This window comes from Cryobacterium sp. (genome assembly GCF_025463825.1).
GTDB lineage: Bacteria > Actinomycetota > Actinomycetes > Actinomycetales > Microbacteriaceae > Cryobacterium.
In genome coordinates, this window is sequence record NZ_JAODBG010000134.1 from 1 (window position 1) to 56,421 (window position 56,421).

Genomic DNA, 56,421 nt, shown 5'->3' on the forward strand with positions numbered 1-56,421 from the left:
CCTTCACCGCTAGAAACGGATCCAAACCACGAGGTTTTTGGCATTTGACATTGTGCACGCTGTTGAGTTCTCAAGGATCGGACGCACCCGACTTCAGGCCATTGTGACTGGCTTTCGCTCCGGGGCACTTCGATGTTGTTCTGTTTTTCGTGTCGTTACGAACTGCTCCAGATTGGAACGTTCAAACGCCATCAAGTCCAGCAGGCTGAATAAATTCGCTGTCCGAACTTGGAGTTGGTCCCGCTTGAGGCCGGGAAGCTCTTCGGCTTTCCGCACCTGTGGGGTGACAAGAGATGACATTACGCGGGTTCCGAATGCCCCGCAATCCCGGCAGCATCCCGGGCGTGTCGCAAATAGACATCCACCCGCAATGCGGCCGTAACCTGCCCGTCACATAGCCCCGGGCAGGCGGAATCTACTCGACGAAGACGCCGGCCAGGGTCTTCTTGCCGCGTCGGAGCACGGCCACTCCCCCGGGTAGGACGGATCCCTCAACGGTGGCCGCCTCATCGGTGACCTTCACATTGTTCAGATAGACGCCGCCCTGGCCGATCGCCCGGCGGGCTTCGCCCAGGCTCTTGGTCAGTCCGGTGTCCACGAGCAACTGCATGACCTGCGCCTGCGGGGACGTCGTGGTGTTCGGCAGCGCCCGGAGCGCCGCTTCGAGGGTCTCCGGGTCGAGATCGGCCAGGTCGCCCTGACCGAACAGCGCCTGCGTCGCCTGGATGGCGGCATCCGTGGCCGAGACACCGTGCACCAGGCTCGTGACCTCGAAGGCCAGCGTGCGCTGCGCCTCGCGCTTGAACGGTTCGGTGGCCACAAGTTCCTCGAGGGCGTCGATCTGGACGCGGCTGAGGAACGTGAAGATCTTGAGCCGGGCGATCACATCGGCGTCGTCGGTGTTCAGCCAGAACTGGTACATCGCGTACGGGCTGGTCAGCGCCGGGTCCAGCCACACCGCGTTGCCTTCACTCTTGCCGAACTTGGTGCCGTCGGTGTTCGTGATCAGCGGGGTGCCGATCGCGTGCACGCTGGTGCCCTCCGCACGGTGGATGAGGTCGGTGCCGCTGGTGAGGTTGCCCCACTGGTCGCTGCCTCCCGTTTGCAGCACACAGCCATGGCTGCGGTACAGCTCGAGGAAATCCATCCCCTGCAGCACCTGGTAACTGAATTCGGTGTAGCTGATGCCGGCGTCCGAGTTGAGCCGGGCGCTCACGGCATCCTTTTTGAGCATCGTGCCGACCCGGTAGTACTTGCCGATGTCGCGCAGGAAGTCGATGGCCGACAGCGGCGCCGTCCAGTCGAGGTTGTTCACCATGGTGACGGCGTTGGTTCCCTCGGCGCTGAGGAACCGGGTCACCTGGGCCTGCAGGTAACCGACCCACTCGTTGACGACCTCGGGGGTGTTCAGGGTGCGCTCTGCCGTGGGGCGCGGGTCACCGATGAGTCCGGTGGAGCCGCCGACCAGGCCGAGCGGGCGGTGTCCGGCCAGCTGCAGGCGGCGCATCAGCAGCAGCTGGACCAGGTTGCCCAGGTGCAGGCTCGGGGCCGTCGGATCGAAGCCGCAGTAGTACGTGATCGGATCCCCGGCGAGCAGGACCCGCAGCGCCGATTCGTCGGTGGAGACGTGAACCAGGCCGCGCCAGGAAATCTCCTCCCAGACGTCGGCAAAAGTGGGATCGTTGGCTTGCTGGGCAAGGATGCTGGGGTCTGACACGCAGCCAGATTACCAGCGCCGACCTCCCGGGCTTCGGAGGCGCGCTTCCAACCCGACTACAGTCAAGGCCGCAGGCTGAATCCGACTGGATTAATCTTTGATCCTTGATTAGGCTGCATTCAGGATGGAGGCTTAACCAATGTTTGTGATTACCGCCGATCAAATCGACAGCCGCCACGATCGCGACCGCGCCAGCGACATGATCGCCCAGCTGGTGCACCGCCACCCGGCAGCCTTCGCGCTGCCGCCCGACCAGACGTCCGGTGATGAGATTCAACTGCTCGTCCCCGCCGCCGGAGACGCCTTCGCCACACTGCTCGACCTGCACCGGGCCGAGTTCTGGAGCATCGGGATCGGCGTCGGCTCCATCCGCACTCCCCTGCCCCAGTCCACCCGGCAGGCCACCGGGGATGCCTTCATCGCGGCCCGGGAGGCGGTCACCCGCGCCAAACGGGCCGAGGCAAGGTTCGCCTTGAACGTACCGGCGGCCGGTCCCGGCGCAAACCGGTCCGCGGCGGACTCCCCCGAACCGCCGACGGGCGCTGATGTGGAAGCGCTCGTGACCATGCTGCTCCTGCTTCGCCAGCGGCGCACCCCGGAAGGCTGGCAAGCCGTGGACCTGCTCGACGACGGGCTCGCGCAAACCGCCATCGCCCGCACCCTCGGCATCTCCACCGCCGCGGTCAGCCAGCGCGTGAAGAGCGCGCAGTGGAGGGTCGAACGCGCCGCGCATCCGGCACTGGTTAGGCTGCTACACAACCTCGACCGCGACACCAGCGAAACGGATGACTCCCGCAGATGAATAGCCTTGATTCCCTCTCCGTCGTGTTCTACCTGTACTGGGTGGCCCTGCTCCTGGTCACGCTGGCATCGCTGATCCTCGCGGTCCTCGCGTTCCGGCTCGGCAAGCAGCCGTTCGTGATCGCCTCCGCCGGGGCGCTGGGCGCGGCGCTCCTGCTGGCCGCCGTGCCGGTCGTCGAGGCTCCGGTCGCTTTCACCGTCGTCATGACGCTGGCCGGACTGGCCCTCGCGGTGATCGGCGGCGGACCCGCGGCCGTGCTGGCGCTGCACCTGGCGACGCAGGACTCGGTGGCCCCGGGCAGTCACGGCGGCATCCTGGTGGGTACGGAAACGACGCCCGGCGGTGTCGCGGAGGCCGGCGGCACGGATGCTGCCGCCGGGACGGCACAGGCTGCTGCCGTGCACGAAGTCCTGCGTGGCGGGCTCACGATCGGCGTCCTGGAACGCCTGGCCGTGGCCGGCGCGATCCTGGCCGGCTTCCCGGAAGCCCTCGCCGTGGTCGTGGCCATCAAGGGTGTCGGCCGGTTCACCGAGCTCGCTTCCTCCGAGGCTCGGGAACGGTTCATCATCGGCACCTTCGCCAGCCTCATCTGGGCGTGCGCCTGCGTCATCCTGGTCAACCTCGCCCAGTCCTGACCCTCGCCCAGTCTCTTCGGCGTCGTTTTGACCGGCGATGACCTGACCAGCGTTGCTCAGCCGGCGCGGGGATGCCGACGGTAGACCGAGACCGTGCGATCCCCCGGGATCCAGAACCGCCACGGGAATTCGACACCGCCACCGAGGCCGCCCACACCGGTGCGGGGGCCCGTCAGGGCGGGAACCGGTTCCGTCGGCAGGGTCAACTCGAAGGGGTCGACCGTGAGGTCGGCGCCGTCCTGGTGCAAGCCGATGCCCAGGGCGCGCGTGAGCCGCGCCGGGCCGCGCGCCAGGTCCCGCTCTGGTATCGATGCGCCCCGCCGGGCGCGTGCCTCGGAGTGGCCAGCGACGATCTCTCCCCCACGCAACAACACGGCGGATGCCTCGCCCTCCGGGGAACAGACGATGTAGGCGCAGACGTGCATGCCGTAACTGAAGTACGCGTAGAGGTGCCCGGGCGGCCCGAACATGATGGCGTTGCGGGGTGTCCTCCGGCGGAAGGCGTGCGAGCCCGGGTCGTCGCCGGCCTGGTAGGCCTCCACCTCGCTGATCCGCAACACGGTGTCACCGTGGCGGAGCAGGGCGCCCAGCAGTAGCGGGGCGACGTCGACCGCGTCCTGGGAGGACAGGTCACGGTCGACGGTCATCCGCGGGTACTTCGTCGAACGGTTCTCAGCGCACCAGGGCGGTGGCCAGGCTGTGCACGCGGGCCACCAGGGCGGCGCGCTGCTCGGCGACGCGAACCGGCGCGGTGCCGGCCTGACCGTCACGACGGGTGACCGAGCCCTGGATGGTGAGCACCTCGCGCACTTCGGGAGTGAGGTGCGGCGAAATTTCGGCAAGCCCCGCGTCGTCGATCTCATGCAGGTCGAGGCCTTGGGCCTCGGCGACCTTCACCAAGGTGCCGGTGATCTCGTGCGCGTCCCGGAAACTGACGTGCCGCTTGACCAGCCACTCGGCGACATCCGTGGCGAGGGAGAAGCCCTGCGGCGCCAGCTCGGCCATCCTGTCGGTGTGGAAGGTGATGGTGGCGATCATGCCGGTGAACGCGGGCAGCAGCACCTCGAGGGTCTCGATGGAGTCGAAAACCGGCTCCTTGTCCTCCTGCAGGTCGCGGTTGTACGCCAGCGGAAGGCCCTTGAGCGTGGTGAGGAGCCCGGTCAGGTTGCCGATCAGGCGACCGGACTTACCCCGGGCCAGTTCGGCGATGTCGGGGTTCTTCTTCTGCGGCATGATCGACGACCCCGTCGAGTACGAGTCGTCGAGAGTGACGAAACCGAATTCGCGGGTGTTCCAGAGGATGATCTCCTCGGCCAGGCGGGACAGGTCGATGCCGATCTGAGCAGTGATGTAGGCGAACTCGGCGACCAGGTCGCGACTGGCGGTGCCGTCGATCGAGTTCTCCACGACCGCACCGAAACCCAGCTCGGTGGCGATGAGCCTCGCGTCCAGGCCGAGGGTGTTGCCGGCGAGGGCGCCGGACCCGTACGGAGAGAAGTCCGAGCGCTTGTTCCAGTCGGCGAAGCGCTCGAGGTCGCGTACCAGCGGCCAGCAGTGCGCGAAGAGGTGGTGGGCCAGCAGCACCGGCTGGGCGTGCTGCAGGTGTGTGCGGCCGGGCATGATGGCCGTCTCGTTCGCCTCGGCCTGGGCGGCGAGGGCGTCGATGAGGTCCACCAGCAGCCGCGCAATGATGGCGGCGTGGTCGCGTAGGAGCATCCGCACCAAGGTGGCGACCTGGTCGTTGCGGCTGCGGCCGGCGCGCAGCTTGCCGCCCAGCTCGGTGCCGACGATGTCGATCAGGCCGCGCTCGAGCGCCGAGTGCACGTCCTCATCGGTGGGGGCCGGCTGGAACCGGCCGTCCTCGACAGCCTCGTCGAGGGTGTCCAGACCGGCGAGCATCCCGGCCAGTTCGTCTTCGGTGAGATAGCCGGCGGCGGCCAGGGCCCGGGCGTGGGCGCGGGACCCGCGAATGTCATAGCCGGACAGCTGCCAGTCGAAATGGGTGGACTTGCTCAGTCGCGCCAGCTCGGGCGATGGTCCGCCGGCGAAGCGGCCGCCCCACAGGGCACCGGCTTCACCCGCACGGTTGATGTTCGTGTCGTCGCTCATCGGGGGCCTACTTCGCGGCCTGGTCGCGGCGGGCCGCGATCTTGCTGGGCAGGGACCACAGTTCGATGAAGCCCTTGGCCATCGACTGGTCGAACGAGTCGCCGGTGTCGTAGGTGGCGAGGTCGAAGTCGTACAGGCTCTGCGTACTCTGCCGGCCGGTGACGACGGCGGTGCCGGCGTGCAGCTTCAGGCGGATGTCGCCGGAGACGTACCTCTGGGTGTCGTTGATGAACGCGTCCAGCGACTTCTTCAGACCTGAGAACCACAGGCCGTCGTAGACGAGCTCGCTCCACTTGGCCTCGACGCCGCGTTTGTAGCGGGCCACGTCGCGCTCGACGGTGACGTTCTCGAGTTCTTCGTGCGCGGTGATCAGCGCGATCCCGGCCGGGGATTCGTAGACCTCGCGGCTCTTGATGCCCACTAGGCGGTCCTCAACGATGTCGATGCGGCCGACCCCCTGGTCACCGGCGAGCTTGTTGAGCAGCACCACCGCCTCGAGCGGTGTGACCGGCTTGCCGTCGACGGCCACGGGTACGCCCTGGTCGAAGGTGATGATGATCTCGGTCGCCTCGCGTGGGATCGACGGGTCCTGGGTGTAGGTGTAGAGGTCCTCGATCGGCGCGTTCCACGGGTCTTCCAGGAAGCCGGTCTCGACGGCGCGTCCCCAGACGTTCTGGTCGATGGAGTACGGGCTTTTCTTGGACTGGGCGATCGGCAGGTTGTGCGCGGCGGCGTACTCGATGGCCTTGTCGCGGGTGAGGGCGAAGTCGCGCACCGGGGCGAGCGAGGTGAGCTCGGGGGCCAGAGCGGTGACGGCCGCTTCGAAGCGCACCTGGTCGTTGCCCTTGCCGGTGCAGCCGTGCGCAACGCTGTCGGCGCCGAGGGCGCGGGCGGTGGCGGCGAGGTGCTTGGCGATCAGCGGGCGGCTGATCGCCGAGACCAGCGGGTAGCGCTTCTGGTAGAGCGCGTTGGCCTTGAGCGTTGGCACGATGTAGTCGTTGGCGAACTCATCCCTGGCGTCGACGACGATGGACTCCACGGCGCCGCAGTCGAGCGCGCGCTGGCGGATCGCATCCATGTCCTCGCCCTCTTGCCCGACGTCGACGGCCAGGGCCACGACCTCCTTGCCGGTAGCGTCCTTCAGCCAGCCGATGCCCACGGAGGTGTCCAGCCCACCCGAATACGCCAGTACAACCCGCTCAGCCATGGTTCTCCTTCATGATGCCAATTTTACAGTTCACGTTTAGGGCGCGTGCGAAGCGGCAGTCAGCCCGCGTTACGCGCGAACAGCCAGACGAGCAGCGCCTTCTGGGCGTGCAGCCGGTTCTCGGCCTCGTCCCAGATGATGCTCTGCGGGCCGTCGATGACGTCGGCGGTGACTTCGTAGCCGCGGTCGGCCGGCAGGCAGTGCATGAAGTGGGCATCCGGCTTCGCCAGGCCCATCAGGTCGGCATCGACACGGTAGCCGCCGAGGGAGCCCAGTCGGGTCGCCTTCTCTTCTTCCTTGCCCATCGACACCCAGGTGTCGGTGATGACGACGTCGACGCCGGCGACGGCGGCGGCCGGGTCGGTGAACAGGGCGACGGACCCGCCGGTCTTCGCGGCGATCGCCTCGGCATCCGCGACGACCTGCGGGTCGGGGGTGTACCCGGCCGGGGAGGCGATGCGTACGTGCATGCCCGCGGTGGCGCCGGCGAGCAGGTAGGACTGCGCCATGTTGCAGGCGCCGTCGCCGAGGAAGGTCAGGGTCTGGCCGGCCAGGTCGCCCCGGTGCTCACGGATGGTGAGCAGGTCGGCGAGCAGCTGGCACGGGTGGAATTCGTCGGAGAGAGCGTTGACGACGGGCACCGTGGTGTTCAGCGCCATCTCTTCGAGTCCGGCCTGGCCGTAGGTGCGCCACACGATCGCGGCCACCTGGCGTTCGAGCACCCGAGCGGTGTCGGCGGCGGTTTCCTTGCCGCCCAGCTGGCTGTTCGCGGTGCTGATGATCAGCGGGATGCCGCCGAGGTCGGCGATGCCGACGGCGAACGAGACCCGGGTGCGGGTGGAGGACTTGTCGAAGATCACGGCGACGGTTTTCGGTCCTGCCAGGGGCTGGACCGCGAATCGGTCTCGCTTCAGTTCCAGGGCCAGATCGAGGATCTCGGCCTGTTCGGCCGGTGAGATGTCGTCGTCGCGCAGGAAATGGCGGGTCACGGGGGTCACTTTCGATGAAAACTTCGTGTGTTAAGCAGGATTCCTCCACCTTATCTGCTGGCACCTTCCCTTCCGGTTCCTCAGTGGAAGGCGGGGACGAGGCCCGAACTGGTCACGGTCGCCAGGGCGGCCCGGAAACGCTCGTCGAAATCGGCCAGCTCGGCGTCGCCGACGATCAGCGGCGGCGCCAACCGGATGCTGGATTCGTTTGCGGCGTTCACGATCAGCCCAGCCTCGAGGGCGGCGGCGGCGAGCTTGAGTGCCACCGGCTCAGTCAAGCCGATCCCGAGCAGCAGCCCGCGACCGCGGACTTCGCTGATCAGGGGGGAATCCATGCGGGTGATGAGGTCGCGGATCTCCGCGCCACGGCGGGCAGCGTTGCCGACGAGGTCATCGCGCTCAATGACGCCGAGCACGGCATTGGAGGTGGCGGTCACGAACGGGTTGCCGCCGAAGGTGGAGCCGTGCTGGCCCCGGGTGAACAGTGCGGAGGTGGCCCCAAAAGTCACCAGCGCGCCGATCGGCACGCCGCCGCCGATGCCTTTGGCGACGGTGACGGCATCCGGCACGATGTCGGCATGCTGGAAAGCGAACCAGGCCCCGGTGCGGCCCGCTCCGGTCTGCACCTCGTCGATGATCAGCAGCACACCGTGCTGGGTGCAGAGTTCGCGGGCGCGACGCAGGAAGCCTTCCGGCAGGTCGATGACGCCGGCCTCGCCCTTGACGGGTTCCAGGAACAGGGCCGACACGGTGTCGTCGAGTTCTCGCTCGAGCGCCTCGATGGTGCTGTCGATGTGCCGCACACCGCCGGGAACGGGTTCGAAGGGAGCCCGCATCAGGGGCTTACCGGTGAGCGCGAGCGCGCCCATGGTGCGGCCGTGGAAGGAGTCGTGCAGCGCCAGGATTCGGCCGCGGCGGCCGCCGGCGATGTTGAGGCGGGCGAGTTTGAACGCCGCCTCATTGGCCTCGGCGCCGGAGTTGCAGAAGTACACCCGGCCGGCGTCGCCGGCGCCGGTGAGGCGTTTGAGACGCTCGGCCAGTTCGATCTGCGACGGCGAGGCGAAGTAGTTGGAGATGTGCGCGAGAGTGCCGATTTGGTGCTGGGCTGCGGCGACCATTTCGGGGTGGGCGTGGCCGAGTGAATTGACGGCGATGCCGGCGAGGAAGTCGAGGTATTTGGTGCCGTTCTCGTCCCAGACATAGCAGCCCTCCCCCCGCACGAGCACGGCCAGCGGGGGCGCGAGGGTCTTCATCATTGCCGTGTCGTAACGTTCGTGCCAGGTCATGCGGGAACCACCTCTGTACCAATGCCGCTTCCGGTGAATATTTCGACGAGGATCGAGTGCGGCACTCGCCCGTCAATGATCGCCGCTTTCGCGACACCCCCCTCGACGGCATCCAGGCAGGCTGTCATCTTGGGGATCATGCCCGATTCCAGATCGGGAAGCAGGGTGTGCAGCGCGTCCACGTCGATGACGGAGACGAGCGAGTCGCGGTTGGGCCAGTCGCTGTAGAGCCCGGCCACGTCGGTGAGGATCACGAGTTTGGCCGCGTTCAGGGCCACGGCCAGGGCGGCGGCGGCGGCATCCGCGTTGACGTTGAGCGATTGGCCCGGCACATCGACGTCCGGCGCGATCGAGGAGATCACCGGGATGCGACCGGCGTTCAGCTGCGCGTGCACGGCCTCGGGGTCGACGCCGATGACGTCGCCGACCAGGCCGAGGTCGACTTCTTCGCCGTCGATGACGACTCCGCGGCGTCGGCCGGTGAACAGTCCGGCGTCTTCGCCGCTGAGCCCGGCGGCAAGCGGGCCGTGCGCGTTGATGTGGCTGACCAGGTCGCGGTTGATCTGTCCGGTGAGCACCATCCGCACCACGTCCATGGCCTCGGGGGTGGTCACCCGGTAGCCGCCACGGAATTCGCTCTCGATGCCGAGGCGGGCGAGCATCGCGGAGATCTGCGGGCCTCCGCCGTGCACGACGACGGGCCGGATGCCGGCATAACGCAGGTAGACCATGTCTTCGGCGAACGCGCGCTGTAGTTCTTCACTGACCATGGCATTGCCGCCGAACTTGACGACGATGATCTGGTCGTGGAACTTCTTGAGCCAGGGCAGCGCCTCGATGAGGGTGGCGGCCTTGATGGTCGCTTCGGCGGGGGTGTTGTCGACGTCGTCGAGCGTGGGAACCGGCGGCACGCCGGCGGGGGCGGGGGTGGCGGCGGTCATCAGCTGGAGTACGCGCTGTTCTCTTCGACGTAGTCGTGGGTGAGGTCGTTGGTCCAGATCGTGGCACCGGCAGTGCCGGCGTGCAGGTCGATGACCACGGTGACTTCCCGGGGGGTCAGGTCCACGAGCTCGCGCGGCTGGTCCGGTTCGCCCGCCGTGCACACCTGGATGCCGTTGATCGCCACGTCGATGCCGTACGGGTCGAAGGCAGCGTCGGCCTCGGGGATGGTGCCCACCGCGGCGAGGACCCGGCCCCAGTTGGGGTCGTTGCCGTAGATCGCGGCCTTGAACAGGTTGCTCCGCGACACGGCGCGGGCCACGGTGACGGCTTCGGATTCGGCGTGGGCGTTGACCACCGAGATCGCCACGTCATGCGAGGCGCCCTCGGCGTCGCCCTGCAACTGCAGGGTGAGGTCGCGGCACAGGTCGGTGAGCGCGGCTGCGAACTCGGCGGGGTTGGCCTCGACGCCGCTGGCGCCGGACGCGAGCAGGCTGACGGTGTCATTGGTCGACATGCAGCCGTCGGAGTCGAGCCGGTCGAAGGTGACCCGGGTGGCTTCCCGCAGCGCGGTATCCAGCTGGACGGAGGACAGGACCGCGTCGGTGGTGATGACGACGAGCATCGTGGCCAGGCCGGGTGCAAGCATGCCGGCGCCCTTGGCCATGCCGCCGATCGACCAGCCGGCCGGTGACACCTGGGTGGCCTGCTTGGGGCGGGTGTCGGTGGTCATGATCGCCTGCGCGGCGGCGAGGCCGGCCTCGGCGGATGACGCATCCGCGCCCTTGAGCGCCAGACCGGCGTCGAAGACCCCCGCGGTGAGCTTGCCGAGGTCGAGCTGCTCGCCGATGAGGCCGGTGGAGCAGACGAGCACGTCGCCGGAGGACACCTGCAGCTGCTCCGCGACGGCCTCGGCGGTGGCGTGGGTGGTCTGGAAGCCGATGCTGCCGGTGTAGCAGTTGGCGCCGCCGGAGTTCAGCACGATCGCGCTGACCTGACCGTCGCTCATGACCTGCTGGCTCCACAGGATCGGGTTGGCCTTGCAGCGGTTGCTGGTGAAGACGGTGGCGGCGTTGGCGAGCGGGCCCAGGTTGGCAACGATGGCCAGGTCAAGGCCACCGGACTTCTTGAGACCGGCGGTGACGCCGGCGGCGGCGAATCCGGCGGGGGCGGTGACGCTCACGGGGCAACTCCATTCGTGCTGAGGCCGCTGGTTTCGGGCAGCCCCAGGGCAATGTTGGCGGATTGGATGGCAGCGCCGGCGGTGCCCTTGGCCAGGTTGTCGACGGCCGTGACCGTGATCACCCGACCGGCGGCCTCGTCGATGGCGAGGCCGATGAGTGCGGTGTTGGCGCCGAGCACGTCGGCGGTGCGCGGGAACTGGCCGGTGGGCAGCACGTGCACAAACGGTTCGTCGGCGTATGCCGCGGCCCAGGCCTCGCGCACGGAGGCCGCGCTGGTGCCCGGCACCAGCCGGGCGGTGGCGGTGGCGAGGATGCCGCGGGACATGGGCACGATCACGGGGGTGAACGACACCGTCGGCGCGGTCGCGCCGGCCCAGCGCAGGCTCTGCTGGATCTCGGGAATGTGCCGGTGGGTGCCGCCGACGGCATACGGGTTGGCGCTGCCGAGCACCTCGGCGGCGAGGTTGGGCACCTTGAGGCTCTTGCCGGCACCGGACGGGCCCACGGCGAGCACGGCGACGATGTCGGCGGCTTCGATGACGCCGGCCAGGATGCCCGGGGCCAGGGCGAGCGCGACGGTGCTGGCGTTGCAGCCGGGCGCGGCGATGCGACGCACGCCGACCAGCCGGTCGCGCTGCTTTCCGCCGGCGACGGGAAGCTCGGGAACGCCGTAGGCCCAGGCGCCGAAGTAGTCGCCGCCGTAGAACGCGGCCCAGTCGGCTTCGCTCTCGAGGCGGTGGTCCGCGCCGCAGTCCACCACGAGGGTGTCGTCGGGTAGCTGTGCGGTCAGGGCACCGGAAGCGCCGTGCGGCAGGGCGAGGAAGACCACGTCGTGGCCGGCCAGGGTGGCGGCATCCGTGTTGCCCAGCACCAGGTGGGCGAGGGAGCGCAGGTGCGGTTGCACGTCGACCAGGCGCTGACCGGCGTTGCTGTGCGCGGTGACCGTGCGCACCTCGAAATCGGGGTGAGCGGCCAGCAGACGCAGCAGCTCACCGCCCGCATACCCACTCGCGCCTGCAACGGCTACCGAAAAGACCATGGATCAAACTTACTCGGGTGCCGGCACAGCCCTGCAATCGCGCCGGGCCGGCTGGCGCCACGCGGCTCGCGTTGGTCCTCGCGGCATGCGGTAGTCCCGGCGGCAGGTGTCAGTCCCGGCGGCACGTGTTACAACACGTGCCGCCGCACTCATGACGTGCCGCGACCTCGCCCTGCCTGTCAACCTGATTCGGGACTCGGGCCAGGGCAGGAAGCAGCTACTCGCGCAGGTGCGCGCCGTGCCGGGCGGCGGCGAGCTGCACGCCGGCGAGTTTCGCGTCACTGGCCTCGGCGGCGGTGAGGGTGCGATCCGGCGCCCGGAACCGCAGGGCGAAGGTGAGGGACTTCTGGCCCGGCTGAATGCCCGTGCCACGGTAGTCGTCGACCAGGTCGATGCGCTCCAGGAGCGAACCGCTGCCCTCGCGCACGGCCTCGAGCACGGCGCCGGCCGGCACCTGCGCGTCGACAACGAGCGAGAGGTCCTGGGTGGCGGCGGGCTTGGTGCCGATCACGGTGGCCTGCAGATCGCCGGTCACCTGCGCGAACACGACGGACAGGTCGATCTCGACGACCGCGACCACGGCGGGCAGGTCGGCGTCCTTGGCCACGGCGGGCAGCAGTTCGCCCGCGAAGCCGACCGACGTGTCGCCGGTGGCGGTGGTCACGAACAGTTCGGCGGTGCGGCCGGGGTGCATGGCCTGGTGGGTGCCCTGGCGCACGTGGATCGGCAGGCCGACGGCGAGGCCGATCTGCGCAACGGCGGTGAGGGCATCCTGCCAGGACGCCGGCTTCGGCGGCTGGCCGGGCTGGTGCCGCACGGTGTTGCCCAGCAGCACGATGCCGGCGGTGAACGGCTGCGGCGGGATGCCCGCGTTCAGCGTTGCGACGAGTTCGTCGCTGGGCCGCACGGCCGCGGGCGGCACGACGGCGCTGCCGTAGCGAACGCCCTCGACCGGGCGGAACACCGAGCCGAGCTCGAAGATCGCCAGGTCGGTGGTGCCGCGGGACAGGTTGCGGTGCGCGATCTCTAGCAGGCCCGGCAGCATCGAGGTGCGCATGAACGGCGCCTCACCGTCGAGCGGGTTGGCCACCTTGATCTGCGGAACCGTGGTGCTGGTCGGCGAGCCGAACCGGTTGTTCGCCTTCTCGGCCACGAACGGGTAGGCGAGCACCTCGGTGTGACCGGTCGCGGCGAGCACCGAGGCGACCGAACGCTTGAGCGTCTGGGTGCGGGTGAGGCCGCGCCCGGGCGGGGCGACGGGCAGCACCGACGGGATGCGGTCGTAGCCGACGATCCGGGCGACCTCCTCGGCCAGGGTCCATTTGTCGGTGAGGTCCGGGCGCCAGCTCGGCGCGTTGACGGCCAGCCCGGTGGCGGTCTCCGTCATCGATGCGCCGATCTCGGCGAGTGAGGTGCGCACCTCATCGCGGGTGTACTCCAGGCCGATCAGGCCGGAGACGAAGCCGGTGGGCAGGTCAATGGGGGTGCGCTCCGGGGTGGCGTCGTGCAGGGAGCCGAGGCCGTCGGCCACTCCCCCGGCGAGCTCGACGAGCAGCTGCACCACGCGGGCCGCGGCGACGGCGGCGACCTCGGGATCGACACCGCGTTCGAACCGGCGGGACGCCTCGCTGGGCAGCTTGTGCCGCCGGGCGGTGCGGGCGATTGACACCGGGTCGAAATTCGCGGCTTCGATCAGCACGCTGGTGGTGCCGTCGCCGATCTCGGTGGTCGCTCCGCCCATCACTCCGGCCAGGCCGATCGGGCCGGAACCGTCCGTGATCAGCAGGTCTTCGGGGTTCAGCGTGCGGGTGGCGTCGTCGAGGGTGACGAGCTTCTCACCGGCCTGCGCGCGCCGCACGACGATACCGCCGGTGAGCTTGTCCAGGTCGTACCCGTGGATCGGCTGGCCGAGTTCGATCATCACGTAGTTGGTGATGTCCACGATCAGCGAGATAGAGCGGATGCCGGCCAGCTTGAGGCGGGCGATCAGCCAGGCCGGCGACGGCCGGGTGGGGTCCACGCCGCGGACGACCCGGGTGACGAAGACACTGGCACCGACGCGGTCGCGGATCGGGGCAGCATCCTCGATGCTGACCGGGAACACCTCGGTGGACGCGGTGGCGGACACGGCCAGGGCCGGGTCGCGGAAGGTCGCGCCGGTGGCGTGCGAGTACTCGCGGGCTACTCCACGGATCGAGAAGGCGTAGCCGCGGTCGGGGGTGACGTTGATCTCCACGGCGGAGTCGTCCAGCCCGAGCAGGCGAATCGCATCCGTGCCGATCTCGGGGTCGAGGCCGAGGTCGCCGAGCACCAGGATGCCGGCGTGTTCGTCGCCGAGGCCGAGCTCCCGCGCGGAAGCGATCATGCCATCGGACACGTGGCCGTAGGTCTTGCGCGGCGCGATCGGGAACGGGCCGGGCAGCACGGCGCCGGGCAGGGTCACGACGACCTTGTCGCCGACCACGAAGTTGTGCGCACCGCAGACGATGCCGTGGATGGCGGGGCCGCCGTCGGCGGCGAGTTCGCCATCCGCGGCGACGCGCACCTGGCACCAGTTGATGGTCTTGCCGTTGGTCTGCACCTCACCGGTGAACTCGAGCACCTGGCCGACCACGATGGGTCCGGTCAGCTCGAAGCGGTGGATCTCTTCTTCCTCAAGGCCCACGCTCACGAGGGCGGCGTGCACGTCTTCGGGCGTGATGCCGGGGGTGAGGTCGACGAATTCGCCGAGCCAGCTCAGGGGAACGCGCATCAGACGGTCATCCCGTACTGCTGGCTGAACCGAACGTCGCCTTCGACCATGTCGTGCATATCCTTCACATCATTACGGAACATCAGTGCTCGTTCGACGCCGACGCCGAACGCGAAGCCGGAGTACACGTCGGGGTCGATCCCCGCGGAGCGCAGCACATTGGCGTTGACCATGCCGCAGCCGCCCCACTCGATCCAGCGGGCGCCGTCCTTGAAGGTGGGGTGCCAGAGGTCGAGCTCCGCGCTCGGCTCGGTGAACGGGAAGTAGTTGGGGCGCAGGCGCACCTTCGCTTCGTCGCCGAAGAGGGCCTTGACGAAGTGATCGAGGGTGCCGCGCAGGTGCGCCATGGTGAGACCCTTGTCCACGGCGATGCCCTCGATCTGGTGGAACACCGGCGTGTGCGTGGCGTCGAGCTCGTCGGTGCGGTAGACCCGGCCGGGCGCGATGCGGTAGACGGGCGGTTCTGCAGCGAGCAGCGCGCGCAGCTGCACGGGCGAGGTGTGGGTGCGCAGCACCAGGTGCGCCTCGGGCGGGTCGATGAAGAAGGTGTCCTGCATCGCCCGGGCGGGGTGGTCCTCGTCGAAGTTGAGCGCGTCGAAGTTGAACCATTCGCTCTCCAGCTCCGGTCCCTCAGCGACCTCCCAGCCCATGCCCACGAACACGTCCGAGACGCGCTCCTGCAGCAGGGTGAGCGGATGCCGCGCTCCGGCCCGCCACGTGGAGGCTGCGGCGGTGACGTCCACGGCCTCGGCGGCGAGCTGGGCGGCGGCCTCGGCTTCGACGATCTGGGCTTCGCGGGCGCTCAGCGCCTGGTTGACGCGAGCGCGGGCCTGGCCGACGAGCTTGCCGGCGGCGGCCTTCTGGTCGCCGGGCACGCTGCGCATCAGGGCGTTCAGCGCGGCCAGCGGCGACGCCTCACCGACGTGCGCCGAGCGCACGGCCTTGAGAGCGGCGGAGTCGGTCGCGGCGGCGATGGCCGCGAGAGCGGCGTCGACAGCCACGGTGACGACGGGTTCGGTTATTTCGGTGGGTGCAGACACGAGACCCAAGTTTAGTGCCCGGCCGTCGGTGGGCTGCGGCCGGGCACCACGTCCGTGGGTCAGAGACCGGAGGCTGAACCGCCGGCGCCGACGCCGGCACTCAGCGGCGCGTCGGGCATCGGTTCCGGAGCGGGAGCGACGAGCTTGCCCGCCTTGGGGCCGGAGCGGCGGGCGATGAAGCGAGCGAACCAGGACAGCGACAGGTTCATCGCGAGGTAGATCGCGAGAACGACGAGGAAGAAGGAGAACAGGTACCGGTTGCCGAAGAAGTCGGGCAGGTTCTTGACGCCCACTCGCAGCAGTTCGCTGTACCCCACGATGAACGCCAGGGAGGTGTCCTTCAGGAGCACCACCAGCTGGGCGATGATGATCGGCAGCATCTGGCGGAACGCCTGCGGGAATTCAATTCGGAATCGGGTCGACAGCGGGGTAAGGCCGATGGCCAGGCCGGCTTCGCGCTGGCCGCGCGGCAACGATTGGATGCCCGCACGGAGGGCTTCACCGATGATCGCACCGTTATAGATCGCGAGGGCTGAGACACCGGCCCAGTACGACCCCGTCGAGAACACGAGCAGGATGAAGAGGATCATCAGCAGGACGGGCATACCGCGCACGAACTCGAGGATGATTGCTGTCGGGATCCGGATGGCCTTATGAGCGGCCGTGCGGCCGAATGAGAACAGCACGCCGATGATCAGGGCCAGCACTGCCGCGACGCCAGCCATCTTGAGGGTTGCGAGCACGCCTCCTCCGATTGAGCGCCAGACCTGCACGTCGGTGAAGACGTCCCAGCGGGTCGCATCCCACAGCCCGGGCTGAACGGCGCCGTTTGCACTCGCCTTCGGTGCTCCCATCGCCAGGATCAGCCAGGTCAGGATGGCCAGCAGCAGCACAATGCCGACGACGGAGATGACACGGGATCGGGCGCGTGCCCTGGGCCCTGGGGCGTCGTAGAGGACCGAGCTCATCGCAGCACCGCCACTTTCTTTTCCACCCGGGCGGCGATCTGCCCGAGGGTGATGGTGATGATCAGGTAGAAGAACGCGACGGCGGCCAGGATCGCGATGACGGCGTCGCCGCGATCATTGACCACCCGGCGGCCGGCGCCGAAGAGTTCGAAGACGAAGAACGCGCCGGCGACGGAGGTGTTCTTGGTGAGAGCGATGAGGACGTTGATCAGCGGAGGGATCACCATCCGCACGGCCTGCGGCATGATCACGTAGCTCAGCGACTGGCCGAAGGTGAGGCCGACGCTGCGGGCGGCCTCGGCCTGGCCGACGGGAACGCCGTTGATGCCGGAACGCAGCGCCTCGGCGACGAACGGTGACGTGTAAACGGTCAGGCCGATCAGGGCCAGCACGAAGAACGGGGGCGAGAACTGCAGGTAGGGCAACAGGAACGCGCAGAAGAACAGCACGAGGGTCAGCGGGGTGTTGCGCACGATCTCGGTGTACACGGTCGCGAAAGCGCGGAAGGACGCGATGGGCGAGATCCTCAGGCCGGCGACGATGGTTCCCAGTACAAGCGCGCCGATGCCGGAGAAAATCAGCAAACCGAGCGTGTTCTTGAAGCCTTCTAAAAAGAGCGGCAGGTTTTCGAATACTGCGTCCAAGACTCACCTCCTCTTATGTGTTGGTCTTCAGTTGGTCAGGTTCTGGGTGTGCCCAGATGACGGAGTCCAGGTGAAACTGCCGATCGGGGCGGCCGGTGCGGCCACCCCGATCGGTTGTGCGGTGCTGCTAGTAGCGGTCGACCGCCGGCGGTTCCGGCGTCTCGAGCACCGAACCCGCGGTGGCCTCCCAGGCCTCAGCCCAGGTGCCGTCCTCGTAGGACTCTTCGAGGACGTCGTTGATGAAGTCGCGGAACTCGGTGTCGTCCTTGGCCAGGCCGATGCCGTAGGGCTCCTTGGTGAACGGGTTGCCGACAACCTCGAACTCGCCGGCGTTCTGGTCGGCCAGGCCGGCCAGGATCACGTTGTCGGTGGTGACGGCGTCAACCTCGCCGCTGCGCAGCGGGCCGAGGCAGTTGGAGTACGTGTCCGTGGCGATGATGTTGGTCGTGTACGCCGCGATGTTCTTCTCCGACGTCGATCCGCTCACGGTGCAGACGCTCTTGTCGGCGAGGTCATCCGGTCCGGTGATCTTCGCCTCGTTGCCCGCAAGTACGAGCAGGTCCTGGCCGGCTTCGTAGTACGGGCCGGCGAACGAGACAACTTCCTTGCGGGCGTCGTTGATTGTGTAGGTGGCGACGACCAGGTCGACGTCACCGTTCTGGATGAACGGCTCGCGGTTGGCGGAGACGGTCTCGGTCCAGGTGATGCCCGACGCCTCAATGCCGAGCTTCGCGGCGATTAGCTTGCCGATTTCGACGTCGAAGCCGACGGGGTTGCCATCCGGGCCCTTGAGGCCGAAGAGGGGCTGGTCGAACTTGGTGCCGATGGTGATTTCGCCGGCCTCGTTCAGGGCGGCCATCGTGGTGCCCTCTTCGAACGTGACGTCTTCTTCAACGGGTGCCGCCGTCGGCGTGCCTGCGCCGGAGTCGGTGCAGCCGGTCAACGCGATCGCGCCGACCAGAGCGATGGCAGAGATCATTAGACCCTTGTTGCGTCTCATGGTTTCCTCCTGTGTGCTGTGTGTCTCGCCGACCAGTTAGTGGGCAAGTATTTTGGAGAGGAAGTCTTTCGCTCTCGTGCTCTGGGGGTTGGTGAAGAACTTCTCCGGGGTCGTCTCCTCGACGATGTCGCCCTCGGCCATGAAGATGACCCGGTCGGCGGCGCGACGGGCGAAGCCCATCTCGTGCGTGACGACGATCATCGTCATGCCTTCGTTGGCGAGGTCGACCATGACCTCGAGCACCTCGTTGATCATCTCGGGGTCGAGCGCACTGGTCGGCTCGTCGAGCAGGATCAGCTTCGGGTCCATCGCCAGGGCGCGGGCGATGGCCACACGCTGCTGCTGGCCGCCGGACAGCTGGGACGGCATCTTCTTGGCCTGATTGGCCACGCCCACGCGTTCGAGCAACGCCATGGCCTTCTTCTCGGCATCGGCCTTGCTCATGCCGCGTACCTTGATCGGGCCGAGCGTCACGTTCTCGAGAACCGTCTTGTGGGCGAACAGGTTGAACGCCTGGAACACCATGCCCACATCGGCTCGGAGCTGGGCGAGGGCCTTGCCCTCTGCCGGCAGTTCCTTGCCGTCGATGGTGATCGATCCGTTGTCGATGGTCTCGAGCCGGTTGATCGCACGACAGAGGGTCGACTTGCCCGAACCGCTCGGCCCGATGACCACGACCACCTCGCCGCGGTTGACCGTGGCGTTGATGTTCTTCAGAACGTGCAGGTCCCCGTAGTTCTTGTTGACGTCCGTCATGACGACCAGTGGTTCCCCCCGGCGCACTGTGATGTTGGACGTCGCCGGTGATGCGTCTGTTGGCTCCATACCCACCAACTTAGGCCCGTGGGGGCCGGACAGACCACCCTTGCAGCGGCTTTAACCCGGTCGGTAACCCAAACGTAATAGACGCCCGACCGGGAAAGATGCTATGCGCGCTGGGAGAACGCGCTCTCGTACAGGCAGACGGATGCGGCGGTCGCCAGGTTCATCGATTCGGCGTGTCCGTAGATGGGAACGCTGATCGCCTTGTCGGCCATCGCGAGGTCTTCCTCGGTGAGGCCGCGGGCCTCGTTGCCGAACAACCACGCTGTCGGCGCGGCCAACAGGCCGCTGGTTCGGGCCTCGAGCAGGTCGTCGCCCTTGATGTCGGCGGCGAGGATCTGCAGACGTGCGAACTTCGCGCGCTCACGCACATCCGCGAGGGTGGCACCAACGGCGACGGGCAGGTGGAAGATGGACCCGGTGGAGGACCGAACCACCTTGGGGTTGTACAGGTCGACGCTGCGGCCGGTGAAGATCACGGCGTCGGCGCCGGCGGCATCCGCTGCCCGGATGATGGTGCCGGCGTTGCCCGGGTCGCGGACCTCTTCGAGGATGGCGATCAGCTTGGGCTCGTTCGCGAAGATCTTCTTGATCGAGGTGGGGAACTGGTGGCAGACGGCGACGAAGCCCTGCGGGGTGACGGTGTCGGCCATCGTCTCAAGCACCTGCTCGGTGACGAACTCCACGTCGACACCGGCGGCGACGGCGGCATCGGCGATGTCGGTGTAGCGCTCGAGCGCGGTGGGCGTCGCGTACAGCTCCACGACGAGTTCCGGGCGGAAGGTGAGGGCTTCGGAGACGGCCTGCGGGCCCTCGAGGAGGAACAGTCCCGTCTCGGAGCGGGCGGCTCGGTTCGCAAGTTTCGCGACGGCACGCACGCGAGGAGATCGGGGGTTATCTAGCATGCTCCCAGTTTAGGTGTCGCACCCCTCGCCCAGAGAATGCCCCGCCGGGCACGCAAAACGGGAGCGGCCGCCAGTGGCGACCGCTCCCGTGGGACATGCAGGTGGATCTACTTCGCTGCAACAACCTTCGGTGCGGAGGTGTCGGCGGGCAGTGCTGCCTTGGCGCTCTCAACGATGGCCGCGAAGGTGGCGGGCTCGGTGACGGCGAGGTCGGCGAGGATGCGGCGGTCAACCTGGATGCCGGCCAGGGCGAGGCCCTGGATGAGGCGGTTGTAGGTCAGGCCGTTCGCACGGGACGCAGCGTTGATGCGCTGGATCCACAGGCGACGGAAGTCACCCTTGCGGGCGCGACGGTCACGGTAGCTGTAGACGAGGGAGTGAGTGACCTGCTCCTTGGCCTTGCGGTACAGGCGTGAACGCTGACCGCGGTAACCCTGGGCGCGCTCAAGGATGACGCGACGCTTCTTGTGGGCGTTGACGGCCCTCTTTACTCTTGCCATTTTCTAATTCCTTTAGGGGTACGGGGCCTAGTGGCCGAGAAGCTTCTTGATGGCCTTGACGTCGGCCTTGGCGAGAACCTGGTCCTGGTTCAGGCGTGACTTGCGCTGCGTGCTCTTGACCTCGAGGTTGTGGCGAAGTCCGGCCTGCTGCTTCATGATCTTGCCGGAGCCAGTGACCTTGAAACGCTTCTTTGTCCCAGAGTGGGTCTTCTGCTTAGGCATTCTTTTCCTCCTGTTTGGCTGCTTTATCGGCAGCTCTATGTGCATTGGCCTCTGCCTTGGCCTCTGATTTGTTCTTCAGCGGGCCAATCACCATGACCATGTTTCGACCGTCGATGGTCGGGCTCGATTCGACTGAACCGAATTCCGCGACATCCTCGGCAAATCTCTGAAGCAGACGTACACCCTGGTCGGGACGGGACTGTTCACGGCCACGGAACAGAATCATGGCCTTGACCTTGTCGCCGGCCTTCAGGAAGCCTTCGGCGCGCTTGCGCTTGGTCTCGTAGTCGTGCTTATCAATCTTGAGACGGAAACGAACCTCTTTGAGGATCGTGTTCGCCTGGTTGCGCCTGGCTTCTTTAGCCTTCTGCGCGGCTTCGTACTTGAACTTGCCGTAATCCATGATCTTCGCGACCGGCGGCTTGGACGTGGGGGCTACTTCGACCAGATCGAGGTCAGCCTCCTGTGCCAGGCGCAGGGCGACATCAATCGCCACGACCCCAACCTGTTCGCCGTTGGGACCAACGAGACGGACTTCGGGGACGCGGATACGGTCATTTGTACGGGGATCGCTGATGCGTCTCTCCTCTACTCAAGCATCGTGGCTACAGCCGAACAACGGATGTCGTCCGGAGACGAAGAGGAGACAATCGCGCGCGCAATCCTGGGTTCTGAAACTTTCCTGGTTCCATCACTCATCAACCGCGTGCGGCACCCTATCTACCGTGCAAGCTGGAAACCAGCAAGCGACGGCGGAGTGCAAACTACCCGGTAACCTTTATGAAGCGGTCAAGCGCGGGTGGGAGATTATCCACTTTCGTACCGAGACTTTCATCTCGGAGCCCGGGTAAGCATAGCAGAGGAAACCAGTGAGCGACAATTACGATCAGGACCAATCCAGCCAGGCGACGCGGGACATCGCGGATGTGGCGGCCGTGGAGATCATCACGACCGCGGCGGTGCACCTGATGAGCGCCTCGGCGGTCAAGGTCGGCCTCGCCGACGACCCCGACACGCAGATCGACCTGGATGAGGCACGCAAGCTGATCACGGCCCTCGCCGGCCTGATCACGGCAGCCGCCCCCGACATCTCCGACATGCACGCGCGGAGCCTGCGCGACGGCCTGCGGTCGCTGCAGCTGGCCTTCCGTGAGGCGTCCAGCATCCCCGACCCGATCGGCCAGGGCCCGGGCGAGAAGTTCACCGGTCCGGTCAACTAACCCTCCCTCGTCGCAACTGTTCCCGCTCCGGACAAATGGCCCCGGTGCGCCGGGTCCATTTGTCCGCACGGGGCACAGCTGGGTCAGGTTTGGCAGACCGGGCACCAGTAGGTGACCCGCTGCTCGAGCTCGCTGCGGCCCAGCTGGCCGCTTCGGATGCGCGTGCCGCAGCGCCGGCACGGCTGGCCTTCGCGCCCGTAGACGAAGGTGCCCATTCCCCGGCGCAGGTTGCCGGTGGTGGTGCGTTCAGACCGGTCGCGGTTGGCCAGGATCAGCCGGTGGCCGAGCGCCACGAGCCCGGCCGGATCGGTGACCTCGCTCATCGGCCGGGTGGGCAGCAGCCCGCGAAGGAAGCACAGCTCGTTCACGTAGACGTTGCCGAGCCCGGCCAGGTTCCGCTGGTCGCCCAGGGCCACCGCGACCGGCCGCTCCCCCACCTCGGTGAGCCTTCGTGTGGCCGCCGTTGCGTCCCAGTCCGGGCCGAGCAGGTCCGGGCCCAGGTAGCCGAGGTGCAGCTCGTCCTCCGAGGTCGGGAACAGTTCCAGGGTGCCCAGCTCGAAGCCCACGGCCACCCAGTCGGCGGTCTCGAGCACGATCCGCGCCTGGAACGCGGGACGGCGCCACTTCGAGCCGTGCCGGTAGAGGTGCCAGCTGCCCTCCATCTTCAGGTGCGAGTGGATGCTCGTCTCCCCCACATGCGCCACCAGGTGCTTGCCGCGGCTGATGACCTCGTGCACGACCTGCCCGGACAGGTCGACGGTGGCGAAGGCCGGCACCCGGATGTCGCACCGGGTGAGGGTGGCTCCGTGCAACGCCTCATCGAGGCTGCGGGCACTGCGGTAGACGGTATCGCCCTCAGGCACTGAGCCTCAGTCCTCGTGGAGTCTCGGTGAAGCCGGCGGCGCGTAGGGCGTCGCCCACCGTGGTGCTGAGCACGAAGTCGGCGTTCACGGTTTCCACGGCGAGCTTGGGCACCCGCCCGGCGGTGACGGTTGCCGCGAGCGAGCGGGTGGCGGCCAGCACGGTGTCGGACGGTGCCGGCCGCGCTGTGCCTGCCTTCGATGCGGCCGGGCCGCTGGGGGCGGCCGGCGCGGACGACTCGGTGTCCCCGTCGTTCTCGTCGGCGTCGGGAGCCCCGACGGCGGGGTCGAAGACCAGCAGCGATTTGCCGCCGCGTTCCACGTAGAGCACCAGTTGCCCGTCGACGAGCACTACCAGGCCGCCGGCCTTGCGGCCGGGCCGGTGCCCGATTCCCTCCGGCAGGGCGGGCCACGGCAGCACGGCACCGTAGGGGTTGGCGGGGTCGGTCGCAGCGAGGGTCACCGCGGTGGGGGCGGAGCGGTCGCCGCGTTCGGCGCGTTCCTGCTGGTTGACGTAGCCGCGCATCCGGTCGATGGTGCCGGCGGTGGCGAACTGGGCGGCGCCGAGGCCCTCCACGAAATAGCCACGCCGGCAACGGCCCATCTCCTCGAAGCCACTGAGGGTCTTGTAGACCAGCGCGAAGCCGCCGAGCACGTTCTCGCCCGTGACGGCGCCCCGGGTGACGACGCCGTAACGCTCAAGCAGGGTCTCCCCCAGCGCATGCGCCCGCCGGGTGGACGAGGTGTCGGCGACCGGCACGATCGACCAGCGGCCCGAGACCGTTGGCGGTCCCTGCCGACTGGGCAGGCTCGGCCGGGGCAGCGCCCGGCCGCGGTGCAGCCGGGCCCGCGGTGCGGCTCGGCGGGTGGAGTGCGCGGTCTTGCCGCCGGAGACCAGGGACCGCACCGGGGCGAAGGTGTCGTTGCTGACCAGACCCGACCAGACCAGGTCCCAGAGCGCGTCGACCAGTTCACCGTCGTCCTGGCTGCCGACCGAATCGGCCAGCTGCCGGAAGAAGTAGCCGCCACCGCTGCCCAGCGTGGCCAGGATCTCCTGCTGCAGCGGGGTGGTCTCCAGCTCGATGGGCACCGGCAGGGTGAGCGGGGCGGTGTCGGCCAGGTGCAGGCTCACCCAGCCGTCGTTGCCGGCGAGCGTGCCGGCCCCGGCCCAGAGGACCTCTCCGGCGTTGGTGAGTTCATCGAGCATCGCCGGGTTGTAGTCGCTGATGCGGGCGGGCAGGATCAGGGTCTCCCAGGCCGAGGCGGGGATGCGGGCGCCCTCGAGCTGCTCGATCACCGAGACCACCCCGTCGATCCCGCGGAGCCGCCCGCCCACGTGCTGCCAGGCCGGCAGGAACCGGCCCAGGGTGCTCTGGTCGACCGGTTCGACTTCGTGCCGCAAGGCGGCGAGCGACCGGCGGCGGAGTCTGCGGAGCACCTCGGCGTCGCACCATTCGGAGCCGCTGCCGTGCGGGCGGAATTCACCTTCGACGAGGCGCCGGGCGTCGGCCAGCCGGCGCAGCGCGCCGAGCGCAATGGCGGTGCCGAAGCCGAACCGGGCCGCGACATCCGCGGTGGTGAACGGCCCGTGCGTGCGCGCGTACCGACTGACGAGGTCGCCGAGCGGGTCGCGCACGCTTTCGGTGAATGCCTCGGGGATGCCCGGGGGCAGTGGCACGCCGAGGGCGTCGCGCAGCCGGCCGGCGTCTTCGATCACCACCCAGCGTTCCTCGCCGGCGATGCCGACCTTGAGCGCCCGCCGGGCGGTGGTGAGGATGTCGAGCAGGGCTTTGGCGTAGCCGGCGGATGCCCGGCGCACGGGCGTGGCTCCGGCGGCGTCAGTTTCGGCGGCGTGCGCCCCGGCCTCGTCACCGGTGTCCGCCGTGTCGGAGGCGGTCGCGGCGGCATCCGTCCCGGCGGCCGCGGCGCTGTCCGGCGCAGGTTCGAGCCGGTCGGCGACCTCGGCGACGGTGAGCGGGCCCAGGCCGCGCAGCAGGTCGGCGACGCCCTCGAGGCCCCGCGCGCGGCGGTCCGGGGCAAGTCGTTGCAGTTCGGCGTCGGTCTGGTCGATCACGGCGGGGTCGAGGAGTTCCCGCAGCTCCACCCGGCCGAGCAGCTCGGCGAGCAGGCCGGAGTCGATCGAGAGCGCGGTGGCGCGGCGCTCGGCCAGCGGCGAGTCACCCTCGTACATGAACGCCGCCACGTACCCGAACAGGAGGGCGTTGGCGAACGGGCTGGCGGAGTTCGTGCTGGTCTCCACCAGCCGGATCGCGCGGCTGCCCACCTGCTTGGCCAGGCTCACCAGCGCGGGCAGGTCGTAGACATCCTGCAGGCACTCGCGGATGGTCTCGAGGATGATCGGGAACGACGGGTATTCGCGGGCCACGTCCAGCAGCTGCGAGGCCTTCTGCCGTTGCTGCCAGAGCGGCGAACGGCTGCCCGGCCGGTAGCGCGGCAGCAGCAGCGCCCGGGCGGCGCACTCGCGGAACCGGGAGGCGAACAGCGCCGAGCCGCCGACCTCGTCGGTGACGATCTGCTCGAGCTCGTCGGGGTCGAAGACGAAGAGGTCGGCGCCGGGCGGTTCGGTCTCGGTGTCGGGGATGCGCACCACGATGCCGTCGTCACTGGCGACGCAGGCACCGTCGATACCGAACCGCTCGCGCACCCGGGCGCCCACGGCGAGGGCCCACGGGGCGTGCACGGTGAGGCCGAACGGCGAGTGCAGGATGACCCGCCAGTCGCCGAGCTCGTCCCGGAATCGTTCGACGACGAGTGTCTGGTCCGTGGGCAGGTAGCGGGTGGCGGCGCGCTGCTCGTCCAGGAAGGCCAGCAGGTTGGTGACGGCGCGGTCGTCGAGGCCGACGGCGCTGCAGCGGGCGCGGGCCTCGACGGGCGAGAGAGCCGTCACCTCGCGGAGGAACGCGCCGATGGCCGAGCCGAGCTCGGCGGGCCGGCCGAGGCCGTCGCCCTTCCAGAACGGCAACCGCCCGGGCTCGCCGTAGGCGGGCAGCACCAGCACCCGGTCGTGAGTGATCTCCTGGATGCGCCAGCTCGTGGCCCCGAGCGCGAACACGTCACCGACGCGGGACTCGTAGACCATCTCCTCATCGAGTTCACCGACCCGGCGGCCGGTGGGCTGGTCGCCGCCGACCATGAACACGCCGAACAGGCCGCGGTCCGGGATGGTGCCGCCGCTGGTGACGGCGAGGCGCTGGGCGCCCGGCCGGCCGGTGAGCAGGCCCGCGTCGCGGTCCCAGATGATGCGGGGGCGGAGCTCGGCGAACTGGTCGGAGGGGTAGCGGCCGGCGAGGAGGTCGAGGGTGGCCTCGTACGCCGAGCGGGGCAGGGTGGCGAACGGGGCGCTGCGGCGCACGGCGTCGAACCACTCCTCGGCGTCGACGGGTTCGAGGGCGACGGCGGCGACGGTCTGCTGGGCAAGGATGTCGAGCGGGTTCGCGGGCACCTGAAGCGATTCGATCATGCCCGACACCATCCGCTCGGCGGCGACAGTAGCGTGGATGAGGTCGGCGCGGTGCTTGGGGAAGATGATGCCGCGGGAGACTTCGCCGACCTGGTGGCCGGCCCGGCCGACGCGCTGCAGGCCGCTGGCCACCGACGGCGGCGATTCGACCTGCACGACCAGGTCGACCTCGCCCATGTCGATGCCGAGTTCGAGGCTGGATGTCGCGACGACGCAGCGCAGCCGGCCGGACTTCAGGTCGTCCTCGATCATGGCCCGCTGTTCCTTACTGACCGAGCCGTGGTGCGCCCGGGCGAGCAGCGCCTCGGCGCCCTCGGTCTGGCCGCTGCCACCCATCAGTTCGGCGGGCGGCCAGGCCGGGGCGGCGGCAGGGCCGGAAGCGGATGCGATGCCCGCGGCATCCGAGCCACCGGCCAGCACCAGCTCGGCCTCGTCGGCCGCGGCGAGCCGCTCCCCGTAGATCTCGTTGAAGCGGGCGGTGAGCCGCTCGGCCAGGCGTCGGGAGTTGGCGAACACGATCGACGACGAGTGCGCGAGCACGGCGTCCACGATGGCCTCTTCGACGTGCGGCCAGATCGACCCGGTCTGCGGGGCGGCGGCGGAGGTGGCTCCCTCGGGGGCGGGCACGGCTCCGAGGGAGGTCATGTCATCGACGGGGACGACCACGCGCAGGTCGAACCGCTTCTCGTTCTTGGGCGCCACGATCTCCACGGGAGCGACCCCGCCGAGGAACCGGGCCACCTCGGAGGCCGGCCGCACGGTAGCCGACAGGCCGATCCGCTGGGCCGGCTTGGCCAGCAGCGCGTCCAGGCGCTCCAGCGAGACGGCGAGGTGCGCACCGCGCTTGCTCGCGGCCACCGCGTGGATCTCGTCGATGATCACGGTGTCCACGCCGCGCAGCGATTCGCGGGCGGCGGAGGTGAGCATCAGGAACAGCGACTCCGGGGTGGTGATCAGGATCTCCGGCGGCGTCTTCACCAGGGCGCGGCGGTCGGCCGCGGGGGTGTCGCCGCTTCGGACGCCGACGCTGACGCGCACGGGAGCGAGGCCCAGCCGTTCCGCGGCCTGGCCGATGCCCACCAGCGGGGCGCGCAGGTTGCGCTCCACGTCGACGCCGAGGGCCTTGAGCGGGGAGATGTAGAGCACCCGGGTGCCGGTGGGCGCCGGCGGGGCGGATGCGGCCCCGGGCGTGGTCGCGCCGGCCGAGGTGTGGGCTTTCGGCGCGGCGGCATCCGTCGAGCCGGCGCCTTCGGCGGTCACGGCGGCGGACGCCGAGTAGAGCCGGTCGAGGGCCCAGAGGAACGCGGCCAGGGTCTTGCCCGACCCGGTTGGGGCCACGACGAGGGTGTGCGAACCGCGGGAGATCGCGTCCCAGGCGCCGAGCTGCGCCTCGGTAGGCGCGGCGAAGGCGCCGGAGAACCATGTGCGGGTAGCCGGCGAGAGGCGCTGCAGGATCTGGGTCACCTACCCATCCTTGCCGATACCGCCGACGTTGGGCCGGATGCGCCGAAAACCGCGGCTGTCCGCTCCACCGGCTTCCCGCATCCGCTCGTAACTGTTGCCAAACCGGACAATTGCGCCCGGTGTGCCGGGCGCAATTGTCCGCACGGGCAACAGTCGTGCCGCGAGGACTGGCCGGGCGGGTCAGGCGGAGGCGACCAGTTGCACGCGCAGCGAGTCGACGCCGGTGGCGATCACGTCATTGGCGGCCCAGCGGGCGGCGAGGCGGGCCAGGGTGGCGTCGAGGTCGGTGCGGCTGAGGCCGTCGACGAGTTCCAGGCGCACGACCAGCTCAGGTCCGGCCAGTCGGGACTGCGGGTCGCCGGCGGTGAGGCTCACCGACAGCGCGGCCAGTTCACTGGTGATGGACTCTTCGAAGGCCGCCGCGACCTGGCGGCTGGCATAGCTGGGCGTCCACGGGGTGTCCTGCGCGATCGCCCAGAGCGCCGGCCGGCGCACCACGAACTCGGTGTCGGCGGTCGGGTCGAGCACCACCAGGTCGGTGTTCTCCTGGGCGGCGGCGAGGGCCACGCGCACGGCGTCGGCGGGCACCGGGCGGGCAGCGGCGTTCCAGGCTCGCATGGCGGCGGCGGCGGAGAACACCGGCAGAACCGCCCGGCCGTCCGGGCCGGCGACGGTGATGATGGACAGTTCCTGGGCCTTGTCGACCCGGAGGCCATGCGGGCCGGCCGCATCAGCCGGAGAGTCGTCATCGCCGAGGGCTGTCACCAGCGGGATCAGCAGGCGGGCCGAACGGATGGCGTCGATGACGCCTTCCTCTCCCAGTTCCCGGGCGCGGAACCGGCCGACCGCCTCGATCAGGGCGGGTGGCGCCAGGCCGTCATCGTCATCGAACTCGGTGTGCTCGATCGACCGGCCCGCCCACGCCTGGCCGGCGGAGTCCGCGGCCGGATCACCGGCGGCGCCGACATCGGCCGGCCCACCCGTGGAGCCGAGGTTACGCGCCGGAGACATCCAGCGCCTCGGCGAGGGTGAAGGCGCCCGCGTAGAGAGCCTTGCCCACGATCGCGCCTTCCAGGCCGAGGGGAACGAGTTCGCGCAGCGCTGCAATGTCGTCGAGGCTGGCGATGCCGCCGGAGGCAATCACCGGACGGTGGGTGCGGTCCATGACCTCACGCAGCAGTTCGATGTTCGGTCCCTTGAGGGTGCCGTCCTTGGTGACATCCGTGACCACGTAACGGGTGCAGCCGGCTTCTTCGAGACGCTCGAGCACCGTCCACAGGTCACCGCCGTCCTTCGTCCAGCCCCGCGCGGCCAGGGTCGTACCGCGCACGTCGAGGCCCACAGCGATGGAATCGCCGTACTGCGCGATCACACTGGCGGCCCACTCCGGGTTCTCCAGCGCGGCGGTGCCCAGGTTGATGCGCTTGACGCCGGTACCGAGGGCAGCCTCGAGCGACCTGTCGTCGCGGATGCCGCCGGAGAGTTCCACGTTCACGCCACGGAGCTGCTTGATGACCTTCTTGAGCACTCCGGTGTTGTTGCCCCGGCCGAAGGCGGCGTCGAGGTCGACGAGGTGGATCCACTCGGCGCCCTGGTTCGCCCAGTCGAGCGCGGCATCCATCGGGTCGCCGTAGTTGGTCTCGGTGCCGGCCTCACCCTGAGTGAGGCGAACGGCCTTGCCGCCGGCGACGTCGACGGCCGGGAGGAGAACCAGCTTCGGGGTCTTGTTGAACTCGGTCATGGGGGTGCCTTTTTTGTTGGGGTGCGGCCACTGATGGAGGCCGGCTGGTGGGAAGACTTAGTCGCGGAGAGTGCCGAGCCAGTTCGACAGCAGGCGGATGCCGGCGTCGCCGCTCTTTTCCGGGTGGAACTGGGTGGCGGACAGCGGACCGTTCTCCACCGCGGCGAGGAACGGAGCACCGTGCTCGGCCCAGGTGAGCCGGGGAACCGGGAAGGGCGGCATCACGTCGAGAGACCAGCTCTGCGCGGCGTAGGAGTGCACGAAGTAGAACCGCTCTCCCTCGAGGCCGCGGAACAGCACGGAGTCGGGGTCGGGGGTCACCGTGTTCCAGCCCATGTGCGGCAGCACCGGGGCCGGCAGCGCACTGACGGTGCCGGGCCATTCGCCGAGCCCTTCGGTGTCGGCGCCGCGTTCGACTCCGCGTTCGAACATGACCTGCATGCCCACGCAGATTCCCATCACCGCTCGTCCGCCGGAGAGGCGTTTGTCGATGATGTCGCCGCCGTGGGCGTCGTTCAGGGCCGTCATCACCGCGCTGAACGCGCCGACGCCGGGTACCAGGAGGCCGTCGGCCTCGAGGGCGAGCTTGCGGTCCCCGGTGAGGGTGACGTCGGCGCCCGCGAGCTCAAGCGCCTTGACGGCGGAGTGCACATTGCCGGTGCCGTAATCGAGCACCACGACCTTGCTCATAGGGCCCCCTTCGTCGACGGGATGCCGCTGACGAAGGCGTCGTAGGCCTTGGCCTGCCGGAACGCGCGGGCGAAGGCCTTGAACTCGGCTTCGGCGATGTGGTGCGGGTCACGGCCGCCGACGACGGTGACGTGCACGGTGAGGGCTGCGTTGACGGCGATGGCCTCGAAGACGTGGCGCACCATGGATCCGGTGAAGTGGCCGCCGATGAGGTGGAATTCGAAGCCGGCCGGTTCGCCGGTGTGTACGAGGTAGGGGCGGCCGGAGATGTCGACGACGGCCTGCACGAGGGCTTCGTCGAGCGGGACCAGCGCATCCCCGTATCGCGAGATGCCGGACTTGTCGCCGAGGGCCTGCTTGATGGCCTGGCCGAGCACGATGCCGATGTCCTCGACGGTGTGGTGCACGTCGATCTCGATGTCGCCCTTGGCGTGCACGGTGAGGTCGGTCAGGGAGTGCTTGGCGAACGCGGTGAGCAGGTGGTCGTAGAACGGCACGGTGGTGTGGATGTCGCTCACTCCGGTGCCGTCGAGGTCGATCGACAGGTCGATGCTCGATTCACTCGTTTCGCGCTGCAGGTGGGCACGGCGAGGCGAGGGCGTGACGTTGCTCATGGCGATAGTTTATTCGGCTGACGGACTCAGCCGTGCGATCGCGGTGAGAAAAGCGCTCGTCTCGGCCTCGGTGCCCGCCGAAACGCGCAGGTGGTTGGGGATGCTCATGTCCCGGATCAGGATGCCCTCGGCCAGCAGGGCCTCGAAGACGACGCGCGGCTCGGCGACCCCGCCGAAGAGCACGAAATTGCTGCCGCTACGCAGCGGGCTGAAGCCCATGCCGCGCAGCTCGGTCACGAGCCGGTCGCGCTGCACCCGGATGTCGTCGACCATGGCGAGCATCTCATCGGTGTGGGCGAGTGCGGCCACCGCCGCCGCCTGGGTGAGCGCCGACAGGTGGTACGGCAGGCGCACCAACCGGAGCGCGTCCGTGATGGCCGGGTCGGCGGCCAGATAGCCCAGTCGCACGCCGGCGAAGGCGAAGGCCTTGCTCATGGTGCGGGAGACCAGCAGGCGCGGACGCCCGGCGAGAAGGGTGAGGGCGCTGTCGGTGCCGACGGGGGCGAACTCGGCGTAGGCCTCGTCCACGACGACGATGCCGGGGGTGGCGTCGTACACAGCGGCGATGGTCACCAGCGACAGCGGTGTGCCGGTGGGGTTGTTCGGCGAGCAGAGGAACACGACGTCGGGCGACGTCTCGTGCACCCATCGGGCGGCCGTTTCCGGGGACAGTTCGTAGTCGGCGTCGCGGCCGCCGGGGAGCCAGCGGGTGTCGGTTCCGGAGGCCAGGATCGAATACATGGAGTAGGTCGGCGCGTAACCGAGGAGGGACCGGCCCGGCCCACCGAAAGCCTGCAGCACTTGCTGCAGCACCTCGTTGGAGCCGTTCGCTGCCCAGATATTGTCCCGGGTGAGGCCGTGGCCCAGGTAGCCGGCGAGGGCGTCGCGCAGCGGGGTGAACTCCCGGTCGGGGTACCGGTTCACGGTGAGGATGGCGTCGGTGAGGGCTCGGGCGATGTCAACGGCGACCGCGGGCGGGATCGGGTGGGTGTTCTCGTTGACGTTCAGCGCGACCGGTACGTGCAGCTGCGGTGCGCCGTAGGGGATTTGTCCGCGGAGGTTGGCACGCAGGGGCAGGTCGTCGAGGCTGGTCACCCGAACAAGCTTAGTTGCGCGGCGCCGGACCTGGTCCCGGGCTCGAGTGCCGCGTCGGCGACCCCGGGTGTCAGTACCCGGCGGGAAGGGCCAGGCGCTGGCCGGGCTGAACGGCCTCTGAGGCCAGCTGGTTGAGGTTCACGATGTCGGCGATGACGTCGCGCGGGTCCTGCTTGGGGGCGATCGACTCAGCGAGCTCCCACAGGGACTGGCCGGCATCGACGGTGACGTACTCGAAGGCGGCGGCACCGACGCTCGCCGTGCCCTCGGCAGCGGCGACGCCGCCGTTGACGGCGACGGCGATCGACCCCAGCACCAGTGGCACGGCCGCGAGCGTGGTGAACGCCATGCGGCCACGGCGGGTGAGCCGCAGGTGCGTGCGCGGTGCGGCGGTGCGGGGTGCGACGGCGGTCGCGTGACCGATCGTACGGGCCCTGCTGCCGGCGCTGATGCCGGTCTTCCCTGCAAATGCTGCGCTCATGGCTAACCTCCTGGTAACGCATCCGGCCCTCGGCCGGGAGGGCCGAATGCGAATCTATGTTCCGAATATATCTTCGAGTGTTCGAACAATCAACCCTGTTTCCGGATAATATGGAAAGAGATTTCGCAACACACTCGAATACATGTCTACGAATCCCTGTCACTGTGGATACAGTTTCGATCGGGTAGCAGTACTCAAACAGACACCACCGACATTCGTTCCAGACGAGGCTTCGGGCAGACCGAGATGACCGGCCGGCCCCAGCCCGGGGCATCCGTCGGGAACGCGCCAGCACAGACAGCCGAACATTCAGACCCACCGGATTCAGAGCCATCCGATTCGGGCCAACCAAGAGGAGCGACAACGTGGCACAGGAGAGCACACCTCGGGACAAGGGCACCACGCGGCGCCGCAAGAGCCTGAGTGATAAGCAGAAGGCCGTCATGGACGTGATCCAGCGTTCGGTGCGCGACCGCGGCTACCCGCCCAGCATGCGCGAGATCGGCGACGCCGTCGGCCTGTCCTCACTCTCGAGCGTGACGCACCAGCTGCACCAGCTCGAGCTGAGCGGCTACCTGCGCCGGGACCCGAACCGGCCGCGCGCGCTCGAGGTGCTCATCGAGCTGCCGCAGTCCACCGACGAGGTCACGCCGGGAGCCGCCGACGACTACCAGTCCGGCATCCAGGTGGGTGACGCGGCGATGGTGCCGCTCGTGGGCCGGATCGCCGCCGGCATCCCGATCATGGCGGACCAGCAGATCGACGAGATCTTCCCGCTCCCCCGCCAGCTGGTCGGCAAGGGCGAACTGTTCATGCTCAAGGTCGTCGGTGATTCGATGATCGACGCGGCCATCTGCGACGGTGACTGGGTCGTCATCCGCCAGCAGAAGACCGCGGAGAACGGCGAGATCGTCGCGGCCATGCTCGACGGCGAGGCGACCGTGAAGGTGCTGCGGCAGCGCGACGGCCACACCTGGCTGCTCCCCCGCAACACCAACTTCGAGCCGATCCTGGGCGACTACGCCGAGGTGCTCGGCAAGGTCGTCGCCGTGCTGCGCTCGGTCTGAGTCACCCGCTCCAACCCGGACAGGCCCGGCCCCCGCGAGGGGTCCGGGCCTGTTTCTGTCTCAGCCGCCGGGTCAGACCAGCGTCGCCCGCACCGCGCGCGTGGCCTTCACGATGTTGCGCAGGGAATCGACCGTCTCGGCGTAGCCGCGGGTCTTCAGGCCGCAGTCCGGGTCGACCCAGACCTGGCGGGCAGGGATCGACTTCAGCGCCCGCTCGAGCAGGTCGGTGATCTCGGCGATGCCCGGTACCCGGGGCGAATGGATGTCATAGACGCCCGGGCCGATGCCGTGGTCGAAACCGCTGGTCTGGATGTCCGCCACGACCTCCATCTTCGACCGGGCCGCCTCGATGCTGGTGACGTCCGCGTCCAGGTTGCGGATGGCGTCGATCACGACGCCGAATTCGGAGTAGCAGAGGTGGGTGTGGATCTGGGTCCGGTCGGCCACGCCGGCCGTGGCGAGCCTGAAGGAGCCGACCGACCAGTCCAGGTAGTCGGCGTGGTCCTTCTTCTTCAGCGGCAGCAGCTCGCGCAGGGCCGGCTCGTCGACCTGGACCACCTGGATGCCGGCGGCTTCGAGGTCGGTGATCTCGTCCCGCAGGGCGAGGGCCACCTGCCGGGCGGTGTCCCCCAGCGGCTGGTCGTCACGTACGAACGACCAGGCCAGGATCGTGACCGGGCCGGTGAGCATGCCCTTGACGGGCTTGTCGGTGAGGGTCTGGGTGTAGCTGGTCCAGTCCACCGTGATGGGCGCCGGGCGCGAGACGTCCCCCCAGAGGATCGACGGGCGGGTGCAGCGGCTGCCGTAGGACTGGACCCAGCCGTTCTCGGTCACGGAGAAGCCGTCGAGGTTCTCGGCGAAGTACTGCACCATGTCGTTGCATTCCGGTTCGCCGTGCACCAGCACGTCGAGGCCGAGGTCTTCCTGCAACTGCACGATGCGGCCGATCTCGGCGCGCATCAGGTCGCGGTAGTCGTCGGGGGCGAGCTCTCCGGAGACGAGGCGGGCGCGGGCCCGGCGGATGTCACCCGTCTGCGGGAAGGAGCCGATCGTGGTGGTCGGCAGTGGCGGCAGGTCCAGGGCGGCAGTCTGGGCGGTGAGTCGCGTCTCGTAGTCCCCGCGGCGGAAATCGGCCGGGATGAGGGTGTCGAGGCGGGCACGGACCGCGCCGTCGCGCACACCGGGTGAGACGCGGCGGTCGGCGAGGGATGCGGTGGCGGCGTCGAGGTCGGCCTGGATCACGTCCCGGCCGGAGGTGAGGCCGCGGGCGAGGGTGGCGACCTGGCCGACCTTCTGGTCGGCGAAGGCCAGCCAGCCGCTGAGCTCGGCGGCGAGCTTGGTTTCGTCCTCGACGTCGTGCGGCAGGTGCTGCAGCGAGGTGGAGCTGGAGACCGCGATGCTTTCGCTCAGGGTACCGAGCCGCCCGAGGGTGTCGAAGGCGGCGGCCAGATCGCCGCGCCAGATGTTGTGCCCGTCGATGACGCCGGCCACCAGGGTCACCTCGGCCAGTCCGGGAACGGCGGCCGGGACGGTGCCGCGCACGAGGTCCAGGCCGATGGCCTCGACCGCGGAGGCGGCCAGCACGGGGAGGGCGTCGTCGAGGCTGCCGTACGGTGCGGCCACGAACAGCGCGGGCCGTTTCGCCAAGCCGCCGAGGGTCTCGTAGGCCTGTGCGAGGGCCACAAGGGCACGGTCCCGGGGGATGTCGATGCTTTCGCTGACCAGGCCGGGTTCGTCCAGCTGCACCCACTGGGCGCCGGCAACGGCGAGGCGTTCGATCAGGGCCGCGTAGACCGGCAGCAGGTCGGCCAGGCGGTCGAGGGGGTGGAAACCGGCCGGTGCGTCGCTGGCCGCCTTGGCAAGCAGCAGGAGGGTGACCGGGCCGACGATGACGGGGCGGGTGAGGAAGCCATCCGCGACGGCCTCTTCGAACTCCCGCACGATGCGGTCGCTGGCCAGGCGGAAGTTGGTGTCCGGGCCGATCTCCGGCACCAGGTAGTGGTAGTTGGAGTCGAACCACTTGGTCATCTCGAGCGGCAGGTTCTCGCCGTCGCCGCGCGCCAGGGTGAAGTAGCCGGCCAGGTCGAGGTGCCCGTCGGCGTCGACGAGGTCCTGGAAGCGGGTGGGGATGGCGCCGACGGCGACCTGGGCATCCAGCACCTGGTCGTAGAAGGAGAAGCTCTCCGGGATCGAGGAGTCGGTGCCGCCCAGGCCCAGGCCGACGAGGCGTTCGCGGGTGGCGCGGCGAAGTTCCGCGGCGGCGGCTTCGAGCTCGGCGGCGTCGATCCGGCCGGCCCAGAAGGCTTCGACGGCCTTCTTGAGCTCGCGGCGACGCGCGATGCGCGGGTAGCCCAGGATCGTTCCGGTGGGGAAAGCGGGGACGGTGGTGGCCATCAGGAGTAGTCCTTCGTGAAGTGGGTACCGGCACTGATGCCGGCGGGGCTGGCCGAGGGATGGGTCACGGCCGGGAAACGAGTGGAGACGGCCGGTTGTGCCGGTGCGAGCGCGCCGGCGCGGTCGAGCACGGCGAGCACGGTCTCGTGCTCGTTGAAGGCGTAGAGGTGGAGTCCGGGGGCGCCGCCGGCGATGAGCTTCTTGACCAGGGCCGCCGCGTGGGCGATGCCGATCTCGCGCTGGCCCTCCGCCGTGGGCTCGACCTCGAGCTGGATGGCGAGGTCGCTGGGCAGCTCCTCTCCGGAGAGTTCCAGGATGCGGCGCAGCCGGCCGGGGCTGGTGACGGGCATGATGCCGGGCAGGATCGGGAATTCCACCCCGGCCTCCCTGGCCCGTTGGATGAAGCTCAGGTAGTGGTCAGCGTGGAAGAAGAGCTGGGTGATGGCCAGGTTGGCGCCCGCGGCCTGCTTGGCCAGCAGCGTGTCGATGTCCTGCGCGGTGGAGCGCGAGCGCGGGTGGCCGTTCGGGAACGCGGCCACGGCGATGCGCACGTGGTCGCGCTCGGTCTTCACCGCGCGGGCCCGCGGCAGGCCCGGGATCGGGGTCTCCTGGTACGGCACCCGCTCGGCCTGCACCCGGTGGATCAGCTGCACCAGCTCGCCGGCGCTGTGCAGGTCGCCGAGGAAGACGTCGTTCTCGGTCAGGCCCTCCGGCGGGTCCCCGCGGAGGGCCAGGAAGCTGCGCACGCCGGCGTCGAGGAACTCGCGGATCAGGCTGCTCGCCTCGGCGAGGACCCGACGCAGGTGAGGTGTGCCATCGGGTCCACGGTGGTGGCCCGGCGGATGTAGCGCAGCACGTCCAGGGACGAGGTACGGGAGGAGCCGCTGGCTCCGTAGGTCACCGAGATGAATTCGGGCCGGGCGTCGGCCAGGGCGTCGATCGTGCCGTGCAGGGCCGTTGCGGCAGCATCCGTTTTGGGCGGGTACAGCTCGAACGAAAACGGGATGCCGGGCCGACAGGCGTGGTCCGCGGGTGGGGAGGGTGGCGTCGCTGTCATGGTTCCTCATTCGGCATGGGTGGTGCAACAGAAAAGGGCCTGGCGGCCGCGGACCGCCAGGCAAACCGGCAGCTCCTCGCGGGCCGGTGCCGGGCTCGGCTGTCGCTCCATGCCGGGCGGATCAGCGGTTCCGGCAACGATTGAGACGACTCTAACGTCGGAGAACCCGCGGCACAGTCGCATGGCCGAATGTTACGTCCGGCGGTGAAACCGGTCGCGGGTTCCACTCGGAGTCAGGCGTCGACAGGTCCACTCCGACTCATGACCGGCCATTTTCGCTTGTAGGCAGGGGGTCCGCACTAGCAAGAATGGGGCGGCCTTAACGACGAAGGGCGGCACCCGCTCCTGGAATGGATGCGGGTGCCGCCCTCTGGCGTGCGGCGGGTCAGCCGGTGATCGCCCGCGTCACCACGAACGGGGTGAACTGGGCTTCGATGCCGGGTGAGACGAGGGCCGTGACGAGGGTGCCGGACTCGGCGTAGTCGAGCGCCAGCACCTTGCCCTGGCCGTGCAGGATCGGGATGAGGTCACCGCGGTCGTACGGGATCAGCAGGTCCAACCGGATCTCGGGCTTGGGCAGCATGGTCTCGATGGCGGTGAGTACCGCGTCGATGCCCTCGCCCGAGCGGGCCGACACGAAGATCGCATGTGGCGACAGGCCGCGCAGTACCAGGCGGTCGTCATCGCTGACCAGGTCGCTCTTGTTGAACACGACCAGTTCGGGGATGTCACTGGCGCCGACCTCGCCGATGACCTCGCGCACCGTGGCCAGCTGGCTGGCCGGGTCCGGGTGGGACGCGTCGACGACGTGCACGATGACGTCGGAGTCCGCGACCTCTTCGAGGGTGGAGCGGAACGCCTCGACCAGTTGGTGCGGCAGGTTGCGCACGAAACCGACGGTGTCGGTGAGGGTGTACAGCCGGCCGTCCGCGGTGGTGGACTTCCGCACGGTGGCGTCCAGCGTCGCGAAGAGCGAGTTCTCCACGAGCACACCGGCCTTGGTGATCCGGTTGAGCAGGCTGGACTTGCCGGCGTTGGTGTAGCCGACGATCGCCACGGAGGGCACGGCGTTGCGCTTGCGGTTGGCCCGCTTGGCCTCGCGGGCCGGCTTCATCTCGATCATCTGCTTGCGCAGCCGCGACATCCGGGTATGGATGCGGCGACGGTCGAGTTCGATCTTCGTCTCACCGGGTCCGCGCGAGCCCATGCCGGCACCGGCGCCACCGACCTGGCCACCGGCCTGGCGGGACATCGAGTCACCCCAGCCGCGCAGCCGGGGAAGCAGGTAGGCGAGCTGGGCGAGTTCGACCTGCGCCTTGCCCTCCCGGCTCTTGGCGTGCTGGCTGAAGATATCCAGGATCACGGCGGTACGGTCGATGACCTTCACCTTGACCACGTCTTCGAGCGCACGCCGCTGGCTGGGCGCGAGTTCGGTGTCGGCGATCACGGTGTCGGCGCCCAGCGCCGCCACGATGGACGCGAGTTCGAGGGCCTTGCCCTTACCCAGGTAGGTGCTGGGATCGGGGGTGGCGCGGCGCTGCAGGAGACCGTCGAGCACCGTGGCTCCGGCGGTTTCGGCCAGCGCGGCAAGCTCGCGCATGGAGTTCTCGGCGTCGAGCAGGCTGCGGGCGGAGTACACGCCGATCAGCACCACGTTCTCGAGGCGCAGCTGGCGGTATTCAACCTCGGTGACGTCCTGCAGCTCGGTGGAGAGCCCGCCGACGCGGCGCAGGGCGTTGCGGTCTTCACGTTCGGACTGTTCACCGTCGTGGTCGCTGCCGTCGAAGCCACCGCTGGACGGGCGGGCCGAGAGCGCCTGCGCCGATCCGCTCGCGAAAAGCGAGTAACCGGTGGACCGGCTCTCGGCACTGGCCAGCACGCGCGCAACTACATCGTCATCGTCGTCGTGTGGAGCGTTTATATCAGTCATTGCTTTAACTCTAGTTCCTCTTTTTTCGATAAGTTCGCTGTATGGCTTCCGAACACTATTTCTCGTCGGCTCCGGGCAGCGACCTGAAATTGCGGCACATCACCGTGAAGATCGCCGGTGCGATCCGTGAGGTCACCACCGCGAACGCGGTTTTCTCCCCGGAACACATCGACACCGGCACCAAGGTGCTGATGCGCGAGGCACCGCTGCCCTCCGGCGGCGGAAACGTTCTGGACCTCGGCTGCGGCTGGGGCCCGATCAGCCTGCACCTCGCGTTGGCCGACCCGTCCGCCACCGTGTGGGCGGTGGACGTGAATGAACGAGCCCTCGAACTGGTGCGCATCAACGCCACCAAGCTGGGCCTCACCAACATCAACGCCGTGCTGCCGACAGATGTTCCCGACTCGGTCATCTTCGCCGGCATCTGGTCGAACCCGCCCATCCGGGTGGGCAAGGCCGAACTGCACGCCATGCTCACGCACTGGCTGCCGCGCCTGGCATTGGGGTCGGATGCCTGGCTCGTGGTGCAGCGGAACCTCGGCTCCGATTCCCTGCAGCGCTGGCTCGCCGACGAGTTCCCCGACACCCTCGAGGTCTCCCGTCACGCCATGGACAAGGGCTTCCGCATCCTGCGCACCCACAAGCTCTAGACCCGCGAGCCGTGGCCTGAGCCCGGAAATGCGGGTTTTCCGGGGCCTGCCGCAGGGCTCGCGGGATGGTCAGGCGAGTTTCAGGGTGCCGTCGAAGACGAGAGCGGCGGGGCCGGAGAGCGAGACGTGCTCACCGTCCTGGGTGGGGAACATCCGTACGCCCAGCACACCGCCGGGAACCTCGACCCGCCACTGGTTCGGCGCGCCGGCACCGGCCCAGTGCCGGGTGGCGAGGGCCGCGGCGACCGCGCCGGTACCGCAGGAGAGGGTCTCTCCGCTGCCGCGTTCGTGCACGCGCATCCGGATCCGGCCGACGCCGTCGACGACGAGCGGGTCGTTCGGCAGCACGAACTCCACGTTGGCGCCCTCGGTGGGCTCCGGGTCGAGTTGCGGCACGAAGGTGAGGTCGGCGCGTTCGAGTTCGTCCTCGTCGGCGAGGGCCACCACGACGTGCGGGTTGCCCACGTTGATGCCGAGGCCCGGCCGGGCCACGGCGAGGTTCTTGGCCCGCACCAGGGTCTCCCCCGGTTCCAGGCGCCAGCGGCCCAGGTCTACCTGGTAGCCGGTGGCGTTGCGCTGCACGTCGCGCACGCCGCTGCGGGTGCCGATCGGAAGGGTCTCGCCCGGGCCGATCTCGGCCAGGCCCTGTTCGATCAGGAACCGGGTGTACACGCGGATGCCGTTGCCGCACATCTCCGACACCGTTCCGTCGGCGTTCCAGTAGTCCATGAACCATTCGGCGGTGTCGTCCTCGGCCAAGGCCGCAGCGCCGGCGTCCAGGTTGGCCGAGCGAACGGCGCGGATCAGGCCGTCGGCCCCCACGCCGAACCGGCGTTCGCAGATGCCCTTGATCTGCTCGGGGCTGAGGTCCAGCCGGCCGTCAGGGTCGCTGACCAGCACGAAGTCGTTGCCGGTGCCGTGGCCCTTGGTGAAATGCAGATCGATACCCATGGACTCAGTTTAGGGACTCGGTCGTCCAGGTCCCGCCCGCACAGCTGGCCGGCGGGCACCCACTCAGGGCAGGTGCACGGCCGCCTGGGCGACGCGGTCGGCGTCGTCGGCGTCGATCCAGTGCGTCTGCGGGTCGCGTTTGAACCAGCTCACCTGGCGGCGGGCGTAGCGGCGCGTGAGCTGCTGGGTGGCTTCGATGGCTTCGGCCTGCGTGGCCGTGCCGCGCAGCTGGCTGAGCGCCTGGGCATAACCGATGGCGCGGCTGGCCGTGACGCCGCCCTCCAGCCCGAGGGGCAGCAGCGTGCGCACCTCGTCGACCAGGCCGGCTGCCCACATCCGCTCGACGCGAGCGTCCAGCCGCGGGGTGAGCACCTCACGCTCCAGGCGCAGCCCGATGGTGACGGCCGGCATCCAGTAGACCGGGTCGCCGGGCAGTACGGCGGCGTGCGGGGCGCCGGTGAGTTCCACGATCTCGAGGGCGCGCACGAGGCGGCGGCCGTTGCTCGCGCCGATGCGCGCGGCCGCGCCGGGGTCCACGCCTTTCAACCGTTCATACATCAGGCCCGGACCCTGCTCCACCAGCTCGGCCTCGAGGCGGGCGCGCAGGTCAGGGTCGGTACCGGGGAATTGGAAGTCGTAGACGACGGAGGACACGTAGAGGCCCGAACCGCCGACGAGGATCGGCACCGCACCGCGGTCGACGATGTCGGTGATGGCGGCGCGGGCCTCCGCCTGGTAGCGGGCGACGGTGGCCTCGTCAGCCACGTCGAGCACGTCGAGGAGGTGGTGCGGCACGCCGCGGCGCTCCGCGGGAGCGAGCTTGGCGGTGCCGATGTCCATGCCCCGGTAGAGCTGCATGGCGTCGGCGTTGACGATTTCGGCAGGCCGGCCCGCCTCGCGCAGCCGGGTGGCGAGCTCGAGCGACAGGTCGGACTTGCCGGTACCGGTCGGGCCGACGATGACGACAAGCACCGTCGGTTAGCGTTCCGCGTCGTCGACCGGGTAGATCGGGATGGTCGTCGCGCCGCCGTGCTGGTTGAGGTTGCTGAGGTTCAGGGCCGCGGGGCTGCCGACCCGCAGGGTGGGCAGTCCGAGGGAGACGGCGCTGCCGGCACCGGCCGGGGTGGGAACGCCGCAGGAGTCGGCCTGGTCGCGGTCCCAGGCGTCGCCGGCGATGGTGCGGCGGATGCGCAGGGGCGCGCCGTCGAGCGAATCGGCGATGAGGTGGAACGGAGCGGCCTGGGTGACCGTCACGGTGACCATGTCGCCGGGGCGGGGCAGGTTGCTACCGGCGGGCACGTCGAAGTGCACCAGGCGACTGTCGGGGGCCCGGCCGCTGAGCCGGTGGGTTGCCCCGTCCTTGCGGCCCTCTCCGTTGGCGACGAGCAGTTCGACCTCACGGCCGATGACCTTGCGGTTTTCTTCCCAGGAGATGCGCTCCTGCAGGGCGATGAGGCGCTCATAGCGGTCCTGCACCACGGCCTTGGGCACCTGGTCCGGCATGGTGGCGGCCGGTGTGCCGGGGCGGATCGAGTACTGGAAGGTGAACGCCGTGGCGAACCGGGATTCCTCCACCACCCGCATGGTGTCGAGGAAATCTTCCTCGGTCTCGCCGGGGAAGCCGACGATGATGTCGGTGCTGATCGCGGCGTCGGGCATCTGGGCGCGCACCCGTTCGAGGATGCCGAGGAACTTCGTGGACCGGTAGGAGCGGCGCATGGCCTTGAGCACCCGGTCGGAGCCGGACTGCAGCGGCATGTGCAACTGCGGCATCACCGCAGGGGTGTCGGCCATCGCGTCGATGACATCGTCGGTGAAAGCGGCGGGGTGGGGGCTGGTGAAGCGGATGCGTTCGAGCCCCGGGATCTGCCCGGCGGCGCGCAACAGTTTGCCGAACGCGAGCCGGTCACCGAACTCGACACCGTAGGAGTTGACGTTCTGGCCCAGCAGGGTCACCTCGATGGCACCGTCGTCGACGATGGCCTGGATCTCGGCGAGGATCTCGCCGGGGCGACGGTCCTTCTCCTTGCCGCGGAGCGCGGGGACGATGCAGAAGGTGCAGGTGTTGTTGCAGCCGACCGAGATCGACACCCAGCCGCTGTAGCTGGAGTCCCGCTTGGTGGGGAGGGTGGAGGGGAACGTCTCGAGGGACTCGAGGATCTCCAGCTGCGCCTCACCGTTGTGCCGGGCCCGTTCGAGCAGGCTGGGCAGGGACCCCATATTGTGGGTACCGAAGACCACGTCGACCCACGGTGCCTTGGCGAGGATGGTGGCCTTGTCCTTCTGGGCCAGGCAGCCGCCGACGGCGATCTGCATGCCGGCGTGCTTGCGCTTGACCGAGGCGAGGTAGCCGAGGTTGCCGTAGAGCTTGTTGTCGGCGTTCTCTCGAACGGCGCAGGTGTTGATCACCACGATGTCGGCCTCGGCGCCCTCCGCCGAGACGTAACCGGCCGCTTCGAGCGAACCGCTGAGGCGTTCGGAGTCGTGCACGTTCATCTGGCAGCCGAACGTGCGCACCTCGTAGGTACGGGCGCGACCCTCGGCATCCCTCGCTGCCGACGACGGGGTGATCACGGTCGTCGTGTGCGGCGACTGGTCGGCGGACGACGGGGTCGCTGACGACGGGCTGGCCAGGGATGGTGCGGTGACACTGCTCATAGTTCCTTCAGCTTACGCGTGCGCGGGCCCGCTGTTCCCAGCGGGCCCGCGCGTGAACTCACCACACCGGAGCCGGCGGAACCGCGCCCAGCGGAATCGAACTCAGCGGAATCGGACCGTAGAGGTGCGGCCGGAGCCCCGCCGGGAGGCCATGGCGGCCTTGACGGCGTCCCGCACCACCGACGATGCGTAGCCCTTGCGCATCAGGAAGCCGGTGAGCCGCCGGTCGATGGTGGCGTCGTCGAACCTGTCCAGCTGCCCGACCCGCTTGAGCGCCAGCTCGGCGGCCCGCTCGGCCTCGTCGTCCGGCATCTCTTCGAGCTTCTCGGCGATCAATTCCGCATCGAGGCCGCGCTGCCGCATCTCGGCGGCCACGCCGCTGCGGCCCAGCCCCTTGCGTTCGTGGTGGCTGTGCATGATCTGGTCAGCGAGCTTCTCCTCGTCGAGGTAGTGCAGTTCCGCGAAGCGTTCCAGGATCTCGTGCACCGCCTCCTCGTCGATGTCGGTGGAGCGCAGCAGCTTCTCGGCCTCGACGGCCGAGAGCGAGCGACCGCGCAGACGCTGCAGCAGCAGCTTCTCCGCGCGGTCGCGCTCCTCGGCGGCCTCGTCGGCGGCGGCATCCGCCCGATCGGTGGGGCTGGCGCCCGGCAGGTAGGTCACCGGCGCCAATCCGGTCCGGTCGGCGGCACTTTCCGGCGAGGCTTCGAAATGGACCATGGCGGCTAGGCGCCCTTACGGGAGGCGGCCTTGGCCGCGATGGAGGGAACCTTCGCGCCGTCGGTGCCGGTCGCGGCGCCCGATGCGGCCGCATCGGCAGCCGCTGCGGCGGTCGCCGCGTCGTCGGTCGCCTTCTTGGCGGCCTTGCCCTCCGCGCCCACGCCGAGCTTGTTCTTGATCTTGGTCTCGATCTCGTTGGCCATGTCGGCGTTGCGCAGCAGGAAGTTGCGGGAGTTCTCCTTGCCCTGGCCGAGCTGGTCGCCGTCGTAGGTGTACCAGGCGCCGGACTTCTTGACGATGCCCTGGTCGACACCGAAGTCGATCAGGCTGCCCTCGCGGGAGATGCCGACACCGTAGATGATGTCGAATTCGGCCTGCTTGAAGGGCGGCGCCATCTTGTTCTTGACGACCTTGACCCTGGTGCGGTTACCGACGGCTTCGGTGCCGTCCTTGAGGGTCTCGATGCGACGGATGTCGAGGCGCACCGAGGCGTAGAACTTGAGCGCCTTACCGCCGGCAGTGGTTTCCGGGCTGCCGAACATCACGCCGATCTTCTCGCGCAGCTGGTTGATGAAGATCATCGTGGTGTTGGTCTGGCTGAGGCCACCGGTGAGCTTGCGCAGGGCCTGCGACATCAGCCGGGCCTGCAGGCCGACGTGCGAGTCACCCATCTCACCCTCGATTTCTGCGCGTGGCACCAGGGCGGCCACGGAGTCGATCACGATCAGGTCGATCGAGCCGCTTCGCACCAGCATGTCGGCGATCTCCAGGGCCTGCTCACCCGTGTCGGGCTGGGAGACCAGGAGGGCGTCGATGTCGACGCCGAGCTTCTTGGCGTACTCCGGGTCGAGGGCGTGCTCTGCGTCGATGAACGCGGCGATGCCGCCGTTCTTCTGGGCATTGGCGATGGCGTGCAGGGTGAGGGTGGTCTTACCCGAGGATTCCGGCCCGTAGATCTCCACGATGCGGCCGCGGGGCAGCCCGCCTATGCCGAGCGCGACGTCCAGCGCGATCGACCCGGTGGAGATGGTCTCGACGGGTGCGCGCTCGTCGCTGCCCAGGCGCATAACCGAGCCCTTGCCGAACTGGCGATCAATCTGGGCGAGGGCGGTGTCGAGTGCCTTCTCGCGGTCTGCTGCTGATGCCATGGTGTGCTCCTTTGGGTCGTGCGCGTGGCGCCTATAGGCTGTCGTCTCGGCCACCGGGAGGACCCCGGCGACCGTCCTCGACAAGGCAGGTGCGCTGTGTCGTTGACGAGCCCGACTGTACGCGGCACCTCCGACACTGGGCCGGAGCGACCACGACGGTGCACAATCCGTCTTCGACTTCTACTGTGGAGGAGCCTATCAAGGACCGAACACGTATTCGATGACGGTGCGGTGTGTCGGAAAGTTCTCGTCCGGCTGTGCGACGGCGGCTGAACGTAAAACGGCCCGGCTGCGGGGCCGGGCCGTTCGGGCACATGTGCGGGGTCTGCGTCTGGTCAGCTGCGAGCCGGCGGCAGCCCGGCGCCGTGGCGCCGGGCCGCTGGGACATCCGTCTCGGCGCACAGTGCCAGCCAGACCTCGCGAGCGGGGACTCCGCTGGCGAGAGCCTGGTCGGCCGTGCGGCCGAGCGGACCGAGGATCAGGTCCTTGGTGAGGACCCGGCCATAGCTTTCGCCGAACTCGTCTTTCAGGGCTTGGCGGAATTCGCTCAATCGCATGGGGAACTCATCTCTCCGCGCTGGTGGGATGCTACCAATCGGTGCTGACCGACTAGCGCACCATCATGCTGGCGTCGAACTTGGCCACCAGTTCGTCGGGCACGGTGTCGGGGAACCTGTCGATTCCCTCAATGACGGCCAGGCGGTCGCCGACCTCGCGCATGATGACAGAAATGGGGGTCTCCAACGCTTCTGCAACGGAAGCCAGAATCTCAGATGAGGCTTCCTTCTGGCCGCGCTCCACTTCGGACAGGTAACCGAGGGCCACACTGGCCTTGCTGGCAACCTGACGCAGTGTGCGCCCCTTCTGCAGGCGGAAGTCCCTGAGCACATCGCCGATTTCCTGACGAACAAGAATCATCGGAACCTCCTTCTTCGTGCTGTCTGAACTGATGGGGCCCACTCAACTGGTCAGTCTCGTGTGACGGATTGCCAACAGTACCGTATCCATCCGACACCTCGAGAATACCGAGGATCACTGGACTTTTCTTGTGAATATGTGTTCTGTAACCCGCCGGTAACACTCCCTATTCCGCGGTTTCCAGCTTTCCGATTTCCATCAGCTGACACACAGCTTCGAGGGCGTGCTCAACCGTCCGAGCCCGGATCTGGCTGCGGTCGCCCGTGAGCCGGAGGGCTATTGCCCGAACGCTATCCCCGAACGCCAGCCCGAGGTAGACCGTGCCGACCGGTTGGCCGTCCTGTTCGTGCGGGCCGGCCACCCCGGTGGTTGCCAGGCCGATATCGGCGGGGCGGCCGTCCACGGCCAGCGCGGCGCGCACACCCGTCGCCATCTGCCGGGCCACCTCCGGATGCACGGCGCCGTGTTCGGCCAGCAGGGTCGAGTCGACGCCCAGCAGGGTGTGCTTGAGGGGGGTCTGGTAGGCCACCACTCCCCCGCAGACCACGGCGGATGCGCCGGGAATCCGGACAAGCTCGGCCACGAGCAGCCCGCCGGTCAGCGACTCCGCTACCGCGATGGTGAGCCCCCGGCTGGTGAGGGCGGCGATCAGGGCCGCCGCCGGATCCGGCTGGGCGGGCACGTCAGGCCTGGTTCGCCGGCTTGGCCTGGTTGTTCACCCGGCGGGCGGCGACGAGGTACTCGATGCCGGTGTAGATCGTGAGCGCCAGGGCGATGGCCATGGTGATCGTGTTGACCCAGTGGATCCACTCCCCGAACACCAGCCAGAGCGGCAGGAGGGCCAGCGAGATGGCCACGGACTGGGCGATCGTCTTGAGCTTGCCGCCGCGGGAGGCGGGAATGACTCGGTCACTGAGCATCGCGAACCGGAACACCGTGATGCCGATCTCGCGCAGCAGGATCAGGATGGTGACCCACCAGGGCAGCTCGGCCAGGACGGACAGCCCGATGAGGGCGGCGCCGGTGAGGATCTTGTCCGCGATCGGGTCGAGCAGCTTGCCGAGGTCGGTGACCAGGTTGTACTTGCGGGCGATGGCACCGTCGACCCCGTCGGTGGCGATGGCGACGATGAACAGCACGGCGGCCCACCAGCGCAGGGCGCCGTCGGCGCCGTTGTCGGCCAGGAGCATCCAGAAGAACAGGGGGGCGAGCAGGATCCGCACGACGGTGATGATGTTCGGCAGATTCCAGTTCGACGACGTGGCTGGGGTGGAAAGTGTAGCCATGGAGTCAGTCCCTGTCGGTGAGTTGCCAGGCGTCTTCGTCGGAGTCGCCCTCTTCCTCAGCGTACCCTTCGCTCATCTTTGCGACCGGGTCGTCGGCGTAGCGGGGGTCGGGGGCCGCCTGCTCGTGCGACCGGGACCGCTGGGACTCCTCGAACTGGGTGCGGGCCGTGGCGGCGTGCTGCTCGGCGTCCGAGCCGCGCAGCTTGGCCAGCACGCTGGGCAGCTGCTCGGCGGTGACGAGCACGTCGCGGGCCTTCGACCCCTCGGACGGGCCGACGATCTCGCGGGACTCGAGCAGGTCCATCAGGCGGCCGGCCTTGGCGAAGCCCACCCGGAGCTTCCGCTGCAGCATCGAGGTGGAGCCGAACTGGGTGGAGACCACGAGTTCGGCGGCGGCGAGGAGGACTTCGAGGTCATCGCCGATGTCGGAGTCGATCTCCTTGCGCGGCGTCTCGGCGGAGACGTCGGGCCGGTAGTCGGGCCGGGCCTGCTGGGTGACATGCTTGACGACCTTCTCGATCTCGGACTCGTTCACCCAGGCGCCCTGCACGCGGAGCGCCTTGGAGGCGCCCATCGGCAGGAAGAGCGCGTCGCCCTGGCCGATCAGCTTGTCGGCGCCGGGCTGGTCGAGGATGACCCGGGAGTCGGTGACGCTGGTCACGGCGAACGCCAGCCGGGAGGGCACGTTCGCCTTGATCAGGCCGGTGACGACGTCGACGCTGGGGCGCTGGGTGGCCAGCACCAGGTGGATGCCGGAGGCGCGGGCGAGCTGGGTGATGCGCACGATCGAGTCTTCGACGTCGCGCGGGGCGACCATCATGAGGTCGGCGAGCTCGTCCACGACCACGAGCAGGTACGGGTAGGGCTTGAGGGTGCGGGCGCTGCCGGCCGGGAGGATGATTTCATCGTTGACGACGGCCTTGTTGAAGTCGTCGATGTGGCGGAAGCCGAAGCTGGCCAGGTCGTCGTAGCGCATGTCCATCTCTTTCACGACCCACTGCAACGCTTCCGCGGCCTTCTTGGGGTTCGTGATGATGGGCGTGATGAGGTGCGGCACGCCGGCGTACGCGGCCAGCTCGACCCGCTTGGGGTCGATGAGCACCATCCGGACGTCGCTGGGCTTGGCGCGCATGAGCAGGCTGGTGATCATCGAGTTGACGAAGCTGGACTTACCTGAGCCGGTGGACCCGGCCACGAGCAGGTGGGGCATCTTGGCGAGGTTCGCGATGACGAACCCGCCGCCGACATCCTTGCCGACGCCGATGGTCATCGGGTGGGTGCTGTTGGTGGCGGTCGTCGACCGCAGCACGTCACCGAGGGTGACGATCTCGCGGTCGGTGTTGGGGATCTCAATGCCGATGGCGCTCTTGCCGGGGATCGGCGAGAGGATGCGCACCTCGTTGGAGGCGACGGCATAGGAGAGGTTCTTGCTCAGCGCGGTGACCCGCTCGACCTTGACGCCCGGGCCCAGTTCGATCTCGTACTGGGTGACGGTGGGGCCGCGAGAGAAGCCGGTGACCTTGGCGTCGACGGAGAACTGCCGGAGTACCTCGGTGATGGACTTGACGACTTCGTCGTTGGCAGCGGAGCGGGCCTTGGCGGGCGGACCCGCCGTGAGGGTGGTGGCGGAGGGCAGCACGTAGGGCAGCGCCGGCTGCTCGCCGAAGCCGATCTCGGTCGCGGAGCGGTCGACGGCTGTGGCGGCCTCGTCGAGGGCATCCAGGCCCGCCAGTTCCTCGGTGTGGCCGTCGGGGTCGTCGGCGTGCAGCCCGCTCGCGTGCGGGAGGGCGGCCACCTCGCCGGTGTAGCGCTTGATGGCTTCCTCGGCCTTGAGCAGGTCTTCGAGCACCTCGGTGCCGTAGTGGTCCTGGTCGCGCGGGGCCGACGGCTTCACCAACTCCAGGGCGGTGTCGAATCCGCCGACGGCGGCTTCAGGGCCCCGGTTGAGCAGGGTGCTGAGCGGGTCGGCGGCGGGCGGGTCGGCCTCGGTGTAATCGGAGGAGACGGCGCTGGAGAAGTCCGGGTCTTCCTCGCGCTTGCTGGTGTTGCGGCGCCACCAGGGCAGCACGCCCTCGTCGGTGTCGTCGTCGTGGGCCGGGTCGAGCCCGTCCAGTTCGATCTGCTTGGTCTTCTGGGCCTGGATCTGGGCGGTCCGGGCCTCCTTGGCCGCCGCGCGCTCCTCGGCGGCGGGCAGCGGCGCGCCGAACAGCCAGGCGTAGAGTTCCCGGCTGCGCTCAGTGATCTTGTTCGGCGGAGTCTTGGTGATGATGAACAGGCTGAGGATGAGCAGCAGAATCACGACGATGGCCGCGCCGACCGTGGTGATCAGGAAGATCAGCGGGGCGGCGATCATCCAGCCGATGACGCCGCCGGACAGGGCGAGCACCTCCACACCCTGGCGGGGCTCCGGTTGCCCGCCGAAGATGTGGCAGAGCCCGGAAACTGTGACGAGGAGGAGGGACAGTCCGATGCCGATCCGCCCGTTGTCGTGCACCGAGCTGGGATTCCGGAACAACCAGATGGCGAAGAGCAGCATGATCACCGGAAGCGCGAAGGCCACCCGGCCGAAGAGACCGCCGAAGCTCCAGGCATCGAGGGTCTGCGCGATGGGATCGTTGATCAGGAACCATTCGATGACGGCTCCCGCGATGGCGAGGAGGACGAGGAAGAAGGGCAGGCCGTCACGGCGCTCCTCCTTGGAAAGCTGCTCGGGGCCCAGCGCGCGCGCGGCGCCGCCGGCCACGTGGGCCAGACCCATCCACATGCGCACGCCGATGCCCGGCTTGGTCTCTGCCGCGGGGAACTTCACGGTTTTCTGGGCGGTGGTGGTGCCGGCCTTGGTGCGCGCGGTCGTTCCGGTGCCGCGCGCAGGTGTGCTGCGGGCACGCCCGGTCGACTTAGTGCTCGTAGCCATGTGCTCCACGGTACCGCCGCGCGCCGACATCGGCGGGATCCCACGCCCACTTGCTCTTGCACGAGAGCGGTCGGGTGGCTGCTTCGACCGGGTTGACGTGACCACACGGCCGCTTTCGCGACATCAGTAGCGGATGGCGTCGATGACCTTGACGCGTACGGCCACCAGGGCGGGCAGCAGGCCGGCGAGGGCGCCGACGCCGGTGGCGCAGGCCAGGCCGAGCAGCGCGGCCTCGACCGGGAAGGGCGGGAAGTCGGTGACCATTCCCTGGGCGATGAAGCCCTGCACGACCGGGTTGGTGACGATGAGAACCGCCCCGATCACCCCGACGACTCCGGCCACGACGGTGGCGACGATGCTCTCCATCATCACGGCGAAGAACACCCGGCCGGCGGTGGCGCCGAAGCTGCGCCGCACCCCGATTTCGCGGATGCGCTGCTTGAGGGTGACCAGGGCGATGTTGACCAGGCCCAGGGCGCCGAGCAGCAGCACCAGCCCGGCCACTCCCCCGACCAGCAGCTTGATCGACGCGAACGGGTCCTCGTTGTAGGCGGCGTAGTCCTGGCGGTTCAGTTGCACGTCGGTCGTCGCGCCGAGGGCGCTCGTGAAGTCGCGGGTGATGGCGGTGGTGAGGTCGTCGCTGGCTTCCGGCGGCACCCAGAGCTCGTAGTTGGGCACCAGGCCGCCCATCGCGGCCTGCTCGGGCGGAGTGAGCGCGATCAGGGTGTCTGTGAGCAGGTACATGGCCGGCTCGGTCTCCCAGGTGCTCACCGGGTAGACCCCGGTGACGACCGCCGTGGTGGGGACGCCGCCGAGCAGGGTGGTGGTGGGGTGGGTGGCCAGGTCCGGCTGGCCGATCCGGTCGTAGAAGATCTGGTTGACCAGCACGGCAGGAGCCAGGCGGTCGGCGTCGTCGGGGCTGAACCAGGCGCCGTCGGTCAGTTTCACCCGGTGCATGGTGCCGTAGGGCTGGTCGACGCCGATGGCCGTGACGGGGGCGGCGCCATCCGTGAACTGCACGGTCTGGCTGGAGTAGAGCACCCGGCTGGCGTAGTCGATGCTGTACCGGTCAAGGGTGCTCGTCCACAGGTCCTGCATGACGTCGGGGTCGACGGGGGTGCCGTCCGGCGTGCCCACGTAGAGCGACAGGGTGGCCGACCGGCCGCCGGAGCGCTCGTTGCCTTCCACGATGGACTGCTGGGCGACCGCGCCGAGGCCGACGACGGTGGTGATCGCGCACACCGCGACGGCCACGCCGATGAGAGAGAGCATCACCCGGGTCTTGTGGATGCGCAGTTCCTGCCACGCTTCGACGAAGGACCCGACGATGTTGCTGAACAGCCGGTTCATGCGGGCACCGCCGCGAGGGCGCCGGAGTGCGCATCCGGCTCCGCTGACGTGTCGGTGACGGTGAGCACGCCGTGGTCCAGACGCAGGTGCCGGGTGGCCAGGGCGGCGATGGCGGGGTCGTGGGTGATGGTGATCAGGGCGGCGCCGGAGCCGGCGGCCACCTCGTCGAGGAGCGCCATCACGTCGGCGCCGGTCTCCAGGTCGAGCGCGCCGGTGGGTTCGTCGGCGAGGATCAGCCGCGGGCCGCGCACGAGTGAGCGGGCGATCGCCACCCGCTGCTGCTCGCCGCCGGAGAGTTTGTCGGGCATGGCGCCCAGCCGGTGGCCGAGGCCGACCCGGTCGAGCATCTCGGTGGCGATCCGGGCACGCTGCCAGAACTGCTTGCCCTGCGCATAGAGCAACGGGGTCATCACGTTCTCCAGGGCGGTGCGGCCCTGCAGCAGGTTGAACTGCTGGAAGATGAAGCCGACGTCGCGGCCCCTGACCCGGTCCCGCTCTCCCGAAGAGAAGGACCGCACCGGGCGACCGTCGAATTCGAGGTCACCGCTGGTCGGGTTGTCGAGCAGGCCGAGCAGGTTCAGCAGGGTGGACTTGCCGGATCCGCTGCGCCCGACGATGGAGACCCGGTCTCCCACGGCCACGTCGAGGTCGACGCCGCTGAGGATGGTCAGCGGTGGTGCGTCGACGAGCTGCACGGTGCGGGTCACTCCCGCCAGGTGCAGCAGGGTCACTGGATCATCACCCCCGAGCCGTCACAGACCGTGCTGCCGTCCGGCATGGTGGTGCAGCCGGCCATGGCGGGATCGACGGCGCCGGGGACGAACTGGTTGATCAGGTCGCCTTCCGCGAGGCCGTCGACGACCTGCACCGAGGTGCCGTCGTTCATGCCGAGGGTGACCGGGCGTTCTTCGGTCGTGCCGTCTTCGAGCGCGAACCAGACGACGCCGGTCTCCGCGGAGCCCTTCACGGCCGTGGTCGGTACGACGAGGACGTTCTCGGCCTTACCACCGGCGATGGTGATCTGGGCGGCCAGGCCGGGGAACACGGTAACCTCGGCGGGGATGGCGCAGCTGACGGTGGTGCCGGTGCCCCCGGGCGCCGCGCCGGTGTCGGCGCCGGCGGCGTCGGCATCCGCACCGGCCAGCGGGGTGCTGATACTAAGGCCCGTGCAGGTGAACGGCGCCGGGCCGTTGGTGATGGTGATGGAGGCTTCGGTGGGCTGGGTGACCAGGCGGTACTGCTGTTCGGGGCTGAGCGAGCCACTTACCGAATAGGTCGGCGGTGCCACCTGGCCGGTGATGTCTCCGATCGCGACGGATTGGCCGTGGATGACGGTGAGCGCGCTCAGCACACCGTCGGCGGGAGCGAACACCTTCTCGAAGCTGATCGCGGGCTTGGGCTGGGTGATGGTGACCAGCCCGGTCGCGTCCGTCGTCTCGACGGGGTCGAGGATGGTTTCGACTTTGATGTCGTAGATCTTGTCACCGGCGGTGACGGTCTGGCCGGCGGCGAAGAAGATCTCGTCGACGGTGCCGATGGCCACCGCCTTGACCGGCACGGCGGCGTCCGGGGACACCGTGCCCGGCAGGGTGACATCGTTCGTGATGGTGCCCAGCGCCACGGGGACCTGCGGTTCCACGACCTGCCCCGTCGGCTGCGCCGGGTCCTGGGCCTCGGCCGTGTCGGCGAAGAAGGCCAGCTTCACCAACGCGACGGCGATGGCCGCGATGACCAGCAGGCGGAGAATGGGAAAGACCCATTTGCGCATTACGTTCACTGATTCCCCCAGTTTTCGGTCGGCGTCCGTGACGCCGGCTGGCTCGAGCCTAGGGCCAGCGGCGAGCCGCCGGAACCCGGAACGCACCGATCCGGGGGAAGATCAGCCTGAAGGATGACCCCCCATTTCGGGCGGCCGGGAACGAGAACGCCCCCGGCGCCGTGAGGCGGCCGGGGGCGGACGGATTCGGTGCGGGACCGGTTACGCCTCGATGATCATCGGGACGATCATCGGACGACGGCGGAACGACGCCTGCACCCAGCGGCCGACGGTGCGGCGCACGACCTGAGTGAGCGCGTACGTGTCGTGGCTGCCGTTCTGGGCGGCCTCGATCAGGGCGGCTTCGATCTTGGGCCGGACGGAGTCGAAGACCGAGTCGTCTTCGGCGAAGCCCTTGGCGTGGATTTCCGGGCCGACGATGATCTTGCCGGTGGACTTGTCGACCACGACGATGATCGAGATGAAGCCTTCCTCCGACAGGGTGCGGCGGTCGGTGAGGTCGGCTTCGGTGATCTCGCCCACGGTGGAGCCATCCACGTAGACGTAGCCGAGGTCGAGCTGGCCGACCTTCTTGACGTCACCGTTGCGGAGGTCCAGCACGGTGCCGTCTTCGGCGAGGATGGCCCGTTCGACGGGGACACCACTCTGCACGGCGAGTTTGGCGTTGGCCACCAGGTGGCGGTATTCGCCGTGCACGGGCAGCACGTTCTTCGGGCGGAGCACGTTGTACACGTAGAGCAGTTCGCCGGCGGCGGCGTGTCCGGAGACGTGCACCTTGGCGTTGCCCTTGTGCACGACGTTGGCGCCGAGCTTGGTGAGGCCGTCGATGATGCGGTAGACCGCATTTTCGTTGCCGGGGATCAGGCTGGACGCGAGGATCACGGTGTCGCCGGGGCCGACCTCGATCTGATGCTCCATGTTGACGATGCGACTGAGGACGGCCATCGGCTCGCCCTGCGAACCGGTGGACATGTAGACGATCTTGTTGTCCGGGATGTTGCCGGCCTTCTTGAAGTCGATGAGCACACCGTCGGGCACCTTGAGGTAACCGAGGTCGGCGGCGATGGTCATGTTGCGCACCATCGACCGGCCGAGCAGGGCCACGCGGCGGCCGTTGGCGTGCGCGGCGTCGAGAACCTGCTGCACGCGGTGCACGTGGCTGGAGAAGCTGGCGATGACCACCCGGCGCGGGGCCCGGGCGATGACATCTTCCAGGACCGGGCCGATGGCGCGCTCGGACGGGGTGAACCCGGGAACGTCGGCGTTGGTGGAGTCGACCAGGAACAGGTCGATGCCCTCCTCGCCGAGGCGGGCGAAGTCGCGAAGGTCCGTGATGCGGTTGTCCAGCGGCAGCTGGTCCATCTTGAAGTCACCGGTGTGCAGCACGCTGCCACCCTCGGTCTTGATGGCGACGGCCAGCGCATCCGGGATGGAGTGGTTGACCGCGACGAATTCGAGGTTGAACGGGCCGAGGCGTTCCTTCTGGCCCTCCTTCACCTGAAGGGTGTAGGGGGTGATGCGGTGTTCCTTGAGCTTGGCCTCGATGAACGCCAGCGTCAGGCCGGAGCCGATCAGCGGGATGTCCTGGCGCAGCTTCAGCAGGTACGGGACGGCGCCGATGTGGTCTTCGTGACCGTGCGTGAGCACAACGCCCACGATGTCCTTGAGGCGGTCCTTGATCGGGCTGAAGTCGGGCAGGATCAGGTCGACACCGGGCTGGTGCTCTTCGGGGAACAGCACACCGCAGTCGACGATCAGGATTTTTCCGTTGATCTCGAAGGTGGTCATATTCCGCCCGATTTCGCCGAGTCCGCCGATGGGCGTGACGCGGAGAGTCCCCTTGGGGAGCGCGGGCGGTGCGTATACGTCGTTGGGCATAAGCCCTCCTATTGTGGAATTAGTCGTGCTGTGGAGTTGGTGATGCGTTTTTCTTGAAGCGTCTGGCGCGTGCAGGTGCTAGCGCGTGGTGCCGGCGACCTTGGGCAGTGCGCCGCCGGCGGCGGCGTTGCGGTCGGGCCGGAAGTTGCTGAAGTCGACGCCGGGGATGTTGCGGACCAGGTCGATCTCGTCTTCGATCATGGCCGCCTCGGACTCCTCCGGGCCGACGAGCGGCAGCCGCACGCGGGGACTGGAGATGCGGCCAAGGCCGTGCAGGATGTACTTGGCCGCGACGGTGCCGGGAACGTGGGTCATCACGGCGCGCACCAGCGGTTCGAGCTGCTGGTGGGCCAGGGTCGCGGTCTTCAGGTCGCCGGCGTTGACCGCGTCGACCATCTGCCGGTAGGGCTTCGCCGCGATGTTCGCGGTGACGCCGATCAGGCCGGTCGCGCCGATCGACAGGTGCGGCAGCACGTTGGGGTCGTCGCCGGAGAAGTAGAGCAGGTCGGTCTGGTTGAGGACCCGGCTGACCTGGGCAAGATCGCCCTTGGCGTCCTTGACCGCGAGAATGTTGGGGTGCTTCGCCGCCCGCAGAATGGTCTCGTAATTGATCGGGATGCCCGTGCGCCCCGGGATGTCGTACAGGATGACCGGCAGGTCCGTGGCATCCGCGATCATCCGGAAGTGCGTGAGCACGCCGGCCTGGGTCGGCTTGTTGTAGTACGGGGTGACGATCATGTTGCCGTCGGCGCCGGCCTTCTCGCTCTGCCGGGCGAGCTGCATGGCGTGGGCGGTCTCGTTGGAGCCACCGCCGGTGATGATCTTGGCCCGGCCCGCAGCGACGTCCTTGCCCACTTCGACCAGGCGGAGCTTCTCCGGGTCGGTGAGAGTGGAGGTTTCCCCGGTGGTGCCGGTGACGACGATGCCGTCCGCCCCCGCGGTGATGACGTCGTCGATGTGCTTCTCCACACCGGCCCAGTCGACCTCGCCATCTGCCGTGAATGGTGTCACCAGGGCGACGAGGACCTGCCCGAACGGGTTGAAAGGAGTAGACACGTTTTACAGGGTATCGTCTGGAACGCCCTCCCGTGCCCCGTGCGCGCTTCCCGCGCGCGTCTTCGGGCGGTGCCGCTGCGGTTCCAGGCTCCGGTCCCGGGGGCGATCGGTTGTCATTCGCCGTCACAGACCGCATCGGCGGGCGGCCGTCGCGTAATCTCGCGTGCATGCATCCAGCCGCCGCGCTTCTCGTGATCGTGCTGCTGGTCGCGGGTGCGAGCGCGCTGGGGCTGCTCTGGCGCCGCCGGCAGGGCCGGCTCACGG

52 protein-coding genes (1 of these 52 only partly in view) are annotated in these 56,421 nt (G+C 68.8%); 6 read left to right on the plus strand and 46 right to left on the minus strand.

Annotated elements, in window-relative coordinates; translation table 11 throughout:
- Positions 1 to 415: 415 nt before the first annotated feature.
- On the minus strand, positions 416 to 1,717 hold the full coding sequence (tyrS, locus tag JWP54_RS16380) for a tyrosine--tRNA ligase (RefSeq protein ID WP_297374178.1): 1,302 nt from the start codon (positions 1,715 to 1,717) through the stop codon (positions 416 to 418).
- A 139-nt stretch (positions 1,718 to 1,856) separates the two neighbouring features.
- Here tyrS and JWP54_RS16385 point away from each other — a divergent pair, with 139 nt between their 5' ends.
- The gene (locus tag JWP54_RS16385) at positions 1,857 to 2,519 is read left to right on the plus strand and encodes a DNA-binding protein (protein WP_297374181.1); all 663 of its coding nucleotides are present in this window, start codon (positions 1,857 to 1,859) and stop codon (positions 2,517 to 2,519) included.
- Positions 2,516 to 3,154: a hypothetical protein gene (locus tag JWP54_RS16390; protein WP_297374183.1), complete on the plus strand. Its 639-nt coding sequence runs from the start codon at positions 2,516 to 2,518 to the stop codon at positions 3,152 to 3,154. Before JWP54_RS16385 ends, JWP54_RS16390 begins: the two co-directional genes overlap by 4 nt.
- 56 nt (positions 3,155 to 3,210) lie before the next feature.
- Here the strand turns inward: JWP54_RS16390 and JWP54_RS16395 are convergent, their stop codons facing one another.
- The 18 genes from JWP54_RS16395 to infC form a co-directional block, all read right to left on the minus strand.
- Complete coding sequence (locus JWP54_RS16395; protein ID WP_297374186.1) at positions 3,211 to 3,801, minus strand: DNA-3-methyladenine glycosylase; 591 nt, start codon at positions 3,799 to 3,801, stop codon at positions 3,211 to 3,213.
- Positions 3,802 to 3,826: 25 nt separating this feature from the next.
- Complete coding sequence (gene argH / locus JWP54_RS16400; RefSeq protein ID WP_297374189.1) at positions 3,827 to 5,263, minus strand: argininosuccinate lyase; 1,437 nt, start codon at positions 5,261 to 5,263, stop codon at positions 3,827 to 3,829.
- 7 nt (positions 5,264 to 5,270) lie between these two features.
- Positions 5,271 to 6,470, minus strand: coding sequence for an argininosuccinate synthase (locus tag JWP54_RS16405; RefSeq protein WP_297374192.1), 1,200 nt, complete (start codon positions 6,468 to 6,470; stop codon positions 5,271 to 5,273).
- A gap of 59 nt (positions 6,471 to 6,529) precedes the next feature.
- The gene (gene argF, locus JWP54_RS16410; protein ID WP_297374195.1) at positions 6,530 to 7,459 is read right to left on the minus strand and encodes an ornithine carbamoyltransferase; all 930 of its coding nucleotides are present in this window, start codon (positions 7,457 to 7,459) and stop codon (positions 6,530 to 6,532) included.
- A gap of 80 nt (positions 7,460 to 7,539) precedes the next feature.
- Positions 7,540 to 8,745 carry an acetylornithine transaminase gene (locus tag JWP54_RS16415; protein ID WP_297374200.1) on the minus strand — a complete coding sequence of 402 codons (1,206 nt, stop codon included), beginning with the start codon at positions 8,743 to 8,745 and terminating at the stop codon, positions 7,540 to 7,542.
- Entirely contained in the window at positions 8,742 to 9,686 is a 945-nt protein-coding gene (gene argB, locus JWP54_RS16420) for an acetylglutamate kinase (protein WP_297374203.1), read from the minus strand. Before argB ends, JWP54_RS16415 begins: the two co-directional genes overlap by 4 nt.
- On the minus strand, positions 9,686 to 10,867 hold the full coding sequence (gene argJ, locus JWP54_RS16425) for a bifunctional glutamate N-acetyltransferase/amino-acid acetyltransferase ArgJ (RefSeq protein ID WP_297374206.1): 1,182 nt from the start codon (positions 10,865 to 10,867) through the stop codon (positions 9,686 to 9,688). Before argJ ends, argB begins: the two co-directional genes overlap by 1 nt.
- Positions 10,864 to 11,907 (minus strand): N-acetyl-gamma-glutamyl-phosphate reductase, encoded by a 1,044-nt coding sequence (argC, locus tag JWP54_RS16430; RefSeq protein WP_297374209.1) that lies wholly within the window; start codon positions 11,905 to 11,907, stop codon positions 10,864 to 10,866. Before argC ends, argJ begins: the two co-directional genes overlap by 4 nt.
- Positions 11,908 to 12,124: 217 nt before the next feature.
- Positions 12,125 to 14,659, minus strand: a complete 2,535-nt coding sequence (gene pheT / locus JWP54_RS16435; protein WP_297374213.1) for a phenylalanine--tRNA ligase subunit beta — start codon at positions 14,657 to 14,659, stop codon at positions 12,125 to 12,127.
- A complete protein-coding gene (pheS, locus tag JWP54_RS16440; protein WP_297374217.1) occupies positions 14,659 to 15,699 on the minus strand; it encodes a phenylalanine--tRNA ligase subunit alpha in 1,041 nt (346 codons plus the stop codon). Before pheS ends, pheT begins: the two co-directional genes overlap by 1 nt.
- Before the next feature lie 59 nt (positions 15,700 to 15,758).
- Positions 15,759 to 16,667, minus strand: a complete 909-nt coding sequence (locus tag JWP54_RS16445) for an amino acid ABC transporter permease (protein WP_297374220.1) — start codon at positions 16,665 to 16,667, stop codon at positions 15,759 to 15,761.
- Complete coding sequence (locus JWP54_RS16450) at positions 16,664 to 17,311, minus strand: amino acid ABC transporter permease (RefSeq protein WP_297374223.1); 648 nt, start codon at positions 17,309 to 17,311, stop codon at positions 16,664 to 16,666. Before JWP54_RS16450 ends, JWP54_RS16445 begins: the two co-directional genes overlap by 4 nt.
- Positions 17,312 to 17,438: 127 nt before the next feature.
- Positions 17,439 to 18,311, minus strand: coding sequence for a glutamate ABC transporter substrate-binding protein (locus JWP54_RS16455; protein ID WP_297374226.1), 873 nt, complete (start codon positions 18,309 to 18,311; stop codon positions 17,439 to 17,441).
- 36 nt (positions 18,312 to 18,347) lie between these two features.
- On the minus strand, positions 18,348 to 19,076 hold the full coding sequence (locus tag JWP54_RS16460; RefSeq protein ID WP_297374358.1) for an amino acid ABC transporter ATP-binding protein: 729 nt from the start codon (positions 19,074 to 19,076) through the stop codon (positions 18,348 to 18,350).
- A gap of 161 nt (positions 19,077 to 19,237) precedes the next feature.
- Positions 19,238 to 20,038: an RNA methyltransferase gene (locus JWP54_RS16465; RefSeq protein WP_297374229.1), complete on the minus strand. Its 801-nt coding sequence runs from the start codon at positions 20,036 to 20,038 to the stop codon at positions 19,238 to 19,240.
- 107 nt (positions 20,039 to 20,145) lie between these two features.
- The gene (gene rplT / locus JWP54_RS16470; RefSeq protein WP_297374232.1) at positions 20,146 to 20,538 is read right to left on the minus strand and encodes a 50S ribosomal protein L20; all 393 of its coding nucleotides are present in this window, start codon (positions 20,536 to 20,538) and stop codon (positions 20,146 to 20,148) included.
- A gap of 27 nt (positions 20,539 to 20,565) precedes the next feature.
- Entirely contained in the window at positions 20,566 to 20,760 is a 195-nt protein-coding gene (gene rpmI / locus JWP54_RS16475) for a 50S ribosomal protein L35 (RefSeq protein WP_066594389.1), read from the minus strand.
- Positions 20,753 to 21,337, minus strand: a complete 585-nt coding sequence (gene infC, locus JWP54_RS16480) for a translation initiation factor IF-3 (protein ID WP_084020755.1) — start codon at positions 21,335 to 21,337, stop codon at positions 20,753 to 20,755. The genes rpmI and infC overlap by 8 nt, the downstream gene beginning before the upstream one ends.
- Positions 21,338 to 21,629: 292 nt before the next feature.
- Here infC and JWP54_RS16485 point away from each other — a divergent pair, with 292 nt between their 5' ends.
- Positions 21,630 to 21,980, plus strand: coding sequence for a DUF1844 domain-containing protein (locus JWP54_RS16485; protein WP_297374245.1), 351 nt, complete (start codon positions 21,630 to 21,632; stop codon positions 21,978 to 21,980).
- Positions 21,981 to 22,063: 83 nt separating this feature from the next.
- Here JWP54_RS16485 and JWP54_RS16490 read toward each other — a convergent pair whose 3' ends face one another.
- The 8 genes from JWP54_RS16490 to JWP54_RS16525 form a co-directional block, all read right to left on the minus strand.
- Positions 22,064 to 22,843 (minus strand): DNA-formamidopyrimidine glycosylase family protein, encoded by a 780-nt coding sequence (locus JWP54_RS16490; protein ID WP_297374248.1) that lies wholly within the window; start codon positions 22,841 to 22,843, stop codon positions 22,064 to 22,066.
- Positions 22,836 to 27,785: a DEAD/DEAH box helicase gene (locus JWP54_RS16495; protein WP_297374252.1), complete on the minus strand. Its 4,950-nt coding sequence runs from the start codon at positions 27,783 to 27,785 to the stop codon at positions 22,836 to 22,838. Before JWP54_RS16495 ends, JWP54_RS16490 begins: the two co-directional genes overlap by 8 nt.
- Before the next feature lie 180 nt (positions 27,786 to 27,965).
- Positions 27,966 to 28,796: an SseB family protein gene (locus JWP54_RS16500; protein ID WP_297374255.1), complete on the minus strand. Its 831-nt coding sequence runs from the start codon at positions 28,794 to 28,796 to the stop codon at positions 27,966 to 27,968.
- Positions 28,780 to 29,526, minus strand: coding sequence for a bifunctional 1-(5-phosphoribosyl)-5-((5-phosphoribosylamino)methylideneamino)imidazole-4-carboxamide isomerase/phosphoribosylanthranilate isomerase PriA (gene priA, locus JWP54_RS16505; protein WP_297374258.1), 747 nt, complete (start codon positions 29,524 to 29,526; stop codon positions 28,780 to 28,782). The genes JWP54_RS16500 and priA overlap by 17 nt, the downstream gene beginning before the upstream one ends.
- A 57-nt stretch (positions 29,527 to 29,583) precedes the next feature.
- Positions 29,584 to 30,216: an imidazole glycerol phosphate synthase subunit HisH gene (gene hisH, locus JWP54_RS16510; RefSeq protein WP_297374262.1), complete on the minus strand. Its 633-nt coding sequence runs from the start codon at positions 30,214 to 30,216 to the stop codon at positions 29,584 to 29,586.
- Positions 30,213 to 30,830 (minus strand): imidazoleglycerol-phosphate dehydratase HisB, encoded by a 618-nt coding sequence (gene hisB / locus JWP54_RS16515; RefSeq protein WP_297374265.1) that lies wholly within the window; start codon positions 30,828 to 30,830, stop codon positions 30,213 to 30,215. Before hisB ends, hisH begins: the two co-directional genes overlap by 4 nt.
- Positions 30,831 to 30,839: 9 nt before the next feature.
- The gene (locus tag JWP54_RS16520; RefSeq protein ID WP_297374268.1) at positions 30,840 to 31,925 is read right to left on the minus strand and encodes a histidinol-phosphate transaminase; all 1,086 of its coding nucleotides are present in this window, start codon (positions 31,923 to 31,925) and stop codon (positions 30,840 to 30,842) included.
- Positions 31,926 to 31,995: 70 nt separating this feature from the next.
- Positions 31,996 to 32,406: a LysM peptidoglycan-binding domain-containing protein gene (locus JWP54_RS16525; protein ID WP_297374270.1), complete on the minus strand. Its 411-nt coding sequence runs from the start codon at positions 32,404 to 32,406 to the stop codon at positions 31,996 to 31,998.
- A 365-nt stretch (positions 32,407 to 32,771) separates the two neighbouring features.
- Here JWP54_RS16525 and lexA point away from each other — a divergent pair, with 365 nt between their 5' ends.
- Positions 32,772 to 33,473 carry a transcriptional repressor LexA gene (gene lexA / locus JWP54_RS16530; protein WP_297374282.1) on the plus strand — a complete coding sequence of 234 codons (702 nt, stop codon included), beginning with the start codon at positions 32,772 to 32,774 and terminating at the stop codon, positions 33,471 to 33,473.
- A 72-nt stretch (positions 33,474 to 33,545) separates the two neighbouring features.
- On the opposite strand, the gene metE is transcribed toward lexA, so the two are convergent.
- From metE to hflX, 4 genes are all read right to left on the minus strand, one after another.
- Positions 33,546 to 35,867: a 5-methyltetrahydropteroyltriglutamate--homocysteine S-methyltransferase gene (gene metE, locus JWP54_RS16535; RefSeq protein WP_297374285.1), complete on the minus strand. Its 2,322-nt coding sequence runs from the start codon at positions 35,865 to 35,867 to the stop codon at positions 33,546 to 33,548.
- A complete protein-coding gene (locus tag JWP54_RS16540) occupies positions 35,867 to 36,613 on the minus strand; it encodes a methylenetetrahydrofolate reductase (protein WP_297374288.1) in 747 nt (248 codons plus the stop codon). Before JWP54_RS16540 ends, metE begins: the two co-directional genes overlap by 1 nt.
- Before the next feature lie 23 nt (positions 36,614 to 36,636).
- The gene (locus JWP54_RS16545) at positions 36,637 to 36,924 is read right to left on the minus strand and encodes a methylenetetrahydrofolate reductase (protein WP_297374291.1); all 288 of its coding nucleotides are present in this window, start codon (positions 36,922 to 36,924) and stop codon (positions 36,637 to 36,639) included.
- Between the two features lie 385 nt (positions 36,925 to 37,309).
- Complete coding sequence (gene hflX / locus JWP54_RS16550) at positions 37,310 to 38,854, minus strand: GTPase HflX (RefSeq protein WP_297374295.1); 1,545 nt, start codon at positions 38,852 to 38,854, stop codon at positions 37,310 to 37,312.
- 41 nt (positions 38,855 to 38,895) lie between these two features.
- Between hflX and JWP54_RS16555 the strand changes: the two genes are divergently transcribed.
- Complete coding sequence (locus JWP54_RS16555; RefSeq protein WP_297374298.1) at positions 38,896 to 39,504, plus strand: methyltransferase; 609 nt, start codon at positions 38,896 to 38,898, stop codon at positions 39,502 to 39,504.
- Between the two features lie 69 nt (positions 39,505 to 39,573).
- On the opposite strand, the gene dapF is transcribed toward JWP54_RS16555, so the two are convergent.
- The 15 genes from dapF to dapA form a co-directional block, all read right to left on the minus strand.
- The gene (gene dapF, locus JWP54_RS16560; protein ID WP_297374301.1) at positions 39,574 to 40,455 is read right to left on the minus strand and encodes a diaminopimelate epimerase; all 882 of its coding nucleotides are present in this window, start codon (positions 40,453 to 40,455) and stop codon (positions 39,574 to 39,576) included.
- Between the two features lie 63 nt (positions 40,456 to 40,518).
- Positions 40,519 to 41,427 carry a tRNA (adenosine(37)-N6)-dimethylallyltransferase MiaA gene (gene miaA / locus JWP54_RS16565; RefSeq protein WP_297374304.1) on the minus strand — a complete coding sequence of 303 codons (909 nt, stop codon included), beginning with the start codon at positions 41,425 to 41,427 and terminating at the stop codon, positions 40,519 to 40,521.
- Between the two features lie 6 nt (positions 41,428 to 41,433).
- Positions 41,434 to 43,113 carry a tRNA (N6-isopentenyl adenosine(37)-C2)-methylthiotransferase MiaB gene (gene miaB / locus JWP54_RS16570; RefSeq protein ID WP_297374307.1) on the minus strand — a complete coding sequence of 560 codons (1,680 nt, stop codon included), beginning with the start codon at positions 43,111 to 43,113 and terminating at the stop codon, positions 41,434 to 41,436.
- Between the two features lie 102 nt (positions 43,114 to 43,215).
- Positions 43,216 to 43,830 (minus strand): regulatory protein RecX, encoded by a 615-nt coding sequence (locus tag JWP54_RS16575; RefSeq protein ID WP_297374310.1) that lies wholly within the window; start codon positions 43,828 to 43,830, stop codon positions 43,216 to 43,218.
- A 5-nt stretch (positions 43,831 to 43,835) separates the two neighbouring features.
- Positions 43,836 to 44,978 carry a recombinase RecA gene (gene recA / locus JWP54_RS16580; RefSeq protein WP_297374313.1) on the minus strand — a complete coding sequence of 381 codons (1,143 nt, stop codon included), beginning with the start codon at positions 44,976 to 44,978 and terminating at the stop codon, positions 43,836 to 43,838.
- Between the two features lie 335 nt (positions 44,979 to 45,313).
- Positions 45,314 to 45,535, minus strand: coding sequence for a DUF3046 domain-containing protein (locus tag JWP54_RS16585; protein ID WP_297374316.1), 222 nt, complete (start codon positions 45,533 to 45,535; stop codon positions 45,314 to 45,316).
- A gap of 52 nt (positions 45,536 to 45,587) precedes the next feature.
- Entirely contained in the window at positions 45,588 to 45,896 is a 309-nt protein-coding gene (locus JWP54_RS16590; RefSeq protein ID WP_066594354.1) for a helix-turn-helix transcriptional regulator, read from the minus strand.
- Between the two features lie 166 nt (positions 45,897 to 46,062).
- The gene (locus JWP54_RS16595) at positions 46,063 to 46,578 is read right to left on the minus strand and encodes a CinA family protein (protein WP_297374320.1); all 516 of its coding nucleotides are present in this window, start codon (positions 46,576 to 46,578) and stop codon (positions 46,063 to 46,065) included.
- A gap of 1 nt (position 46,579) precedes the next feature.
- Positions 46,580 to 47,182 (minus strand): CDP-diacylglycerol--glycerol-3-phosphate 3-phosphatidyltransferase, encoded by a 603-nt coding sequence (pgsA, locus tag JWP54_RS16600; RefSeq protein WP_297374324.1) that lies wholly within the window; start codon positions 47,180 to 47,182, stop codon positions 46,580 to 46,582.
- A 4-nt stretch (positions 47,183 to 47,186) separates the two neighbouring features.
- Positions 47,187 to 50,096 (minus strand): DNA translocase FtsK, encoded by a 2,910-nt coding sequence (locus tag JWP54_RS16605; RefSeq protein WP_297374327.1) that lies wholly within the window; start codon positions 50,094 to 50,096, stop codon positions 47,187 to 47,189.
- Between the two features lie 123 nt (positions 50,097 to 50,219).
- Complete coding sequence (locus JWP54_RS16610) at positions 50,220 to 51,446, minus strand: FtsX-like permease family protein (protein WP_297374330.1); 1,227 nt, start codon at positions 51,444 to 51,446, stop codon at positions 50,220 to 50,222.
- On the minus strand, positions 51,443 to 52,177 hold the full coding sequence (locus tag JWP54_RS16615) for an ABC transporter ATP-binding protein (RefSeq protein ID WP_297374333.1): 735 nt from the start codon (positions 52,175 to 52,177) through the stop codon (positions 51,443 to 51,445). Before JWP54_RS16615 ends, JWP54_RS16610 begins: the two co-directional genes overlap by 4 nt.
- The gene (locus JWP54_RS16620) at positions 52,174 to 53,214 is read right to left on the minus strand and encodes an efflux RND transporter periplasmic adaptor subunit (protein ID WP_297374336.1); all 1,041 of its coding nucleotides are present in this window, start codon (positions 53,212 to 53,214) and stop codon (positions 52,174 to 52,176) included. Before JWP54_RS16620 ends, JWP54_RS16615 begins: the two co-directional genes overlap by 4 nt.
- 210 nt (positions 53,215 to 53,424) lie before the next feature.
- Positions 53,425 to 55,101, minus strand: a complete 1,677-nt coding sequence (locus tag JWP54_RS16625) for a ribonuclease J (RefSeq protein WP_297374339.1) — start codon at positions 55,099 to 55,101, stop codon at positions 53,425 to 53,427.
- A 78-nt stretch (positions 55,102 to 55,179) separates the two neighbouring features.
- The gene (dapA, locus tag JWP54_RS16630; protein ID WP_297374341.1) at positions 55,180 to 56,157 is read right to left on the minus strand and encodes a 4-hydroxy-tetrahydrodipicolinate synthase; all 978 of its coding nucleotides are present in this window, start codon (positions 56,155 to 56,157) and stop codon (positions 55,180 to 55,182) included.
- A 167-nt stretch (positions 56,158 to 56,324) separates the two neighbouring features.
- Between dapA and JWP54_RS16635 the strand changes: the two genes are divergently transcribed.
- A protein-coding gene (locus JWP54_RS16635) for a thioredoxin family protein (protein ID WP_297374344.1) crosses the window boundary here: on the plus strand, positions 56,325 to 56,421 show its start. 344 nt of this gene lie beyond the right edge of the window; only the first 97 of its 441 coding nucleotides appear in the window; it begins with the start codon at positions 56,325 to 56,327; the stop codon falls past the right edge of the window.

What these genes read in the sequence shown, in the direction of transcription:
- JWP54_RS16555 (WP_297374298.1), top strand. Translation starts at nt 38,896, where the DNA reads ATGGCTTCCGAACACTATTTCTCGTCGGCTCCGGGCAGCGACCTGAAA.
- hflX (WP_297374295.1), bottom strand. Translation starts at nt 38,854, where the DNA reads ATGACTGATATAAACGCTCCACACGACGACGATGACGATGTAGTTGCG.
- argC (WP_297374209.1), bottom strand. Translation starts at nt 11,907, where the DNA reads ATGGTCTTTTCGGTAGCCGTTGCAGGCGCGAGTGGGTATGCGGGCGGT.
- hisH (WP_297374262.1), bottom strand. Translation starts at nt 30,216, where the DNA reads ATGAGCAAGGTCGTGGTGCTCGATTACGGCACCGGCAATGTGCACTCC.
- recA (WP_297374313.1), bottom strand. Translation starts at nt 44,978, where the DNA reads ATGGCATCAGCAGCAGACCGCGAGAAGGCACTCGACACCGCCCTCGCC.
- JWP54_RS16465 (WP_297374229.1), bottom strand. Translation starts at nt 20,038, where the DNA reads ATGCTAGATAACCCCCGATCTCCTCGCGTGCGTGCCGTCGCGAAACTT.
- JWP54_RS16575 (WP_297374310.1), bottom strand. Translation starts at nt 43,830, where the DNA reads ATGGTCCATTTCGAAGCCTCGCCGGAAAGTGCCGCCGACCGGACCGGA.
- miaB (WP_297374307.1), bottom strand. Translation starts at nt 43,113, where the DNA reads ATGAGCAGTGTCACCGCACCATCCCTGGCCAGCCCGTCGTCAGCGACC.
- JWP54_RS16585 (WP_297374316.1), bottom strand. Translation starts at nt 45,535, where the DNA reads ATGCGATTGAGCGAATTCCGCCAAGCCCTGAAAGACGAGTTCGGCGAA.
- JWP54_RS16625 (WP_297374339.1), bottom strand. Translation starts at nt 55,101, where the DNA reads ATGCCCAACGACGTATACGCACCGCCCGCGCTCCCCAAGGGGACTCTC.
- rpmI (WP_066594389.1), bottom strand. Translation starts at nt 20,760, where the DNA reads ATGCCTAAGCAGAAGACCCACTCTGGGACAAAGAAGCGTTTCAAGGTC.
- pheT (WP_297374213.1), bottom strand. Translation starts at nt 14,659, where the DNA reads ATGCGCGTTCCCCTGAGCTGGCTCGGCGAATTCGTCGACCTCACCCCC.
- JWP54_RS16590 (WP_066594354.1), bottom strand. Translation starts at nt 45,896, where the DNA reads ATGATTCTTGTTCGTCAGGAAATCGGCGATGTGCTCAGGGACTTCCGC.
- JWP54_RS16385 (WP_297374181.1), top strand. Translation starts at nt 1,857, where the DNA reads ATGTTTGTGATTACCGCCGATCAAATCGACAGCCGCCACGATCGCGAC.
- argH (WP_297374189.1), bottom strand. Translation starts at nt 5,263, where the DNA reads ATGAGCGACGACACGAACATCAACCGTGCGGGTGAAGCCGGTGCCCTG.
- JWP54_RS16610 (WP_297374330.1), bottom strand. Translation starts at nt 51,446, where the DNA reads ATGAACCGGCTGTTCAGCAACATCGTCGGGTCCTTCGTCGAAGCGTGG.
- metE (WP_297374285.1), bottom strand. Translation starts at nt 35,867, where the DNA reads ATGGCCACCACCGTCCCCGCTTTCCCCACCGGAACGATCCTGGGCTAC.
- JWP54_RS16405 (WP_297374192.1), bottom strand. Translation starts at nt 6,470, where the DNA reads ATGGCTGAGCGGGTTGTACTGGCGTATTCGGGTGGGCTGGACACCTCC.
- JWP54_RS16500 (WP_297374255.1), bottom strand. Translation starts at nt 28,796, where the DNA reads ATGTCTCCGGCGCGTAACCTCGGCTCCACGGGTGGGCCGGCCGATGTC.
- JWP54_RS16445 (WP_297374220.1), bottom strand. Translation starts at nt 16,667, where the DNA reads ATGAGCTCGGTCCTCTACGACGCCCCAGGGCCCAGGGCACGCGCCCGA.
- pgsA (WP_297374324.1), bottom strand. Translation starts at nt 47,182, where the DNA reads ATGGCTACACTTTCCACCCCAGCCACGTCGTCGAACTGGAATCTGCCG.
- dapF (WP_297374301.1), bottom strand. Translation starts at nt 40,455, where the DNA reads ATGGGTATCGATCTGCATTTCACCAAGGGCCACGGCACCGGCAACGAC.
- JWP54_RS16455 (WP_297374226.1), bottom strand. Translation starts at nt 18,311, where the DNA reads ATGAGACGCAACAAGGGTCTAATGATCTCTGCCATCGCTCTGGTCGGC.
- rplT (WP_297374232.1), bottom strand. Translation starts at nt 20,538, where the DNA reads ATGGCAAGAGTAAAGAGGGCCGTCAACGCCCACAAGAAGCGTCGCGTC.
- JWP54_RS16605 (WP_297374327.1), bottom strand. Translation starts at nt 50,096, where the DNA reads ATGGCTACGAGCACTAAGTCGACCGGGCGTGCCCGCAGCACACCTGCG.
- JWP54_RS16620 (WP_297374336.1), bottom strand. Translation starts at nt 53,214, where the DNA reads ATGCGCAAATGGGTCTTTCCCATTCTCCGCCTGCTGGTCATCGCGGCC.
- JWP54_RS16395 (WP_297374186.1), bottom strand. Translation starts at nt 3,801, where the DNA reads ATGACCGTCGACCGTGACCTGTCCTCCCAGGACGCGGTCGACGTCGCC.
- JWP54_RS16545 (WP_297374291.1), bottom strand. Translation starts at nt 36,924, where the DNA reads ATGACAGCGACGCCACCCTCCCCACCCGCGGACCACGCCTGTCGGCCC.
- JWP54_RS16415 (WP_297374200.1), bottom strand. Translation starts at nt 8,745, where the DNA reads ATGACCTGGCACGAACGTTACGACACGGCAATGATGAAGACCCTCGCG.
- argB (WP_297374203.1), bottom strand. Translation starts at nt 9,686, where the DNA reads ATGACCGCCGCCACCCCCGCCCCCGCCGGCGTGCCGCCGGTTCCCACG.
- JWP54_RS16390 (WP_297374183.1), top strand. Translation starts at nt 2,516, where the DNA reads ATGAATAGCCTTGATTCCCTCTCCGTCGTGTTCTACCTGTACTGGGTG.
- priA (WP_297374258.1), bottom strand. Translation starts at nt 29,526, where the DNA reads ATGACCGAGTTCAACAAGACCCCGAAGCTGGTTCTCCTCCCGGCCGTC.
- JWP54_RS16525 (WP_297374270.1), bottom strand. Translation starts at nt 32,406, where the DNA reads ATGAGCGCAGCATTTGCAGGGAAGACCGGCATCAGCGCCGGCAGCAGG.
- hisB (WP_297374265.1), bottom strand. Translation starts at nt 30,830, where the DNA reads ATGAGCAACGTCACGCCCTCGCCTCGCCGTGCCCACCTGCAGCGCGAA.